We start from the raw sequence: 56,504 nt of genomic DNA, 5'->3' as shown, positions 1-56,504 counted from the left end.
ACGCAAATTGCCGCAGCGGAAGCCCTGCCCGATGCCATTTCCCGCGCGGCGCTGACGCTGGTGCAATCACTGCTGAACGGCAATAAAATTCTGTGCTGCGGCAACGGCGCCTCCGGTGCCAACGCCCAGCATTTCGCCGCGACGCTGATAAATCGCTTTGAAACCGAGCGTCCAAGCCTGCCGGCCATCGCACTAAATGCCGATAGTGTGGTCTTAACCGCCATAGGCAACGATCGCCTGCACGATGAGATCTATGCCAAACAGGTACGTGCCCTGGGCCATGCAGGAGACGTGCTGCTGGCTATCTCAACCCGGGGCAATAGCCGTGATATCGTCAAGGCGGTCGAAGCGGCGGTAACCCGTGATATGACGATCGTGGCGCTGACCGGCTATGACGGCGGCGAGTTGGCTGGTCTGCTGGGGCAGCAGGATGTGGAGATCCGTATCCCGTCGCACCACAGTACCCGAATCCAGGAGATGCATATGCTGACCGTCAACTGCCTGTGCGATTTAATTGATAATACCCTGTTTCCTCATCAGGCTGACTGAAGGAGTCGTCATGACGATGCGTTTTTCCTTAACCCGATGTTTTCCCGCGCTGGTCGTCCTCAGCGCCCTGCTACTGCAAGGCTGTGTCGCCGCCGTGATCGGCAGTGCGACCGTAGCAACCCAGGCGGCCAGCGATCCCCGCAGCGTGGGTACCCAGGTCGACGATGGCACGCTGGAGGCCCGTATCTCCAACGCACTGAGCAAAGATGCCCAGCTGAAGAAAGAAGCGCGAGTTGTGGTAACTGCCTATCAGGGGCAGGTTCTGCTGACCGGTCAGGCGCCAAGCCAAGCGCTGATTAGCCGCGCCAAGCAGATCGCAATGGGCGTTGAAGGCACCAAGGCCGTCTATAATGAGGTCCGCTTAGGTCAACCTGTCAGCCTGGGTACAGCCTCAGCTGATGCCTGGATCACCACCAAAGTACGCTCCCAGCTGCTGGCCAGCGATCAGGTGAAATCTACCAATGTGAAAGTAACCACCGAAAATAGCGAGGTCTTCCTGCTGGGGCTGGTGACCCCCAAAGAGGGCCAGGCTGCCGCGCAAACGGCCAGTAAAGTCAGCGGGGTGAAACATGTCACTACCGCTTTCACACTGTTGAAATAACAACGAGATAGCCTAAAATCCCCGCTGCAGCGGGGATTTTTATCGGCGGCTAATGCAGATCGTAGCGCTGTAAAAAGGCCTCGCCGCCCAGCTGGTGCATCTGGCGCAGGATCCAGCGCTGACGTTGCAAAACATAGCGCGACGGCGCGCGCACGCTGAAGCGATGCGGGTTAGGCAACACTGCTGCCAGCAGCGCCGCTTCTCCCGCCGTCAGCCGACGGGCCGACTTATGGAAATAGCGCTGGGCTGCCTCCTCCACCCCGAATACGCCGGGGCCAAACTCCGCAATATTCAGGTAAACCGTTAAAATACGCCGCTTGCTCCATACCAGCTCTTCCGCCAGTGTCAATGGCGCCTCAAGCCCTTTACGCAGCCAGCTGCGGCCGTCCCACAGCAGCAGGTTTTTCATGGTTTGTTGCGACAGCGTCGAGGCGCCACGCAGCGGGCTTCCCTCTTCATCCGCGCTGTCCAGCGCCTGTCCGATCGCAGTGAGATCAAATCCCCAGTGCTGGGGAAACGACTGATCCTCCGCAGCGATCGCAGCCAGCGCCATCTGTGGCGCTATCTGCGACATTGGCCGCCAGGTCTGGTAGGCAATATAGCTAAAGTCACCGTGCAACCAAGCTCCGATCTGCCGCTGTACCATCACCGAGGAATAGGGCACCGGCAGCACGGCAAAAATCAACAGCGCGGCAATCCATGCTCCCAGCAACGCGAACACCAGGCGGCGACCCCAACACCAGAGGTGCTGAAACACCCGGCGCGACGCTGCCGTTTGGCTCATCGGGTCATATCCAGAACCTGTGTGACCAGCTTATCGATCCCCTCCGCTGCCTCGGCGATCGTATTGGCCAGCATATAGGCCGGCGTCGTCACGACCCGCTGCACCTCGTCTACCACAATATCATTCACTACACAGGCCACGTGCTCCCCGCCCATTGCCTCAATCGCGGCGGCAGTGGCAGCATCATTACCGATGGTTACCCGCACCGGAACGCCCAGCAGCCTGGGCAGCAGCGCCGGCGCAATGCACATGAACCCCAACGGCTTTCCGTCGCGATGCAAACTCGTGACCAGGCGCTGCAGCGCCGGATCGATGCTGCACTCCGCGCCATCCGTCGCAAAGCTACTGAGATTTTTAGCCGCGCCGAATCCACCGGGTACGATCAGCGCATCCAGCTGGCTGGCATCCGCCTGCGCCAGCGATGTCACATCGCCACGGGCAATACGCGCCGCCTCCACCAAAACGTTACGCCGCTCCGCAACCGGCTCTCTGTGTAGATGATCGATCACCTGCATCTGCTCCCGATCCGGCGCCAAGCACACCGCTTGGGCCCCGATTCGAGACAGTGCCAGCAGCGTTAATACCGCCTCGTGGATCTCACTCCCATCGAATACCCCGCAGCCACTGAGTACTACGCCGACTCGTTTCATCGCTTCTCCTTATTATCGGTGAATGGGCTCCCTGGCCCCTCGTGTGGCAAGGGAAAATACCAAATGATTAAATATAATTAACTATTCGAATTTTACGCTGCATCCATGCAATTTCTGCGCCCTGTGCACTAGTAACTACTTTAGGGGAAGTCAATACTCCACGGCTTTGTATTGGCAAAAAAACGAACACATCACACATTCAAATGAATGAACTAACATTCATAAGCCACTTATTGGTATGTTGGTGACGCAGTGCGTCGAACCGATTAGCTCTATTTACGCAACTTTTTCTTGATAATTTCTTTCATCAACTATGCGTAAATATCCGATTTCCCTGGTGTTGGCGCAGTCGTTGCGCACCCCGACTCCGTCGGGGTCATTTTTTATTAGTCTGCACTACCCAGTCGCGTAAAATCTGCACGTCGTGGCGCCACTCCTGTTTCAGTTCGTCAATCCACTCCTGCACATTGTCCCACCAGGCTGGCAGTGTCGGCGTCTGGATCTGCTGAGCCAGCTGCTGTAAATGGCGCAATCCTACAGAGCCTGCGGCACCTTTAATCTTGTGCCCCTCTTCGGTGATCCCCTTCTGATCGCGGGCGGTCATATTGGATTCCAGCACCGATAGATAGCCTGGCATCATCCTCTCAAATACCGCCAAGCTCTGCTCGATCAGCTGTGGACCGACCAGATCCAGATATTGCTGCAGCATCTCGGTATCCAGCAGCTCACAGAGATCGTGCGCATGAGGCTCTCCATCCTCTAGCACCGTCAACGGGGTACTGTCCCAAAAGCGGTGGATCACCGCCGTCAACGCCGGTACGGCCAGCGGCTTGCTCAGCACATCATCCATCCCTGCATCCAGATACTCTTTCTTATCCTTCAATACATTAGCAGTCAATGCCACCAGCGGCGGCAGCGCCGTTTTTCCATAACGTCGGCACAGCGTGCGGGCGATATCCAGGCCGGTCATATCCGGCAACTGGATATCCAGCAGCACCAGGTCATACTCCTGTGGCGCAAACATGGCCAGCGCCTCAGTGCCGCTCATTGCCACATCAACGCTGTTACCCATCTTCTCCAGCACCGAGCGCGCGACGATCACATTCAGCTCAATATCTTCAACCAGCAGGACGTGCAGCGCTGGCAGCGGCATCTCCTCTTCAGCGAGAGGCTCGCTTAACGTCTCTTCGACAACCGGTGCACAGATGCTAAGGGTAAAGCAGGCCCCCTCTCCTGCTACGCTGCTCACCACAATATCGCCGCCCATGGTCTGAGCCAGACGCTTGGAGACGGCCAGCCCAATACCGGTGCCGGTGGCCGGTTTACCGCCGTGCATATCTTTCACCTGATAGTACATGGCAAAGATCTTATCCTGCTCCTCTGGAGGAATACCAATGCCGGTATCGCGCACCTCAAACAGCAGTTTATCCTGCTGCTCACGCCAGACACGAACGCTGACGCCGCCGCGTTGAGTGAACTTGACGGCATTACCGATCAGGTTCCACAGGATCTGGCGCAGGCGCGTCCCATCCACCATCACCTTGTGCGGCAGCGCGGGATCCGGCGCCAACGTAAAGCTCAACCCCTTCGGCTGTACCAATAGCCCGGACAAATTCTCCAGATCTGTCAGAAAGCCAGTAAAATCGATAGTCTGGTTATCCAGCTGCACCTTGCGCCGCTCAAGTTTATCCATCTCAATAATGTCATTGAAAATATTCCCCAGCGCTATCGCGCTGACGTGAATGGTCTTCAGGTATTTCAGCTGCTCCTCATTCAGCTCGGTATCCAGCAGGATACGGCTGAGGCCGACGATCCCGTTCAGCGGGGTACGCAGCTCATGGCTTATGGTCGAGATAAAGGTGGTTTTGTCACGACTTGCGTTCTCCAGGGCATCCTGATAACGCTTGCGCTCCGTGATATCACGGCCAAAACCCATCAGGCCATGACGCTTACCCACCCGATCATAGAAGGGTACCTTACGCAGCTCAAAGCAGGCCTTACGCCCGTCGGGATAGACCAACCACTGCTCGTAGGTGAGGGAAACATTATGGCGGAAGACCTTCTCATCGGTCTCGATGACCTTCTGGGCAATATCCTGATCGTACACATCGCGTGGCGTCAGTCCAATCAGCTGCTTTTCACTCTTACCGGTCAGCAGCTCCATCGCCCGATTACAGCCGGAAAACTCACCATTCTCATTACGGTAGTAGACCAGATCCGGAGAGGAGTCGAGGAATGAACGCAGCAGCGCCGACTGCTGCTCCAACTCAACCTGCGCCAGTTCGCGCTGATCGATCTCATGCTGCAGGGTATCCAGCACTTGCAGGCGGGCCTCTTCGGCCTTGACGCGATCGGCAATCTCTTGGTTAAGCTGTCTGATATTATCCTTGAGCTGCTGATTTAGCTTCAGATCGCGATGGCGCATCTCCTCCAGCTTATTCACCAGCTTACTCAGGCGCTGGCGCGACTCCTCCAGCTGCTCCACCACCACCGACAGAAAATAGACGGCCCAGGGCGTGATCAGCAGGCCAAAGAAGACCGAGCGCACCACGTCAATGCTGTCCACCTGACCACGCAGTAGCATGGTCACCGCCATCTGCACCACCATAGCCAGCAGCACCAACGCCGATGCCAATAGGATGGAGAAGCGCACCAGCCCAAGTTTTACCATTAAATCAACGTAATACTGGGCCAATACCCGAATTTGTTTCATCTTGCACTCCCCCGGCAATTGTCTCGGTGTAAACCTATCCAGACAGACGCTCTAACGTGAGCCGACGCGGCACGCCCCTTACGACGTCACCGAAGCCGATACGCTCATATTGGCCCCGCATGGCAACGCCGGTCGCCTAATAGGATAAGTCATTAATCATACCGTAAAATCTACGCAGGAGGGCAAGGCTAGGACAGCGCGGAAGCCTGGCCGCCGTACTCCAGCAGATAGTTATTAATAGCGACCATCCCGGTCCAACGGTTCTCGCACCACTGGGGTGCCAGCAGCGTGGGGCGGCGGGCGCTGGCAGAAATTCGGTGATAGATGACCTCTGGCGGCGTGTGGCGGATCATCTCTCCGGCGGTGTGGACATAGCGATCTAATGTCAGCCCCTGCAGGCGTCCGGCCTGCCAGGCCTTGGCCAGTACGCTGCCGGTCACAATATGCAACGGATGTAGCTTGATCCCCTCGACGCCGGTCTCCACCACCCGCTGCAGCGTACTGAGACAGTCCGCCTGCGTCTCACCGGGCAACCCAACGATCAGGTGACTGCATACCTTCAGCCCACGCGCCCGGGCGGCGCGGGTCGTGCGCTGATAGCAGGCGAAATCATGTCCGCGGTTAATCCGGCGCAACGTCTTCTCACTGGCGCTCTGCAGCCCGAGCTCCAGCCACACCTCATAACCCTGCTCACGGTATTCTGCCAGCAAATCCAGCACGCTCTCCGGTACGCAGTCAGGACGCGTACCGACGCACAGACCGACCATATCGGCCTGCTGAAGAGCCTCCCGATACATATCACGTAAGATGCAGACCTCGGCATAGGTGCTGGTATAGGCCTGGAAATAGGCCAGATAGCGCCGCGCCCGGTTGACCTTGCGCGCCTGCGCCTCCAGCTGTTCGGCGATGCTACGCCGTTGCATCTGTTCATCGGCAAAGGAGGCCACGTTGCAAAACGTACAGCCGCCGCGGCCCAGCGTTCCATCGCGGTTAGGGCAGCTAAATCCACCGTGCAGCGTGAGCTTATGAATTTTTTCCCCATAGCGGCGCTGTAGGTCGGCGCCGAACATATTGACCAATTGCTGCAACTGCATAATAGTAAAAAAGCCTTATATAACCCGCTGGCAAGTTCTGCCATTATACTCTAGGCCACTTTTTTACGCGTCAACGGAGATCCTTTCGCACCAAAATCGCATAAAATTGTAATTTAAATGACTTTAAATTCACCCGTGTTCGAGGAAAAACGCGGCTCTCTGTAGCGATCCGCGCCAAAATAATCTCATGAGAGAAAAACAAAATTAATCATCAAAATATTCTTTTTTTACGACATATCAATCTATATTAAACTATTTAAATAGCATATTGAATAACAATTAAGCTAATTTAACAGTATTACCAAGTATACACCCTCAGCTCTCCCCCAGCGTCACGCCAGGTCTCTTTTTTGCATGTTTCCGTTAAAAATCAATCAAATATCACATTTGACGCCCCCGTGAACTGTGATGCAGGCCACATTTGACCTACGAAATCTTTCCCGATAAGTTGAAATGCCGCCGGAAATAAAAACAACACCCTTCCGGATGGACACAACATCACATCATAGTTATCCAGTTAGTTACGATCCTCTCGCAACGTGTGACAGTGTGCTTGTGAATACTGATGCAGGCGGTTTCCCGATGGGCGCCCCCGGTCAAACGACCGAAAACCTGCCAGCCACAGGCCACTGTGCCCGGCGGTGGGGGCCGCGCAGAGCTTGGGGAGGTTCACTGAATATGTTGTACGATGCATCCCATGAACGGGACAACTGCGGCTTCGGGCTGATTGCCCATATAGAAGGCGAACCGAGTCACAAGGTCGTGCGTACCGCAATTCATGCGCTGGCACGCATGCAGCACCGCGGCGCAATCCTCGCCGACGGCAAAACCGGTGACGGCTGCGGCCTGCTGTTACAAAAGCCCGATCGCTTCCTGCGCATGGTGGCGGAAGAGCGCGGCTGGCGGCTGGCCAAGAACTATGCCGTCGGCATGCTGTTCCTCAGCCGCGACGAAGAGCGGGCAAGCACCGCCCGACGCATCGTTGAGGAGGAGCTACAGAACGAGACCCTCTCCATCGTGGGGTGGCGCGACGTCCCCGTCAATCAAGAGGTGCTGGGTGACATCGCGCGTTCCTCCATGCCACACATTGCGCAAATCTTCATCAACGCCCCGGCCGGATGGCGCCCGCGGGATCTGGAGCGCCGTCTGTTTATCGCCCGTCGACGCATAGAAAAACGCATCGAGGATCCCGATTTCTATGTCTGCAGCCTCTCGAATCTGGTCACCATCTACAAAGGGCTGTGCATGCCAGCCGATCTGCCGCGCTTTTACCACGATTTGGCCGACCTGCGTATGGAGTCGGCCATCTGCCTGTTCCACCAGCGCTTCTCGACCAACACCGTGCCGCGCTGGCCGCTGGCACAGCCGTTTCGTTATCTGGCACACAACGGCGAAATCAACACCATTACCGGTAATCGTCAGTGGGCACGGGCGCGTACCTACAAATTTAAGACGCCGCTGATCCCCGATCTGCATGACGCCGCCCCTTTTGTCAACGAAACTGGCTCTGACTCCAGCTCCCTCGACAATATGCTGGAGCTGCTGTTAAGCGGGGGAATGGACATTGTGCGCGCTATGCGTCTGCTGGTGCCGCCGGCCTGGCAGAACAACCCGGACATGGATCCCGACCTACGCGCCTTTTTCGACTTTAACTCGATGCATATGGAGCCATGGGATGGCCCGGCCGGCATCGTGATGTCAGACGGACGCTTCGCCGCCTGTAACCTGGATCGTAACGGCCTGCGTCCGGCGCGCTATGTGATAACCAAAGACAGGCTGATCACCTGCGCCTCGGAGGTGGGAATCTGGGATTATCAGCCGGATGAAGTGGTGGAGAAAGGGCGCGTCGGTCCCGGCGAACTGATGGTAATCGATACCCGCGCCGGGCAGATCCTGCACTCGCGGGAAACCGACGACGACCTGAAAAGCCGCCATCCCTATCGCGAATGGATGGAGAAAAACGTCCGGCGCCTGATCCCCTTTGAGGATCTGCCCGATGAGCAGGTCGGCAGCCGCACGCTGGACGATGCGGCGCTGCTCACCTACCAAAAACAGTTTGCCTACAGTCAGGAAGAGATCGACCAGATCCTACGGGTGCTGGGGGAGAATGGCCAGGAAGCAACCGGCTCAATGGGCGACGATACGCCCTTTGCCGTCCTCTCCAGCCGCCCGCGTCTAATCTATGATTACTTCCGCCAACAGTTCGCCCAGGTCACCAATCCGCCCATCGATCCGCTGCGCGAAGCCCACGTCATGTCGCTCTCCACCAGCATCGGGCGAGAAATGAACGTCTTCTGCGAAGCCGAGGGACAGGCGCACCGCCTTAATTTTAAGTCGCCGGTGCTGCTCTACTCTGACTTCGCCCAGCTGACCGGACAGGAGAAAGAGCACTATCGCGCCGAAACCCTGGATATCACCTTCGATCCCGAGCAGAGGGATCTGCAGCAGGCACTCGCCGCCCTGTGCGACGAGGCCGAAGCGCAGGTACGCCATGGCGCGGTGCTGCTGGTTCTATCCGATCGCGCCATCAGCGCCCGGCGTTTGCCGATCCCGGCGCCGATGGCCGTCGGGGCGGTACAGCAGCGATTGGTCGAACATAGCCTGCGCTGCGACGCCAACATCATCGTCGAAACCGCCGGCGCCCGCGATCCGCATCACTTTGCCGTACTGCTTGGCTTTGGCGCCACCGCAATCTACCCCTATCTGGCCTATGAAACCTTAGCCAAGCTGGTGGACTGCGGAGCCATCACACGCAGCTACCGTCAGGTCATGCTGAACTACCGCAACGGGATCAATAAAGGGCTGTACAAGATCATGTCCAAAATGGGTATCTCAACGGTGGCCTCTTACCGCTGCTCCAAGCTGTTTGAGGCCGTCGGCCTTCATCCCGATATCTGCGATCTGTGCTTCCCCGGTGTCGTCAGCCGCATCGGTGGAGCCGCTTTCAGCGACTTCCAGCAAGATCTACACAATCTGTCCCGCCGCGCCTGGCTGGCACGCCAGCCCTTGGAGCAGGGTGGGCTGCTGAAATATGTCCACGACGGTGAGTATCACGCTTACAACCCTGACGTAGTACGGGCCCTACAGCAGGCGGTCCAGAGCGGCGACTATCGCGACTACCAGCGTTACGCCAGCCTGGTCAACCAGCGTCCAATCACTACCCTGCGCGATCTGCTGGCGCTGCGTCCCGTTGCGCAGCCCCTTGCACTGGAGCAGGTTGAGGAGGAAAGCACCCTGTTCCAACGCTTCGATACGGCGGCCATGTCCATCGGCGCGCTGAGCCCCGAGGCCCATGAGGCGCTGGCCCAGGCGATGAACGGCCTGGGCGGCTTCTCCAACTCCGGTGAGGGCGGCGAGGATCCGGCGCGCTACAACACCGATAAAGCCTCGCGTATCAAACAGGTCGCCTCCGGGCGCTTCGGCGTCACGCCCGCCTATCTGGTCAACGCCGATGTGATCCAGATTAAAGTGGCGCAGGGCGCCAAGCCGGGCGAAGGGGGTCAACTGCCCGGCGATAAGGTGACCCCGTACATTGCCCGACTGCGCTATTCGGTGCCCGGCGTCACGCTGATCTCTCCCCCGCCGCACCACGATATCTACTCTATCGAAGATCTGGCGCAGCTGATCTTCGATCTCAAACAGGTCAATCCGCGGGCGCTGATCTCTGTCAAGCTGGTCTCTGAACCAGGCGTGGGCACCATCGCGACCGGGGTCGCCAAGGCCTATGCCGACCTGATCACCATCGCGGGCTATGACGGCGGCACCGGCGCCAGCCCGCTCTCCTCCGTGAAACATGCGGGGTGTCCCTGGGAGCTCGGCCTGGTGGAGACCCAGCAGGCGCTGGTGGCCAACGGGCTACGCCATAAAATCCGCCTGCAGGTGGACGGCGGTCTGAAGAGCGGCGCCGATATCATCAAAGCCGCGATCCTCGGCGCGGAAAGCTTCGGCTTCGGCACCGGCCCTATGGTGGCGCTGGGCTGCAAATATCTGCGGATCTGCCACCTCAATAACTGCGCTACCGGCGTCGCCACCCAGGATGAAAAGCTACGCCGCGACCACTTCCACGGCCTGCCGCTGCGCGTGACCCACTACTTCCACTTTATTGCGCGGGAAACCCGCGAGCTGATGGCGCAGCTGGGCGTCAGCCGTCTGGTGGATCTGATCGGCCGTACCGACTTGCTGACGGTGTTGGAGGGGGAGACCGCCAAGCAGAGCCGCCTGGATCTGGCGCCTCTGCTGCATACGGCCACGCCGCATCCAGGCAAGGGGCTGCACTGCAGCGAAGGCAATCCCCCCTTCGATCCGGGGCAGCTCAACCAAAGCCTGCTCTCTCAGCTACAGGACAATATCGTAACTCGTCAGGGACGTGCGCTATTTTGTGATATCCATAACACGGATCGCTCGGTGGGCGCCTCGCTTTCCGGCGCCATCGCCGAACGCTACGGTGAGCAGGGCATGGCCACCTCGCCGCTGAAAATCCAGTTTAGCGGTACCGCAGGTCAGAGCTTTGGCGTATGGAATGCCGCGGGACTCGAGCTGACCCTGACCGGCGATGCCAACGACTATGTCGGAAAGGGAATGGCAGGCGGCCGCATCGTCATCCGCCCGCCGGTCGGCTCCGCTTTCCGCAGCCATGAGGCCAGCATCATCGGCAACACCTGCCTGTACGGCGCCACCGGAGGCAGGCTATTCGCCGCCGGGCGCGCCGGCGAGCGCTTTGCCGTGCGTAACTCCGGCGCCCTCACCGTAGTGGAGGGGATCGGAGATAACGGCTGTGAATACATGACCGGCGGTATCGTCTGCGTGTTAGGCCGCACCGGTATCAACTTTGGCGCAGGCATGACCGGTGGATTTGCCTATGTGCTTGATGAAGACGGCGAGTTCCGCCAGCGCGTCAACGCAGAGCTGGTTGAGGTGCTGGAAATGGCAGAGCTGCCCATCCACGAGGAGCACCTGCGCGGCCTGATCACCGAGCACGTTCGGCTGACAGGCTCCGGACGTGCAGAAGCCATTCTGGCCGACTGGTCGCAGTGGGCTGCGCGCTTTATCTTAGTCAAGCCAAAATCCAGCGACGTGAAAGCACTGCTGGGGCACCGTAGCCGCTCCGCAGCCGAGCTGCGCGTACAGGCACAATAAGGGGGCGGAGAAATCATGAGTCAGAATGTCTATCAGTTTATCGACCTACAGCGTATCGATCCGCCAAAAAAGCCGCTAAAGCAGCGTCAGGGCGAATTTATCGAGATCTATGAACCCTTCTCCGACGGCCAGGCGCAAGCGCAGGCCGATCGCTGCCTCTCCTGCGGTAACCCTTACTGCGAATGGCGCTGTCCGCTGCACAATTATATTCCCAACTGGCTGAAGCTGGTCAACGAAGGACGGATTTGGGATGCGGCGACGCTCAGCCACCAAACCAACAGTCTGCCGGAGGTGTGCGGCCGGGTCTGCCCGCAGGATCGCCTGTGCGAAGGCGCCTGCACGCTGCATGATGAGTTCGGCGCCGTCACTATCGGCAATGTGGAGCGCTACATTACCGACAAAGCACTGACCGAAGGGTGGATGCCTGATCTCAGCGGTGTACAACCCACCGGTAAACGGGTCGCCATCGTCGGTGCCGGCCCGGCAGGCCTTGCCTGTGCCGACGTGCTGGCCCGCAGTGGCGTACAGGCCGAGATCTTCGATCGTCACCCTGAGATTGGCGGGCTGCTCACCTTTGGCATTCCCGCGTTTAAATTGGAAAAACAGGTTATGGTTCGTCGGCGCGAAATTTTCAGCGCCATGGGGATCCGTTTCCATATGAACACCGAGATCGGGCGCGATATCACGCTGGAGAGCCTGCTGAGCCAGTTTGACGCAGTCTTTCTCGGTGTCGGCACCTATCAGGCTCTTCCCGGCGGGCTGGAGCAGGAGGAGGCCAGCGGCGTACACTCCGCCCTGCCTTATCTTATCGCCACAGCCCGCCATTTGATGGGCTATCCCGAGGATCCTCAGACCCCTTACGTCTCTATGCATGGCAAACGGGTAGTGGTGCTCGGTGGGGGGGACACCGCGATGGACTGCGTACGCAGCGCCCTACGCCAGGGGGCTACCCAGGTCACCTGTGCCTATCGCCGCGATGAGGAGAATATGCCCGGGTCCCGGCGCGAAGTGAAAAATGCCCGCGAGGAGGGGGCGGCGTTCCGCTTCAACCTGCAACCACTGGCCATCGAAACCAACGCCGCCGGTCGGGTGTGCGGCGTTCGCATGGCACAAACAGCGCTGGCGGATCCCGACGCTGCCGGCCGACATGCCGTGCGCCTCATTCCCGACACCGAGGTCACGCTGGCAGCCGATGCGGTGCTACTGGCGTTCGGTTTCCGCCCACACGCCATGGCATGGCTGGCAGAGCACGACGTGGATCTTGATGCCCAAGGACGCATCGTCGCCACAGATCACGGCGACTATCCCCACCAGACCAGTAACCCGCAGATTTTCGCCGGCGGCGACGCGGTACGCGGCTCCGATCTGGTGGTGACCGCCATCGCAGAAGGACGCCGGGCGGCGCAGGGTATCCTGAGCTATCTCTGCGTGTAGCGCTCGGCACCGACGTGGCATCCCGCTGCGTCGGCGTTATCCTGCACATTCTCCAGCGCCGCCTCCTCCGAGGCAAAACGCAAAAACAGTGCCCGCAGCCACTGGATCACCGGATCATGATGAACCCGATGATGCCAGATCAACCGTGTATAGAAGGTGGTCTCGCCATCTGGGTAAGGCAGGATCGCCAGATTGGCCATCTGGGAAAAATGGCGGGCGGTCTGAATAGGCAAGGTCAGAACAAAGTCAGTCTGCGCCAGGATCATCGGCGCGGCCAAAAAATAGGGCACTGACATGGCGATATCATAGTCTTTTCCCTGACGATGGACAGCGTTACCCACCACGGCACCAGGCTGTCCGTCGTGCAGACTCACCTGCAGCCGACGATAGGCATTGATCTGCGCTAAGGTCGGCGCCTCACCGCACTGCATCTGGCGCGCCAGCGGATGTCCCTGGCGAACCAGGCAAGAAAAGGTGGTCTTAAACAGGTTGGCTTCATGAAAATCAGCCGGAATATCGATCAGCGGGTAGATAGCCAGATCCATACGACCGAACTTCAGGCTGGAAAACAGATCGTCACCGATGGGCAAGATCTCAATTCGCGCGTTTGGAGCCTGCTGAAACAATGATTTAACGACCCGAGAAAAGATCATCCAGACACCGTTGTCCACCGCCCCCAAGTACAGGGTACGCCGTAGCGTCTGCGGATCGAACTCATAGGGCATCGTTAAATGATCCAGAGCCTGCAGCGCAGCGGTGACCCGTGGCATCAGCTCTCGGGCGCGCGGCGTTGCCTGCATGCCATAACCGCCCTTCACAAACAGCAGATCCTGAAAGACGGTGCGCAGCTTACTTAACGCCCGGCTAGCCGCCGCCTGACTCAGCCCAACCCGGCCTGCGGCCTGCGTCAAAGACCCCGTCTCCGCCAGCGCGCGGAACAGGGCCAATAGCTCACTGTCTACGGCAACATTATCCACTTTACGCATGATCGTTATCCAAAAATAAGCATTTAACTCCGAATAGAGATAACCTAATATCGGTATGGAAGAAACAAAGCCTGCAGTTAATTACGTGACATACATCAAATTATAATAACATTACATCGCCAGCCATATATGCATCACAAAGTATATTAAGAAAAATAATTTATATAGAATTGAATTTAATAAAATACATTCACCTGCGTAATAACCTTATTTATCACGACAATGATAACCGCCTATCATTGCTCATCATCGCCCTATTTATACTGCATCTCCGTGGCGTAGATGATATCGAATTCCCCTTTTGGGATAGCGCGGACGGCATGCAATCCAATGCGGGCTGTCCACTGATGATAAAAATGGATTTATTGCAAAGTCAGGAGAATACCATGCTCAGCACAACCAGAAAAACGCTGGTCGCCGGTGCCATTGCATTCGCCATCGGCGCCATCTCTCCCGCCCTTCAGGCTGCAGGTATGCCGGCAGCGCCCGCCGTGGGAAACTTCGGTTCCGTCGTCGTTGACCCCTATGGAAACTCACCGCTCACGGCATTAATCAATCTGAATGGACACGCCATCTCCGATGTCAAAGTTACCGTGCTAGGGAAAGGGGAAAATGGTGTTGCCGTCAGCTATCCCGTCGGTAAACAGTCCCTGTTAACCTATGATGGCATTCCTATCTTTGGCCTGTATCAAAAACATGATAACCAAGTCACAATTGAATATATAGAAGCCGGAAAACGCAAAAAAGATAGCTATACCATTCGAACATCTGCCATCGTCAATAAATATATGGATAACCGATCACTCACCGATTTACAGCAGGTGAAACCGGTTAAAGTCGCCAAAGGGTTTGAGGACCGCCTCTATTTAGTCAATACCCATACCTTTACCCCTCAGGGATCTGATCTGCACTGGAGCGGTGAAAAAGATAAAAATGCCGGGCTGCTGGATGCCAACCCGGCGACCGGCTCTATGCCATTTGATATTGCGCCCTTTACCTTTATTGTCGACACCCAAGGCGAATATCGCTGGTGGCTGAATCAGGATGCGCTATATAACGCCCATGATGTGGACGTGAACAAACGTGGCTATCTGATGGGGATCAGGGAAACCCCACGCGGTACCTTTACCGCGGTACAGGGACAGCGCTGGTATGAGTTCGACATGATGGGTCAGGTACTTAACAACCACCGTCTGCCGCGTGGCTACCTTGATGCCACCCACGAATCAGTGGAGACGCCCAATGACACCGTGTTATTACGCGTCGGCAAACGCAACTATGTCCGTGAAGACGGCCAGCGCGTACATACGATCCGTGACCATATTCTGGAAGTAGATAAATCTGGGAGGGTGGTCGATGTCTGGGATCTTAACCTGATCCTCGATCCGCTGCGTGACAGCCTGCTCGGTGCGCTCGATGCCGGTGCCGTCTGCGTTAACGTCGATTTGGATCAGGCCGGTAAGCAGGCCAAGCTGGAACCGGATACACCGTTTGGCGATGCGCTGGGCGTAGGCCCTGGCCGTAACTGGGCCCACGTTAACTCCATCGCCTACGATCCCAAGGACGACAGCATTATTCTCTCCTCACGCCATCAGGGTGTCGTCAAGATCGGCCGCGACAAGCAGGTGAAGTGGATCCTGGCGCCGTCCGAAGGCTGGAACGAAAAACTGTCCGCCAAGTTGCTCAAGCCGGTTGATGCACAAAATAAACCGCTGAACTGCAGTGCCAAGGGCGTCTGCGAAAACAGCGATTTCGATTTCGCCTATACCCAGCACACTGCCTGGTTGTCACCCAAGGGTACCCTGACGGTCTTCGACAACGGCGATGGCCGCCACCTGGAGCAGCCGGCGCTGCCCACCATGAAATATTCGCGCATCGTGGAGTACAAGATCGATGAAAAGAATATGACCGTGCAACAAGTCTGGGAGTATGGCAAGGATCGTGGCTATGAGTGGTACAACCCAATCACCTCGATCGTCGAATACCAGCCGGATCGCGACACCATGTTCAGCTTTGGCGGATCCACCAATCTGTTTGAGCCGGGCCAGCCGACCACCGGTCGCCTAAATGAGATCGACTACAAGACCAAAGACGTCAAGGTCGAGCTGGACGTGCTGTCCGATAAGGCTAACCAAACCCATTACCGTGCGGCGCTGATCCGGCCGCAGGGGCTGTTCCTGTAACGTCCATGGGCGTACCCCAGGGTACGCCCATTCCGTATCGCTTTAGGAAAGGAGTCTCCACTATGCATTTAACGCTGGGTAAAACACACCTTAAAGCCCTGCTGAGCGCCACGCTGCTGACCTGCGCCTTCGGCGCCGCCGCCTTTAGCGAAGGCACAGACTACGTGGTGCTGGAAAAACCGATCCCCAACGCCCAGAAGACCCTAATCAAAGTCTTCAGCTATGACTGTCCCTTCTGCTACAAGTATGACAAGGCAGTCACCGGCCCCGTCAGCGAAAAGGTTAAGGATGTCGTACGCTTCGAGCCGTACCACCTGGATACCAAAGGTGTCTATGGACCACAGGGCAGCGAAATTCTCGCCGTGCTGCTCAATAAGGATCGCACCGCCGGCGTCTCCATCTTCGACGATGCCTCTCAGTTCAAAAAGGCCAAGTTTGCCTACTACGCGGCCTACCACGATAAAAAAGAGCGCTGGAAGGATGGCAAGGATCCGGCCGCCTTTACCCAAACCGGGCTGGACGCCGCCGGCCTGAGCCATGCCGATCTGGAGGAGGGGCTGAAGGATCCCGCGGTGCAAAATACCCTGGGTGAATGGAAGGCCTCCGCCTACGACGTAGCCAAGATCCAGGGCGTACCGGCCTATGTGGTCAACGGTAAATATCTGCTCATGACCAAGAGTATCAAATCCGTCGACTCCATGGCCGATTTAGTCAAAGAACTGGCTGCCAAGTAGCCTAAGGATGATCGCTATGTCTGCAAAGATGTGGAGTGACCTGCGCCAAAATCCGGTCGAAACGCTGGTTCGCTGGCAGGAGCGGCGCTTTCTCTGGCTGCTGATGGCCCTGGCCATGGGTGGGCTGATCGTCCTGGCGCATGCCTTTTTTCAGATCTACCTGTACATGGCCCCCTGCGAACAGTGCGTCTATATCCGCTTTGCTATGTTTGTCATGGTTATCGGCGGACTGGTCGCGGCGATCAACCCCCGCAATCTGGCGCTGAAGCTGTTCGGCTGTATCGCCGCCTTCTATGGCGCCATCATCGGCATGGGGTACTCCATCAAATTGAACGGGATCCATCATGCGGTGCACAGCCCGGACGCGCTGTTTGGCGTACAGGGATGCTCCACCGATCCCCACTTTCCCTTTGGGCTGCCCCTGGCCGAGTGGTCACCCTCTTGGTTTAAGCCGACCGGCGACTGCGGTTATGATGCGCCGATGGTGCCACAGGGGGTGGCGCTGGACAGCGTACAGCAGTGGTTTATCGACATGTACGTGCAGGCGGAGGGCTGGTATCTGATCCCCTCCATGCAGTTTATGAATATGGCGCAGGCCTGTTTCCTGGCCTTTGCGCTGTGCTTTGCGATCCTGGTGATCATGAGCGTCGCCTGGGCTATCCATCTGCTGCGCCGCCGCGCGGTGCCCGCAGACCATACCGCCTCTACTCCCCGCTGAACCACTGGCGGAGTTTAACTCCGCCACCGCTTTCCCCCGAGGTACACTCACCAACGATAGTTTGACCCTACTCACGCTTTACTGCATTTTACCTTGATGGAGTATTGCTCCATAATATAAATTCATATGGAGTTCAATTTTAAAGCGTAATCAAGGTGAGGTGCCATGTCTGTATTCACCACTCTGCAACAGCATATTCAACGCAACGGTGCCCTGATTGTCTCCTGTCAACCGGTGCCGGGGAGTCCGATGGATAGCCCGGAGATCGTCGCGGCCATGGCCACGGCCGCGGCCCAGGCGGGAGCCGCCGCGCTGCGTATCGAGGGCGTGGCCAACCTGCAGGCGGTGCGCCCGCATGTCAGCCTGCCGATTATCGGGATCATCAAACGCGATCTGGATGAGTCGCCGGTACGCATTACTCCCTTCCTGCGCGATATTGACGATCTGGTTCAGGCCGGCGCCGATATCATCGCCTTTGACGGCACCCAGCGTCCCCGCCCGGAGCGGCGGGAGGCCTTGCTGGCACGAATACAGCACCATGGGCGTCTGGCGATGGCCGACTGCTCCTCGCTGGAGGATGGGCTGTACTGTCAGCGCCTCGGCTGCGATTTTATCGGTACCACGCTCTCCGGCTATACCCACGGAGAAACGCCCTGCGAGCCCGATTTTGCGCTGGTGCACGCGCTGAGCAACGCCGGGTGCCGGGTGATCGCCGAAGGGCGCTACAACACGCCGGCACAGGCGGCGCAGGCGTTGTCCCAAGGGGCCTGGGCTGTCACCGTCGGCTCGGCCATCACCCGTATTGAGCACATCTGTCAGTGGTATTGCCAGGCTCTCCAGGCGGAGGCGCATCATGAATACGCTGGCCATTGATCTGGGCGGAACCAAGCTGGCGGCAGCGTTGGTCGATGCCAACGGCCAGCTGAGCCAACGCAGCGAGGTCGCCACGCCGGTCAGCGGTGACCCGGAGGCCCTAACGAAGGCGCTCTCCCAGCTAGTCACCCGCTATCGAGGAATGGCAGGCAGGGTTGCCGTCGCCTCTACCGGCATTATTCACCAGGGGATCCTCAGCGCCCTGAATCCCGATAACCTGGGCGGGCTGGACCGTTTTCCTCTGCAGGAGTGCATTGAGAGGCTCAGCGCGCTGCCCTGCTATCTTCTCAACGATGCCCAGGCCGCGGCCTGGTCAGAGTACCTTACCCTGACCCCCAGCGGTCAGGATATGGCGTTCATTACGGTATCGACCGGCGTCGGCGGCGGACTGGTGCTCAACGGTCGCCTTCAGATCGGACGCGGTGCCTTCGCTGGCCACATTGGCCATACCCTGGCCGATCCGGCGGGGCCACGCTGCGGCTGCGGGCGCAGCGGCTGCGTAGAGTCCATCGCCTCAGGGCGGGCTATCGCCGCGGCGGCTCAGGGCGATCTGACCGGCCTCGATGCCCGCGCTATTTTTCAGCGGGCCGCCGCTGACGATGCCCAGGCACAGCGACTCATCGCCCGCTCTGCGCAGGCGATCGCCCAGCTGATCGCCGATCTGCGGGCCACGCTGGATATCCAGTGCGCGGTGATCGGTGGCAGCGTCGGCCTGGCGCCAGACTATCTGGCTCAGGTTCAGTATTTTCTGCGGCAGCTGCCGCACGCTTACCACACCACGCTGTATCCAGCCCGCCATCAACGCGATGCCGGCCTGATCGGTGCGGCGCTCTGGAGTCGGAGAGAAACGATATGATACTTGGACATCTTGATGATTTAACCCAGCGCGGCGACCTACCGAATCCCATTCGCCGGGCGCTGCAGCGCGCGCTGGAGGCCGGAGCAGCACATCTGGAAAACGGCACCCACCCCATCGATGGAGAGCAGCTGTACATGAATGTCATGACGCTGACGCCACTGGGGGCGGAGGAGAAACTGGGCGAGATACACCGCGACTATCTGGATATTCAGCTGGTGCTGCAGGGCGAAGAGCGCATCGACTTTGCCATGGCGGGCCAGGCGCGCGAATGCCAACCGTACCAGCAGGAAGGAGACTATCAGCTGTGTGCCGCCATGATGCAGCCGCAGCGCCTGATCATGACGCCGGGGATGTTTGCGGTCTTTCTCCCCGGAGAGCCCCATAAGCCCGGCTGTATCAGCCGGACGTCAGACCCCATTAGGAAAGTCGTCGTCAAGCTGCACCGCGACTGTCTTAAGGAAGAGAAATAACAGCGGTTCTGGCCATGGCTCCCGGCATACCCCTGCTGGCGATGTCCGCCATCCTCTTTGACGTGTGATCGTCCTGCCCCCTATGCAGGGCATCACACTTTTTTCTTTTTTCCCACGGGCTACACGAGAACAAAACAAAACCCCCTGCTTAGCAGGGGGTTTTCAACAAAAAAACCGGGATCGAATCCCGGTTTTTATTGACGTCCGCGTTATTTAACCACGCGTAGGGCCGGACGGCCACGCGGCGGAGGCTCATCGCCGCCGTCATCGTCAGCGGGCGCCTTGTTATCCGGCGAGCGATCGCCATCGATCAACATCATTGGCGGCTCATCGTTCTCCGCCTCGATGCGGGTCTCATCGGTATCCTGTTCATAGGCAGCTTCAGGCTCAAACATCGTACCGGCACCGTTTTCACGCGCATAGATAGCCATCACCGCTGCCATGGGCACATATACCTGACGCGGCACGCCGCCGAAGCGGGCGTTAAAGCGCACCGCATCATCGGCCAGCTCCAGCGCACCGACGGCGCGTGGAGCGATATTCAGGACAATCTGCCCATCGCGCGCGTATTCCATCGGCACCATCACACCGGCACAGTGCACATCCACCACCAAGTGCGGCGTCAGCTGATTATCCAACAGCCAGTCATAAAAAGCGCGCAGCAGGAAGGGACGGCGCGGTGACATTTGCGACAGTTCCATCATCAGCCCCGGGTATGCAGACGCATTTCACGCTCAACCTCGGTTAGCGAGGCCAAGAAAGCATCGCGCTCAAAGACGCGTGTCATATAGCCTTTCAGCTCTTTGGCACCGGCGCCACTCAGCTCGATGCCCAGCACCGGCAGACGCCACAGCAGCGGTGCCAGATAGCAGTCCACCAGACTGAACTCATCGCTCATAAAAAACGGTTTCTGGGAGAAGACCGGAGCGATAGCCAGCAGCTCTTCACGCAGCTGTTTACGGGCGGCGTCCGCCTCCTGAGCGCTGCCTTTCTCGATCTTATACAACAGGGAGTACCAGTCACGCTCGATCTGGTGCATAAACAGGCGGCTCTCACCACGGGCAACCGGGTAGACCGGCATCAGCGGCGGATGTGGGAAGCGCTCATCAAGGTACTCCATGATGATGCGAGATTCATACAGCGTCAGCTCGCGGTCAACCAGCGTCGGCACCGTGCGATAGGGGTTGAGGTCGATCAGATCCTGTGGCAGATTGCCCATATCCACCTGCTCGATCTCGACGCTGACACCCTTCTCAGCCAGGACAATACGTACTTGATGGCTAAAGATGTCGGTCGGCCCGGAAAACAGCGTCATTACCGAACGTTTGTTGGCAGCGACAGCCATGAAAACCTCCAAGTTTATCTAGAAAACGGTATGAACAGGTGCCCGTCAGGCTCTACATAGAGAGACGCGCAGCGCCTGTTGCACAGTTACGGGCGCAAGAAGATAAGACAACGAAAACATTGAATTATCCCGACCTGTGGCGCTCAAATTTTATACGTTGCAACAGGAGAAAAAAGTGGATGTCAGTCTACCAGAAATTGGCGTGCTTGTGGGTGGCAGATAATGATTTTATGGATAAAATCCTTTACAGCGAATAAGCCAATGCCATATGGGAATAAAAAAACCCGGCTTAGCCGGGTTTTTAGCATTAAGGATCTGCCGAAGCAGAAACCCATTAACGCTTGGAGAACTGCGGACGACGACGTGCTTTGCGCAGACCAACTTTCTTACGTTCAACCTGACGAGCGTCACGAGTGACGAAGCCAGCTTTACGCAGTTCGGAGCGCAGAGTCTCATCGTACTCCATCAGAGCGCGGGTGATACCGTGACGGATCGCACCTGCCTGACCAGAGATACCACCACCTTTAACAGTGATGTACAGATCCAGTTTTTCAACCATGTCGACCAGTTCCAGCGGCTGACGAACTACCATGCGGGCAGTTTCGCGACCGAAGTACTGTTCCAGAGAACGCTGGTTGATAACGATTTTACCGCTACCCGGTTTGATAAATACGCGAGCGGCGGAGCTTTTGCGGCGACCAGTGCCGTAGTATTGATTTTCAGCCATTGCCTATATCCCGATTAAATGTCCAGAACCTGCGGTTGCTGCGCCGCGTGATTGTGCTCGTTGCCCGCGTAAACTTTCAGTTTACGGAACATTGCACGACCCAGCGGGCCTTTCGGCAGCATGCCTTTAACCGCGATTTCAATTACACGCTCAGGATGGCGAGCAATCATCTCTTCAAAGGTCGCTTCTTTGATACCGCCGATGTGGCCAGTATGGTGGAAATACTTCTTGTCCAGACGCTTGTTACCGGTTACGGCAACTTTTTCTGCGTTCAGAACGATGATGTAATCACCGGTATCCACATGCGGGGTATACTCCGCCTTGTGCTTGCCGCGCAGGCGACGAGCCAGTTCAGTTGCCAAACGGCCTAAAGTTTTGCCGCTAGCATCAACAACATACCAGTCGCGTTTTACGGTTTCTGGTTTAGCTGTAAAAGTTTTCATTAAAAGCTTACCCAATTTTTAGTTACACGTTGGTGAACACAACGCTTCGATTTTCAGTGTTGAGGTTCACACGACCATCGTCCAGCAAACCTACCCCTTCGAATAGAGCCATGCCGGCACATAAAGTTTTTGGGAAAAAAACTTTGTTGTAACGTGGGGTCGCGAGATTATAGAGAAGTCAGCTTCAAAGATCGATCGCTTTTTCGCGCGGCAGCGGAATTTATTACCCGCGCGCAGCGATGTCCCGGCGCGCTCATGGCCGATGCGGCAGGCTCAGGTAGGCTTCGCTCTGCATCTCCTGCAGGCGGGACAGGCAGCGCTGATATTCAAACGTCAAGCGCTCGCCGCAATAAAGCCCAAACATATCGCAGCTCGCGCTGATAATCAGCGTCACCCGACGCTCATAGAACTCATCCACCAGCGCCAGAAAGCGCCGGGCGCACTCTTCACGGTCGGAGTTCATCGCACTGACCCCGTGCAGCAGCACCGTATGATAGCGCTGAGCCAGCGCAATGTAATCCCTGGAGCTGCAGGGCGCCTCACACAGCGCAGAGAAATGCAGCGCAACCACCGCCTCTGCACGCCGCAGCACCGGCAGCTGACGGTGGTTAATCTCCAGCGTACCACCGGCCTGCCCCGCCTGACCGGCCAAGCGCAGGAACAGCGCGTCCATGGCCTGCTCAGTGCGCGCCCCCAGCGGCGTCAGGTACAGGTGTGCCCGGGTCAGGGTTCGCAGGCGGTAATCGATGCCCCCATCGACGTTCAGCACCTGGCAATATGTCTGGATGTTGGCGATAGCGGGCAGAAAGCGGCCGCGCTGCAGGCCGTTGGGGTACAGCTGCGCCGGTGGAATATTGGACGTGGTGACCAGCGTCACCCCACGTGCAAGCAGCACCGGCAGCAGAGTACCCAGCAGCATGGCGTCACCGATATCTGTCACAAAAAACTCGTCGAAGCACAGCACATCTGCCTGCGCCTTCAGCGTATCTGCCAACAATGCCAGCGGATCGGCCAGCCCCTGCTTAGCTGCCAGCGACTCATGGACCCACAGCATGAACCGGTGAAAGTGCAGGCGCTGCTTACGCTGCCCAGGCAGGGTGTCAAAAAACAGATCCATCAGCCAGGTTTTCCCCCGGCCAACGCCTCCCCACAGATATAGTCCGGTGATAGGCTCAGCAATACGCCTCCCGCCGAGCCAGTGAGGCAACCGCGTCCGCCACCCGGCCGGTGCAGCGGCCTGCCAGCGCATCGTCCACTGACGATGGATTTCATCCAGTGCCTCCACCGCCCTCTGCTGAGCGGCGTCCGGCTGATAGTCGCCAACGGCCAGAGCCGCGCGGTAACGGGCCAGCGGCGTATCGTGCGTCAGGGCATATGGCGAGAACATCGGCACGGGTATCCTTCTTCTGCATTACGGGCGACGGTACAAGTGCCAACGTCATCCCCTTCAGTAAGTCATAACCATATGCAAAATAGCGACAGGATTCCACTCTGACTAGGTTAGCGGTTATAGTGTGGGTATTAGGGAATGTCCCGTAACTGCGTAATCACACGAGCAGGATTGTTCAGATAATAGGAGTCACCATGACTTGGGAGTATGCGCTTATTGGTTTGGTTGTCGGTATCATCATCGGGGCGCTGGCGATGCGCTTTGGTAACCGGAAACTGCGCCAGCAGAAAACGCTGCAGGATGAGCTGGAGAAAAGCAAAACCGATCTGGATCAGTACCGCCAGGAGCTGGTCAACCATTTTGCCCGCAGTGCAGAGTTGCTCGACAACATGGCGAAAGATTACCGCCAGCTGTATCAGCACATGGCTACCAGCTCGAATAATCTGCTGCCTGATATGCCTGCACATGATAATCCGTTCCGCTACCGTCTGACGGAAGCGGATAACGATCAGGCGCCGGTCGAGATCCCACCGCGCGACTATTCAGAGGGCGCCTCCGGCCTGCTGCGCGCCGATCGCCACGATTAACCTATTACGCGCCGCCCGACGGCGCTGATACACCCTGCGCGTACCCTGGATAGCTTTTCGTCTGGCGGTGCGCGTCATCGGGCACTGTGTCTCCGTTTCATCTTTCCCTACTCCGTCGCAGCCCTTACGCCACAGATTGCAAGATGGTGCCATGATCCGCAGATCGCTTCCCCTTCTCCTTGCGCTGAGCCTGACGCTCGCCGCACTGCCCGCGTGCCGAGTGCCCTGAACGATCAGGCCCAGCCCAGCCTGGCACCCATGCTGGCCATGGGTGCTGTCGGCAGTGGTCAGGACCTATGCCGAGGGCGGACAGACACCGTGCCACCACTGCTGACATCGCGCTGCTCCAGTTGTTCGATGCCCACCGCATCTGACGACCATTCCCCCTGGCCAACTCCGATCGGCTGTGAGCCGGCGACTTTGCCGTAGCTGTCTACACCCTTTAGACTGGTGCAGACGGCTACCGCCGGTATCATCTCTGCGCTGGGGCGCAGCGAGCTCAATCAGGAGAGCTGGAAAACTTTATTCAGACCGACGCCGCCATCAACAGCGGTAACTCCGGCAGGGCGCTGGTCAACCTCAAGGTCGAACAAATCAGGATCAATACCGCGATCCTGGCCCCTGTCGGCGGCAGCATCGGTATCGTCTTTGCGATCCCCAGCAATATGGCGCACAGCCGGAACACTCAGCTGATCAAATACGGTAAGGCCAAGCGCAGCATGCTGGGTATCCGGGCCGTGTATGACCGCTGACTTGGCCAACGCCTTCAAGCTGGACAGTCCAAGCGGTACCTTCGTCAATGAGATCTTGCCCAAGTCCGTTGCGGCGCGTGCCGGGATCCGGGCCGGAAATGAGCTGATCCCCCTCAATGACACCCCAATCGGCAGCTTCGCTGAGTTGCGGGCCAAGGAGGGATCCGTCGCGCCCGACACGGCGCTGCAGATTGGGCTACTGCGCAACGGCAAGCCGATGAACGTTACCGTCATATTGGAAAACCATGCGCTGGCCAGCGTGCAGGGAAAGACTCTGACGCCTACGCTTGCAAGGACAAGTCTCAGCCCCGGAGCGATTCAGAAAACGTCGGGGATCTGCAGCGATACGCTAGAGAATCGGTCTCCGGCGGCGCAGATCGGTCTGCATAAGGCGGATCTGGTCATCGGCGTCAACCATCTGCACACCCGCAATATCGCCGCCCTGCGCAGCGCGCTGGTCGGCGATCCGCCGGTTATCGCACTGCATCTGATCCGCGGTGGCGAAGGCATGTACCTCCTGCGGCGTTGATTGTCCGCACAAAATCGGGGGGAGAGCGCTGCCGCACCCCGTGTTTCTCTGTTATTCTTGCGATTACCCTTTCCGCTCTACGTTGATAATCATGCTGGTAAAACTGCTGCGCTCCACCCTGCTCGGTCTGGCCGTGGCAATCGTATTGATGATTGCTCTGCCCTCTCTGCGTCCCCAAGGTCTGATGCCGCTGTTCAGCGAAGCGACCTTCGAGGAGCAGCCGGTGAGCTATAATGCGGCGGTCAGACGCGCCGCGCCGACAGTGGTCAATGTGTATAATGGCAGTATGAGCGGCAGCAGCAGCGGACTGGCGATCAAAACCCTGGGATCCGGGGTGATCATGGATGAAAAAGGCTATATCCTGACCAACAAGCATGTGGTCAGCGCCGCCGATCAGATCGTGGTCGCTCTGCAAGATGGCCGCTGGTTCGAGGCGATGCTGGTCGGCTCCGATACCCTGACGGATCTGGCGGTGCTCAAGATCCAGGCCAGTAACCTGCCAGTGATCACCATTAATCCCAAGCGGGTACCGCATATCGGTGACGTGGTTCTGGCCATCGGCAACCCCTATAACATTGGGCAAACCACGACCCAGGGGATCATCAGCGCCACCGGACGGGTCGGCCTGAGCACCTACGGTCACCAGAACTTCCTACAAACCGATGCCTCCATTAATCACGGTAACTCCGGAGGGGCGCTGGTCAACTCTCTCGGCGAACTGGTCGGCATCAATACCCTCTCTCTGGATAAAAGCAACGATGGCGAGACGCCGGAGGGCATCGGCTTCGCCATACCTACCGCCCTCGCCACCAAGATCATGAACAAGCTAATCCGCGATGGCCGGGTGATCCGCGGCTTCATCGGTATCAGCGGACGGGAGATCGTTCCGGTACGTAATCAACCGGCCAGCGCAGAGCGTATTCAGGGGATTATCGTCAATAGCGTTGCCGCGAACGGGCCAGCGGCCCTGGCGGGGATCCGCCCCGGCGATATCGTCCTCAATGTCAATGGAAAACCGGCAATCAGTGCCACGGAGACGATGGATCAGGTGGCAGAAATCCGCCCGGGCAGCGAGGTGCCGGTCATTATCATGCGTAATGGCGAGCGCCTGAAGCTGAACGTGGCCATCGCCGAGTTTCCCAACGTAGACTAGGACTGGGACGCCGCGCGCCGTTCAGCGCATAAAAAAGCCCCCGGCCTAGCGGTGGGGGCCTTTTTCACCCGACAACGGCGGCGACTATTCGGCCACGCGCTCAATCTGGGCACCCATGGCGCTCAGCTTGTCTTCAATGCGCTCATAGCCGCGATCGATATGATAAATCCGATCTACCAACGTGGTGCCCTGCGCGATACACCCGGCGATCACCAGGCTGGCAGAGGCGCGCAGATCCGTCGCCATCACCTGCGCGCCGGAGAGCGTTTCAACACCGTGGCAAATAGCGGTGTTACCTTCGATCTCCGCGCGCGCGCCCATACGGATCAGCTCAGGGATGTGCATAAAGCGGTTTTCAAAGATGGTTTCGGTAATTACCCCGGTGCCTTCCGACACCAGATTCAACAAGCTGAACTGCGCCTGCATATCGGTCGGGAAACCCGGATGAGGCGCGGTGCGCACCGTGACCGCCTTCGGGCGCTGGCCATGCATATCCAGCGATATCCAGTCTTCGCCCACCTCAATATCCGCCCCGGCCTCACGCAGCTTGGCCAGTACTGCATCCAGTGTGTCTGGACGGGTATGACGGCAGACGACGCGCCCGCGCGAGACCGCGGCAGCCACCAGGAAAGTCCCGGTTTCAATGCGATCCGGCAGCACCCTATAAACCCCGCCGCCCAGACGCTCGACCCCTTCAATGGTGATACGATCGGTTCCGGCGCCGCTGATCTTAGCGCCCAGCGTATTCAGGAAACCGGCAGTATCGACGATCTCTGGCTCGCGAGCGGCATTTTCAATCACCGTGGTACCCTGCGCCAACGTCGCGGCGCTCATGATGGTCACGGTAGCGCCAACGCTGACCTTATCCATCACGATATGCGCCCCCTGTAGACGCCCCTGCACGGAGGCTTTCACGTAGCCCTCCTCCAGGCGGATCTCCGCCCCCAGCTGCTCAAGACCGGAGATGTGCAGATCCACCGGACGGGCCCCGATAGCGCAACCACCGGGCAATGAGACCTGGCCCCGGCCAAAGCGCGCCACCAGCGGCCCCAACGCCCAGATGGAGGCGCGCATGGTCTTCACCAGTTCATAAGGGGCGCACAGTTCGTTGACACCGCTGGCGTCCACGTGTACCGAACCGTTACGCTCAACTTTGGCCCCCAGCTGACAGAGCAGCTTCATGGTGGTATCAATGTCGCGCAGCTTGGGTACATTTTGGATCTCTACCGGCTCTTCAGCCAGCAGCGCGGCAAACAGGATCGGCAGGGCGGCGTTCTTGGCGCCGGAAATCGTCACCTCACCGTCGAGGCGGGTCGGCCCCTGCAAACGAAATTTATCCATTTAATTGCGTTCTCGCTTAATCAGTTATCTACCGCCGCCCGCCCATTGGCCGACGACGCAAAATCACAAACCGCTCAGCTTGCGATCGCGCTGCCACTCGCCAGGCGTATAGGCTTTGATGGTCAGCGCATGAATACGGTTATCCGCGATAAACTCCATCAACGGGGCATAAACTGCCTGCTGCTGCTTAACCCGGCTCATACCGGCAAACAGCTCACCCACTACGATGACCTGAAAATGGCTACCGTCTCCAGTGACATGGACCTCTTGCAGGGCCAATGCCTTCATCAGCACGTCTTTGATTTGATCATTGTTCATGGCGTTCGATTCTTTTCGGGTTACCAAGCCTATGCAATAGGCGAATAGGCTGTACATATTAGAGGAAAGTAAGGTTGGCTTAAACAGAGAAAAGCCCCCATCGGCGCCGCTGAAGGGGGCTTGGTGATTATTGTGAGGGATTACGCAAGGTTAGCCGAAGGCGCAGCGCACGGTACAATCTCCTGCAGATTATACAGGGTGATCAGGGTACGCAGGCGATCACTGATGCCCCGCAGCGGTATCGGCATCTCCGGGCGCAGGTTTTGCACATGCAGCAGCAGAGCTAACCCCGCTGAATCCACCCGCGACAGTTCGCTGATATCCAAACACGCGATCCCCGTCAACAGCGCCTGGCGTTGCTGCCAGATCTCGCCCAGCGAGTCGCACTCCAGCACCCCCTGCAGATACAGGATCGCGCCGTCGCGCCGCCAGCGCAGTTCACCTCGCGCGGTCACTGCTTATTGTCCAGCGTAATGGGCTGTTTTGCCACAGCGATCAATTGCTGCGTCAGGCCATCGACCCCTTTCTCGCGCAGAATGGCGGCCCACTCGTTCTGTTTGGTGGTGATCATGCTGACCCCCTCGGCAATCATGTCAAATGCCTGCCAATGACCGGTCTGGGTGTTTTTTCGCCACTGGAAGTCCAGACGCACCGGCGGACGCCCCTGATTATCGAAGATCGTAACCCGGATAGTCACGATGGTAGCATCGCCCAGCGGACGCTCTGCGGCCACCTCATAACGCTGACCATGATACAGCGCCAACGCCTGACCATACACCTGCTCCAGATAGCTCTGGAACGCCTTAAAGTAGGCGGCGCGCTGCGTCGGCGTCACACCGCGGTAATACTGACCCAGCACCAGCGCACCGGCATACTTCACCTGCACATAGGGCATCAGCTCTTCACGCACGATCGTACGCAGGTAGTCGGGGTCCTGCCTGATACGCGGCTGCTCGCTCTTCAGGCGGCTAAAGGTCGCGGCGGCGGCCTGATTCATCAGGGTATAAGGGTTACTTTGGTCCAGCATCGGTGCAGCGCTGGCCTGCGCGGAAAACCAGGGCGCCACGCACAACAGCGCAACCATCACTATACGTTTCAACATGTTCAAAATCCTCGCTGTGATTAATGTGCGACAGGCGCTGGCGTATTGCCAGCAGGGGCTGTACTGGCAGGGGCATTAGTGCTCTCACCGCCGCTCTTATACAGGAATTGTCCGATCAGATCCTCCAGCACGATGGCTGACTTGGTATCCTGAATGGTGCCACCGTCTTTTAGAATGGCTGTACCCATCTCCGGATCTTCAAACCCGACGTTGAGGGCCAGATACTGCTCTCCCAGCAAGCCTGAGGTCCGGATCGCCAGGGAGCTGGTATCGGGAATATGGTTGTAACGCCGGTCAATGTCCATCGCCACCCGCGGCAGATAGGTCTGTGGATCCAATGAAATCTCCGCCACCCGACCAATCACAACGCCGCCGATTTTCACCGGGGAGCGCGCCTTCAGGCCACCGACGTTATCAAACGTAGCGTACAGGCGATACGTAGGCGCGCTCCCCAGCGATTTCACGTTGGCCACCTGTAGACAGAGGAAAATGGCGGCACACAGGGCGATCAGCATAAACAGACCGACCCATACTTCAGCTTTTTTCGTTTGCATTGCATCAATTCCCAAACATCAGTGCCGTCAGCACAAAATCCAAACCTAAAACCGCCAGCGACGCATGCACGACGGTGCGTGTCGTCGCACGACTGATCCCTGCCGAGGTAGGGACCGCATCATAGCCGTTAAACAGCGCGATCCACATGACCGTAATGGCAAATATCAGGCTCTTGATCAGACAGTTCAGCAGATCGGTGCGATAGTCCACTGCACCCTGCATCGCCGACCAGAAGAAACCTGCATCGATACCTTTCCAGTCCACACCGACCACTGAGCCGCCCCAGATCCCCACGGCGACAAAGATCACCGTCAGCAGCGGCATGCTGATCACCCCAGCCCAAAAGCGCGGCGCTACCACACGCCGCAGCGGATCGACCGCCATCATCTCCAGGCTAGAGAGCTGCTCCGTCGCCTTCATCAGGCCAATTTCCGCGGTCAGCGCCGAACCGGCACGTCCGGCGAACAGCAGGGCGGTCACCACCGGCCCCAGTTCACGCAGCAACGACAGCGCCACCATCATGCCCAGGCTGGCTTCGGCGCTGTAGGTCGTCAGCACCAGATACCCCTGCAGCCCCAGCACCATGCCGATAAACAGTCCTGAAACGATGATGATCAGCAGGGACTGAACCCCGACACTGTACAGCTGGCGGCGCAGCAGTGGCCACTGCTTACCCGGCTCTGGTCGGCCAACCAGCGCGCTGAAGAGCATCAGCCCGGCTCGGCCAAAGGTAGCACAGCTCCGAATCCCACGGCGTCCAAAGGCCGCCAATCCATTAAGCAACATGTGATGAGCCCTCTCCCGATGCCAGCAGCGCATGGCGATAGTCACCCGCCGGGTAGCGGAAAGGCACCGGCCCATCGGCGATGCCGTCAAGGAACTGGCGTACCCGCGGATCCTGGTTAGCGCGTAGACCCTGTCGATCGCCGTGGGCGATGACGTGCTGCTCCGCCACGATATAAGCATGGTCGGCAATACTCAGCACCTCAGGGACATCGTGCGATACCACCACGCAGGTGATACCCAGCGCGTGATTCAGCTCGTCGATCAGCTTCACCAGCACACCCATGGTGATCGGATCCTGGCCGACGAAGGGTTCATCGAACAGGATCATCTGCGGATCGAGCGCGATAGCCCGGGCCAGCGCCGCCCGGCGCGCCATGCCGCCGGACAGCTCGGACGGCATGAGGTCGGCGGCACCGCGCAACCCCACGGCCTCCAGCTTCATCAGCACGGTGGTACGCAGCAGGATCTCCGGCAACTGCGTATGCTCCCGCAGCGGAAAAGCCACATTGTCAAACACACTGAGATCGGTAAACAGCGCACCGGATTGAAACAGCATGCTCATCTTCTTACGCGCTTCAAACAGGCGGCCGCGGGAGAGCGCCGGAATATTCTCCCCGTCGAACCAAATCTCCCCCCGATCCGGACGCAGCTGGCCGCCGATCAGACGCAGCAGGGTGGTTTTACCGATCCCCGATGGCCCCATGATCGCCGTCACCTTCCCTCGCGGAACGGTCAGATTAATGTCGGTAAAAATCTGGCGATTCCCGCGGCTAAAGCTCATTCCACAGATATCCACCAGATTATTTTCCTGATGATTCATCCACAATTATTCCTGGTTATTGATCAGCGAATTCAAGCAAAACACAGCCACACGCTTTTTCTGGGTTACTAATGCTATTTTTTCGCCATTATGACATTCAGACAGTGAATTTCCCGCCTTGATAGCAGCATAAGTTTTACTTTTATCCCGCCTACCGTCAAAATTAAGTGAATTACTTACTGCCAGCGGTATCGGTGGCCGACTGACCGCGTTCAGTTAAACGCTAGAACTGTGTAGCCGGACACCGAGGTCCGGACTTCATTCACCCAAGGATCCTGCATGCTGCTCGCCACCCTGCTAATGCTCATCGGTTTACTACTTTTAGTGTATGGTGCAGACCGTGTGGTGTACGGCGCGGCAGCCGTTGCGCATGCGCTGGGCGTTGCTCCGCTGGTCATCGGCATGACCATCGTCAGTATGGGAACATCCCTGCCCGAATTGACCGTTTCCCTGACTGCTACGCTGCATAACCAAATAGACACAGCCGTTGGTAACGTTCTGGGGTCGAACATCACCAATATTTTGCTAATCCTGGGCTGCGCGGCATTGATCCGCCCACTGTCTGTGCGTTCCGATATTGTGCGTCGCGAGCTGCCCCTGACCCTGGGAGCCACTATCTTGTGCGGTTTTTTGCTGTATGACAATCAGCTTAATCGTATTGATGGTGCTATTTTAATGACCTTTTTCGGCGCATTCTTATGGCTAATGCTTAAAATGGCCCACAGGGTAATGCCGGGCGGTCAGGATAGCTATACCCGAGAACAGATCGCGGAGCTACCGCGGGATACCGGTCTACCTGTCGCCCTGCTATGGATTGCACTGGGTTTTATTATCCTGCCATTGGCCTCACGCATGGTGATCGACAATGCCACGGTGCTGGCCCGCTATCTGGGTGTCAGCGAACTGATCATCGGCCTGACGGTGATCGCCGTCGGCACCAGCCTACCGGAGCTGGCAACGGCCTGCGCAGGAGCCATAAAAGGCGAGCATGATATTGTACTGGGGAATATCATTGGCTCCAATACCTTCAATATTCTGGTGGTACTGGGGATACCGGCGTTAATCGGCCCGCGCAATCCCCTCATCGATGACGCCGCGTTCGCCCGCGACTATTGGGTCATGTTGGCCTTTACGCTGGTGCTGACCCTACTGTGTCTGCGACGCAGACACAGTATCGGTCGCCTCACTGGCGCGCTGTTACTGTGTGCGTTTATCGCCTATATCGGGCTGCTGTATATGCAGCCTTCGCTGATGTTGTATTGGGATTGACTCCCCGGGCAGGGCCCGCTGAGTCAGTAGTTTTGCGAGACGTGAGAAAACAGAATGTCACATATGGAACTTCAACCGGATTTTGATTTTCAGCAGGCAGGGAAAGATGTCCTACGTATCGAGCGGGAAGGGCTTGCGCATCTGGACCTTTTCATCAACCAGGACTTCAGCCGCGCCTGTGATGCCATGCTGCGCTGCCGCGGTAAAGTGGTGGTTATGGGGATGGGAAAATCAGGCCATATCGGACGTAAGATCGCCGCCACCCTCGCCAGTACCGGCACCTCTGCCTTTTTTGTCCACCCGGGCGAAGCCAGCCATGGCGACCTGGGCATGGTAGAGCAGCGCGACGTCGTGCTGGCCATCTCCAACTCCGGCGAGTCCCAAGAGATCCAGGCACTCATCCCAGTCCTTAAGCGCCAGAACGTCACACTGATCTGCATGACCAACAATCCGGACAGCGCCATGGGCCGTGCGGCCGATATCCACCTGTGCATCCGGGTACCGCAGGAGGCCTGCCCGATGGGCCTGGCCCCGACCACCAGTACCACCGCCACCCTGGTCATGGGCGACGCCCTGGCCGTGGCGCTGCTGCAGGCACGTGGATTCACCGCGGAAGATTTTGCCCTGTCTCACCCTGGCGGCGCGCTGGGGCGCAAGTTGCTGCTGCGCGTCAGCGATATTATGCACAGCGGAGATGAGGTGCCGATGGTCTCACCAACAGCCTCCCTGCGCGACGCCTTGCTGGAGATCACCCGTAAAAACCTGGGGCTGACGGTCATCTGCGGCCCCGATGCGCATATTGATGGGATCTTTACCGACGGTGATCTGCGCCGTATATTCGATATGGGCATTAATTTAAATAATGCCAAAATCGCTGACGTCATGACCCGCGGTGGGATCCGTATTCGTCCCACCGCGCTGGCAGTCGATGCCCTGAACCTCATGCAGGAGCGCCACATCACCTCGCTGCTGGTCGCTGAAAACGATCGGCTGATCGGCGTGGTGCATATGCATGATATGCTGCGCGCCGGCGTAGTCTGAAGAAACGGAGCTTGCATGCAACAAAACACCTCCCCGATTGCCACCTGCTATGGACCGGTTCCCGCCGATGTTATGGCGCGCGCCACGCAGATCCGCCTGCTGATCTGCGATGTGGACGGCGTCTTATCTGACGGGCTGATCTACATGGGCAACCAGGGTGAAGAGCTGAAGGCGTTTAACGTCCGGGATGGCTATGGCATCCGCTGCCTGGTCACCCAGGGGATTGAAGTGGCAATCATTACCGGTCGCAGCTCGCAACTGGTGGCCGATAGGGCTGCCACGCTGGGCATCCGGCACCTGTATCAGGGGCAGTCCGATAAGCTTATCGCCTTTGAGCACATCTTGGCCGATCTGCAGCTGGCCCCCCATCAGGCAGCCTATATCGGCGATGACCTGATCGACTGGCCGGTAATGGCACGCGTCGGCCTGTCCGTCGCCGTCGCTGACGCTCACCCACTGCTGTTACCCAACGCGCACTACACCACCCGCATCGCCGGCGGCCGCGGCGCAGTGCGCGAGCTGTGCGATATTATCCTACAGGCCCAAGGCTGTCTGAGTCAGGCCAAAGGGCTGTCGATATGAGTACAGGCAAACGCTGGGTGATCATCCTGCTGAGCCTGATCGCGCTGGCGCTGATTGGTTGGAATCTGGCGGATAACTCGCCCGACGGTGCACCGACGACACAGGATCCCAATACGCCGAACTACCAGAGTCAGCACACCCTGACCGTCGTCTACGATCCCAGCGGCAAACTGAGCTATAAGCTGGTGGCTCAGGATGTACAGCACTACAGCGAACAGGGTGTGACCTGGTTTACCCGGCCGGTGCTGACGACCTTCGATCCCCAAGCTGCGGCAACCTGGTCCGTTCGCGCCGATAAAGCCAAGCTGGCGAAAGATAACCGGTTATATCTCTATGGCAATGTAGAGGTCAATAGCTTGACGCCAACCTCGCAACTGGAAAGGATTACCACCGATAATGCGCAGGTGAATCTGGTGACTCAGGATATAAGCTCGGATGATGAGGTAACGCTGTACGGCAGCAATTTCACCTCTCATGGACTGAAGATGCGCGGAAATATGCGGGATAAAACCGCACGGTTGATCGACAAGGTAAACACCTATTATGAAATTCAAAGCAAGCACCCTTAAACTGCGTGATCTGATCCTTGCCGGCGCCCTGCTGAGCGCCAGTGCCTCTGCGCTGGCCGTTACCGGTGATACCGATCAGCCGATCCACATTAACTCGATGCAGCAGTCGCTGGATATGCAGGGCAACGTCGCCACCTTCACCGGCGATGTGATCGTGACCCAGGGGACCATTAAGATCACCGCCGATAAAGTGGTCATCACCCGCCCTAACGGGCAGCAGGGCAGCGAAATCGTTGAGGCCTACGGTAACCCGGTCACCTTCTATCAAATGCAGGATAACGGTAAGCCGGTGGAGGGCCACAGCCAACAACTGCGCTATGAACTGGCCAAAGACTATGTCATTCTGACCGGGAAGGCTTTTCTGAAACAGCTCGATAGCAACATTGAGGGCGATCGGATTACCTATCTGGTGAAGCAGCAGCAGATGGAGGCCTTCAGCGACAAAGGCAAGCGCGTAACGACCGTGCTGCTGCCGTCCCAGCTGCAGGATAAAGGCAGCGCCAAACCGGCGCCTCAGAAGAAGAGTAACTGATTCGTTATGGCAAGATTAATTGCGGAAAACCTGGCCAAGTCCTATAAGGGCCGCAGGGTCGTAGAGAACGTCAGTCTGACGGTAAACTCCGGCGAGATCGTTGGCCTGCTCGGCCCGAACGGCGCCGGGAAAACCACCACCTTCTACATGGTGGTCGGTATCGTGCCGCGCGATGCCGGGCGCATCATCATCGATGACGATGATATCAGCCTACTGCCACTGCACGCCCGCGCCCGTCGCGGCATTGGCTACCTACCGCAGGAGGCCTCCATTTTCCGCCGCCTGAGCGTTTATGATAACCTGATGGCCGTGCTGGAGATCCGCGACGATCTCAACGCAGAGCAGCGCGCCGATCGGGCCGATGAGCTGTTGGACGAGTTCCATATCGCCCATCTGCGCGATAACCTGGGGCAATCCCTCTCCGGCGGCGAACGGCGCCGGGTGGAGATAGCCCGCGCGCTGGCTGCCAATCCCAAGTTTATTCTGCTGGACGAGCCCTTTGCCGGAGTTGATCCCATCTCCGTTATCGATATCAAAAAAATTATCGAACACCTACGCGATCGTGGCCTCGGGGTTCTGATAACCGACCACAACGTGCGTGAAACACTGGACGTGTGCGAGCGGGCCTACATCGTCAGCCAGGGTAATCTGATAGCCTACGGCTCTCCCGACGAGATACTGGCCGACGAGCAGGTCAAACGCGTCTATCTGGGGGAGGAGTTCCGGCTGTAAATAGGCCAGGCGTCATGTCCGCCAAGGGCGCCTTGCCATGCCGACTCTTGTTTTTTCGCCGGCAACCCCCCGTTGTGCGGCGCCGGCCACCACTGTCAGCAATCAAGGAACAGAACGCGCGATTATGAAGCAAGGCTTGCAACTCAGACTCAGCCAGCAGCTGACCATGACGCCACAGCTGCAGCAGGCTATCCGCCTGCTGCAGCTCTCTACGCTGGAGCTACAGCAAGAGATCCAGCAGGCGCTGGAAAGTAACCCGCTGTTGGAACAATTGGAGCCGAATGACGAAGCCGACGGTGATAGCGCCGACGACGGACGACAACAGGATGAAGCCGACGTACGCGATCGCGATGACGATGAGCCGCTTGATACCCGCGATGCGCTGGAACAGCGCGAAATGCCGGATGAGCTGCCGCTGGACGCCAGCTGGGATGAAATTTACACCGCTGGCACCCCCTCAGGAACAGGAACAGACTACCACGACGACGAGCTGCCAGTTTTTCAGGGCGAAACGACCCAAACCCTACAGGATTACCTGATGTGGCAGGTCGAGCTTACGCCCTTCAGCGAGATGGATTTGGCCATTGCGACCGCCATCGTGGATGCCGTCGATGACACCGGCTACCTCACGGCCTCGCTGGAAGAGATTCTGGAGAGTCTTGGCGATGAGCACGCACTACCGGAGGAGGTTGAGGCCGTCTTAAAGCGCATTCAGCGTTTCGATCCCATCGGCGTTGCCGCACGCGACCTGCGGGACTGTCTGCTGGTGCAGCTCTCACAGTTTGCGCCAGACACTCCCTATTTAAACGAGGCACACAGCATTGTCGATCGCCATCTCGATCTGCTGGGCAATCACGATTTTCGAAATCTGATGCGTTCGACTAAGCTAAAGGAAGAGGTGCTCAAGGAGGCGATGCAGCTCATTCAGAGTCTCGACCCACGACCAGGGCTCTCGATTAATACCGGCGACTCAGACTATGTTATCCCTGACGTGCTGGTCCATAAGCGCCAGGGTCGCTGGGTGGTCGAGCTCAATCAGGACAGCGTCCCACGCCTGCACATTAATCAACGCTACGCTGCACTGGGCAACCAGGCACGCAGCGACAGCGATAGCCAGTTTATCCGCAGCAATCTGCAGGAGGCCAAATGGCTGATTAAAAGCCTGGAAAGCCGCAACGATACCCTGCTGAAGGTATCCCGCTGCATCGTCGAGCAGCAGCAGGCGTTTTTCGAGCACGGCGCAGAATCCATGAAGCCTATGGTGCTGGCCGACATCGCGCAGCAGGTAGAGATGCATGAGTCGACGATTTCCCGCGTGACGACGCAGAAGTTTCTGCACAGTCCGCGGGGGATCTTTGAACTGAAGTATTTCTTCTCCAGCCACGTCAATACCGAGAATGGCGGCGAAGCCTCCTCCACGGCGATCCGGGCGCTGGTGAAGAAACTGATAGCGGCGGAAAATCCGGCGAAACCTCTGAGCGACAGTAAACTTACCACCCTGCTGGCGGATCAGGGTATCATGGTCGCCCGGCGTACCGTTGCAAAATACCGAGAGTCTTTGTTCATTCCACCGTCCAACCAGCGTAAACAGCTGGTGTGACACACCGAGAAGGAAGACATGATGCAGCTCAACATTACTGGACACCATCTTGAAATTACTGACGCCATCCGTCAGTTTGTCAGCGAGAAATTTGCCAAGCTTGGGCAGTATTTTGACCGAATCAATCAGGTCAACGTCACTCTCAGTATTGAAAAGGTCGATCATATCGCCGAAGCAACCGTGTTTATCAACGGAGGAGAGCTGCACGCCTCCGCCCAACAGGAAGACATGTACGCCGCTATCGATGTCCTGATAGACAAACTGGCCCGCCAGTTAAACAAGCATAAAGACAAACTGAAACAACATTAACATTGCCCTATGGCTGGCACGCCAGCCTACCGACCGGCGGCCTACCCTGCAAAGGTGGGCCGTTTAAGCCTTAGGGGCTTCGCGTCGTCGGCACACAGCAGCCTTTTTGAAAAAACACCATGAGTAATGACTTAACTATGCCCTTAAGCGTCGTGCTGACTCCGGAATGCACGCGCAACGCCGTCCATTGCGCCAGTAAGAAGCGCGTACTGGAAATCATCAGCGAACTGGCCGCCGCCCAGCTCAACCTGCCGACTCAGGTCGTCTTCGACGCCATTCTGACCCGGGAACGCATGGGCAGTACCGGGATCGGCAACGGGATCGCCATCCCCCATGGCAAGCTGGAAGAAGACACCCTGCGCGCCATCGCCGTCTTTATTCACCTCGATCAGCCTATTAACTTCGATGCCATTGACAATCAGCCAGTCGACCTGCTGTTTGCCCTGTTGGTACCGGCAGATCAGTGTAAAACACACCTGCAAACCCTATCGCTGATGGCCCAGAAGCTCTCAGATAAGGGCGTTTGCCGCCGCCTGCGCGCGGCGCAAAGCGATGAAGGACTGTACCAGATCATCACCGAATGATCCGATCTGAAGCTATCGCTGATGATCCGGGCTTGATAGTATGATGGGGGGTAGGTAATACCGACCCGCGTAACAATAACAACAGGGGAGTGGTGATATGGTGCTGATGATTGTCAGCGGCCGTTCCGGTTCAGGGAAATCTGTAGCCCTACGCGCCTTGGAGGATATGGGATTTTACTGCGTCGATAATCTACCGGTCGAGCTGCTGCCAGAGCTAGCGCGCACGTTGGCCACCCGGGATACCTCCGCGGCGGTCAGCATTGACGTACGTAACATGCCCGAGTCGCCGGAGGTGCTGGAGACGGCAATGGACCATCTGCCGGAGAGCTTTACGCCGCAGCTGTTGTTCCTTGATGCCGATCGCAATACGCTGATCCGCCGCTACAGCGATACCCGTCGCCTGCATCCTCTGTCGAGCAAAAACCTGTCGCTGGAGAACGCCATCGATCAGGAGAACGAGCTGCTGGAGCCGCTGCGCTCCCGCGCCGATCTCATCATCGACACGTCGGAGATGTCGGTGCATGAGCTGGCGGAGATGCTGCGCGCCCGCCTGCTGGGTAAGCGCGAGCGCGAACTGACCATGGTATTCGAATCCTTCGGCTTTAAACACGGTATTCCCATCGACGCTGACTATGTTTTCGATGTCCGTTTCCTGCCCAATCCCCACTGGGATCCCAAACTGCGTCCGATGACCGGACTGGATAAGCCGGTGGCGGCGTTCCTCGATCGCCACACTGAAGTACACAACTTTATCTACCAGACCCGCAGCTACCTTGAGCAGTGGCTACCGGCGCTGGAGAACAATAACCGTAGCTACCTGACGGTCGCGATCGGTTGCACCGGCGGTAAACACCGCTCGGTCTATGTCGCCGAGCAGCTGGCGGACTACTTCCGCTCGCGCGGCAAGAACGTGCAGTCCCGTCACCGCACCCTGGAAAAACGCAAGTAGGCTACCCATGAGCGTGACGCAAACCGTAGAGATCAAAAACCGTCTGGGTATGCATGCCCGCCCGGCCATGAAGCTGTTCGAACTGGTGCAAACCTTCGATGCCGACGTCATTCTGCGCAATGAAAACGGCATCGAGGCCGAAGCCAACAGCGTGATAGCCCTGCTGATGCTCGACTCCGCGCAGGGGGGACAGATTGAGATTCAGGCCACCGGCCCAGACGAGCGCCAGGCGCTGGATGCCGTCGTCTCACTGTTCAACGCCGGCTTCGACGAAGAGTAACCCCGAGCGCCCATGCCGCCCGAGGGCTCCCCAATTTGTGAGCCCGCTCTCTTTTAAAAATCCTATCGGCTTACGATGTTCGCACTATAAATAACCCTCACGGCCCATATCGGAGCGGTGAGGGTTCTCTTTTGTGACGAGACAGGACGCAGCCATGCGTCATACCATGGAGAGAACAATATCCCGACCAGCTATTATCATCCATGAATTAGACGCCTCGACAACCTGCTGGCTCGGCCGACCTTTGCCACTCAACCCGCCGTGAATGAAGCGCTTAATCACGCCCAGCTGCTGGCACCGGTGGCAATTCCCGACGACATCGTGACCATGCTCGCGTACACTTTCGCGATCTGAATACCAATAAGGAACATATCCATACCCTGGTGTGCCACTATCTGCAGGATAATGCCGGAGACGGCCTGTCCGTGATGGCACCGCTCGGTTGGAACTGCGCGTCAGTAACGCGATCCGCTACGGCAATCAGATAAAGTGCTGGCACTACTGTACCAGTCGGTGGCAGCTGGCGAGCTACTGCGCTAAGGCTTACGCCCGCCGCAGCGGGCGTTTACGGCTGCCCTACTCCCCGCCGTGGCGCCCCGGCAGCATCGCGTTAATCAGATTCCGCCGCAGCCAAAACGACAGCGTAAATACTGCCACTATATGCACGCAGACCACCAGCGTCAGCGCATCGACCAACCAGACATGCCAGACGTCCACCGGCCAGCGAAAAACCAGGTCGGTCCCCTGCCCCCAGCCCGTCAGTGCAATCAGCAACAGCAGCAGCCAAGTCGCCCAGATACCGAGGGCCCCCAGCGGATTGTGGTGCAGCACCGGCGGCACCGTACGGGTGCGCAGCTCATGCAGATGGTGGATCAGCGCACTTGGCGTCGGAATAAACGCCGAAAGACGCGCCGCCCCACGCGCCCACGTCACGCCCCACAGCAGGCGCAGCAGCACCAGCCCGGCAACCGTCAGGCCAATGAGCTGGTGCGGCGTACCACCGGGCACCGTCAGATACAGGCGGTTACACAGAAAGCCCAGCGCCACGCTCCAGTGTGTCAGGCGCACGACAGCATCCCAACGTACGTCCATTTAGCGGTATTTTTTATGGTAGGTATTACGCGTCTGCAGCATCTGTTGCGCTTCGGCCTTAGCCTGATCCAGATGACCCGCATCAGCCAGATTCTCCGCCTTGTCTATCTGGCCGATCAATAGATCCAGACCGTGACGATAACCCTGCATGTCAGCGCTGTCAGAGGCCTGTCCCTGCAGCTTGCTGGGGGTCTCTGACTTTGCCGCCGCCGCCGCCGCGCGCATCGCCGTCAGCGCCTGTTTAAAATCCTGCGCCGTCGTTGCCTGCTGCGCCTGCCGATAGCTTTGATTGATGATACCCATATCTTCGCTTACGCTGGCCGCCTGTGCCAGGGCGCTGCCCGCCATCATCGCCAAACCAGCTAATGCCAATACGCTCTTACGCATGCTTACACCCTCACGATTCGTTAACATTTAACCACGCTAATAAACATAAAGAGTCTAGGGGAAATAGGCAAGTCTCTGGCGGAAACAACGATGACGGTATTACCTATCGCTGCACCAAATAATAAAGGGGACCCCAAGGATCCCCCTTACGCCCGCGGCGAACGTGCTATGTATTATGCCTGCTCCTAGTCACCCAGCAGTACAGACTCCAGCGCGATTTCGATCATGTCGTTGAACGTCGTCTGACGCTCCGCGGCCGTGGTCTGCTCGTGGGTACGGATATGGTCAGACACAGTGCAGATGGTCAACGCCTTCACGCCAAACTCCGCGGCGACGCCGTAGATCCCGGCGGCTTCCATCTCTACACCCAGAATGCCATATTTCTCCATCACGTCGAACATGGTCGGATCCGGAGAGTAGAACAGATCGGCGGAGAACAGATTGCCCACGCGGGCATCGATCCCCTTAGCCTTGGCGGCATCGGCCGCATTACGCACCATATCGAAGTCGGCGATGGCGGCAAAATCGTTGTCTTTAAAGCGCAGACGGTTCACTTTAGAGTCGGTGCAGGCGCCCATGCCGATCACCACGTCACGCAGCTTCACATCCATACTGACAGCACCGCAGGAACCGACGCGGATGATTTTCTTCACGCCGAAGTCGGTGATCAGCTCTTTGGCATAGATGGAGCAGGAGGGGATCCCCATGCCATGGCCCATAACAGAGATCTTACGGCCCTTATAGGTCCCGGTGAACCCCAGCATGCCGCGCACGTTGTTGACCTGGCGGACATCCTGCAAAAAGGTTTCTGCAATGTGTTTCGCACGCAGCGGATCGCCCGGCATCAGGACAACATCGGCAAAATCACCCATTTCGGCATTAATATGCGGCGTAGCCATAACTTTAATCCTTCTCTCTTAACGCAATAGACAAGAAAGCGCCATCCTCATGGATGGCGCTGACAATCAGAACATCGGCTTACCGTAAGCCATCGGTGACAGCCCAAAATAACGGGCGACGGTCTGGCCAATATCGGCGAAAGTATCGCGCTCACCCAGGGAGCCCGGCTTCACTTTCGGCCCATAGACCAGCACCGGAATATGTTCGCGGGTATGATCGCTGCCATGCCAGGTCGGATCGCAGCCGTGATCCGCGGTGAGGATCAGGATATCATCCTCTTTAACCAGCGCCAGCATCTCCGGCAAACGGCGGTCGAACAGCTCCAGCGCGGCGGCATAGCCGGCCACATCGCGGCGGTGGCCATACGAGGAGTCAAAATCGACGAAGTTAGTAAAGACAATGGTGTCATTCCCCGCCTGACGCATCTCCTGCAGCGTGGCGTCAAACAGCGCATCGATACCGGTCGCCTTCACTTTTTTGGTGATGCCAACGTTGGCATAAATATCGGCAATTTTCCCGATGGACACCACGTCACCCTGCTTTTCATCCACCAGCTTCTTCAGCATGGTCGGTGCCGGCGGCTCTACCGCGAGATCATGGCGGTTACCGGTACGCTGGAAGTGACCGGCTTTGTCGCCGACGAACGGCCGGGCGATAACGCGTCCGATGTTATAGCCGCCCTTGTTCAGTTCATCGCGCGCAATCTCGCACAATTCATACAGTCTTTCCAGCCCGAATGTCTCTTCGTGGCAGGCGATCTGGAATACCGAGTCTGCGGAGGTATAAAAAATCGGCTTGCCGCTCTTCATATGCTCTTCGCCCAGCTGATCGAGGATCACTGTGCCGGACGAGTGGCAGTTGCCCAGGTAGCCCGGCAGGTTGGCGCGCTCGACCAGCGTATCCAACAGTGCCTGCGGGAAGCTGTTCTGATGCTCGTGGAAATACCCCCAGTCAAACAGCACCGGGACGCCGGCGATTTCCCAGTGGCCTGACGGCGTATCTTTACCAGAGGAGAGTTCGTTGGCATAACCATAGGCGCCGATAACCTCAGCGTTTTCATCCAAGCCTTCCGGGAAACGGCCGGTCGACTCCAATGCAGCTTTACCCAGCCCCAGACGGCTCAGGTTCGGCAGATGCAGCGGCCCTTGGCGCCCGATGTCAGCTTCCCCGCGTGCACAGGCACGGGCAATATGACCCAGGGTATCGGCGCCTTCGTCGCCAAAGCTTTTTGCATCCTTGGCCTCACCGATGCCAAAGGAATCCAGTACCATGATAAATGCACGTTTCATCTTACTCTCCCGCGCTTGCGCGCCAAGCGCCCGAACGGCGTCATGGGGACGGCGCGAACGGGCCAAAATCATCAGACTCGGTTTGGTATTGGCGTAACCCTTACTGAGTGATACGGCGATACACCACCGGCGTCGGCTCAGGTACACACCCACCCAGCGTCACCGCGGCACGCACCGCCTCGGCGGCCTGCTGCCAGCTCGCTTCATCACGGGCATGAACCACAGCCAGCGGGCGTTGTCCATCGACCGAATCACCCAGACGAACCATATCGGTTAGCCCTACGCTGTAATCAATGCTATCGCTGGCCTGACGGCGACCACCGCCCAACCCGACAACGGACATCCCCAGCGCCCGGGTGTCCATTGCTGTGATAATACCAGCTTGTTCGGCAAATACCGGTTTACACAGCACTGCCTGTGGCAAATAGTGGTCATAGCGCTCAACGAAGTCTCGCGGACCGCCCTGCGCCGCCACCATCCGGCCAAAGATCTCTGCAGCTCTACCGTTGTCGAGCACCGCCTGCAGTTTACTGCGGGCCTCCGTCTGATCTGCGGCCAGTTTACCGGAAATCAGCATCTCGACGCACAGCGCCATGGTCACCTCGAACAGACGTGGATTGCGCGCCTTGCCCGTCAGGAACTGTACTGCCTCGCGCACTTCCAGTGCATTACCGGCGCTGGAGGCCAGTACCTGATTCATGTCGGTCAGCAGCGCCGTGGTTCGACAGCCTGCGCCGTTGGCTACACCAACGATCGCCTGCGCCAGCGCCTCAGACAGCTCGAACGTCGGCATAAAGGCGCCAGAGCCAACCTTCACATCCATCACCAGCGCATCCAGCCCTTCGGCCAGCTTCTTGGCCAGAATGGAGGCGGTGATCAGAGGAATAGAGTCTACCGTCGCAGTGATATCGCGCGTCGCGTAAAAACGCTTATCCGCCGGCGCCAGCGAGCTGGTCTGTCCGATAATGGCGACGCCGATATCGGCAATAATGCTGCGAAAACGGCTGTCATCCGGGAAAATATCGAATCCAGGGATCGATTCTAACTTATCCAGCGTGCCACCGGTATGCCCGAGGCCGCGACCGGAAATCATCGGCACATAGCCACCGCAGGCGGCGACCATCGGCCCCAGCATCAGAGAGGTAACGTCTCCCACGCCGCCGGTCGAATGTTTATCAACAATCGGCCCGTTCAGATTCAGGGAGTTCCAGTCCAGCACAGTACCGGAGTCCCGCATCGCCATGGTCAGCGCCACGCGCTCCGGCATGGACATGTCGTGGAAAAAGATCGTCATCGCCAGCGCGGCGATCTGCCCCTCGGAGATCGTGTTATCCCGGATCCCATTGATGAAAAAGCGAATCTCTTCTTCGCTCAGCGCACGGCCGTCGCGCTTTTTGCGGATAATTTCTTGAGCCAGAAACAAGGTAACCCCCTGTTAAACTGATTGTTAGGCCAAGATCGTCGGCGCGATCCGTTAGAGGTAAATGCCTTTGGCGTCAGCCAGACCGCCTGCAGGCGGCCTGTGCCTATATCAGTAGCTGCTGCCGGTGCCCTTGGCGTCATAGCCTAAAGTCTGCAGCAGGCTAGCCAACAGGCTGGAGGCGCCAAAGCGGAAGTGACGGCTGTCGGCCCATCCTTCCCCCAGCAGACGATCGGCCAGCGCCAGATACTGCGCTGCATCCTCCGCCGTACGCACACCACCGGCCGGCTTGAAGCCCACGCGCTTCGCCACCCCCATATCGCGGATCACGCTCATCATGAGTTCAGCGCTCTCCAGCGTGGCGTTAACCGGCACCTTACCGGTCGAGGTCTTAATAAAGTCTGCCCCGGCCTTAATTGAAATTTCAGACGCCTTACGGATCAGCGCAGCGTCTTTCAACTCACCGGTTTCAATAATCACTTTCAGCAATACATTGGCGGCGGCGCAGGCCTCTTTACAGGCTTTCACCAGATCGAAGCCCACCTGCTCGTTACCCGCCATCAGGGCACGGTACGGGAAGACCACATCCACCTCATCCGCTCCGTAGGCGATCGCCGCCCGGGTTTCCACCAGCGCGATCTCGATATCATCGTTGCCGTGCGGGAAGTTGGTCACCGTCGCAATGCGTACATCCGGCGTACCCTGTTCACGCAGGGTTTTACGGGCGATGGGGATAAAACGGGGATAGATGCACACCGCAGCGGTATCACCCGCCGGGCTTTTGGCCTGATGACACAGAGCGATCACTTTCTCATCGGTATCGTTGTCATTCAGGGTAGTCAGATCCATCAGGCGCAGTGCGCGCTGAGCGGCGATTTGTAACTCGGTCATAATACTCTCCAACTGGCTGAACACGGCCCATGCCGGTTCAATCAAAAAAACGGGACGGAGGTTTTAACGGCCTGCGCCGTAAAGCGATCCCACACGTTGGCGAGCGGACTTGGTTCCCTGAAGAGACAGCCGGCCACACCGGTATGTCACTGAGGTCCATCTCACCGCACAAAGCCCTTTTGGTGTGATGATTTGAACACAAAACCTCCGTCATATTTGTGTTCAACGTCACATTGAATAAAAATCAGAATGTAACACTTGGTGTTTATTGGTGATTTATATCACATATAAATCATGGCTAAATCATGACTATTAACGAAACCGACGCTAACGCGCAAATGCACGCAAGCCACGGCATTACACTGACCTATCCCCCGCTGGCTGCCGGTAACCCCGCAGGCACGACACCGGGATCTCATGCCGTTACAGGACACAGCCCTACGCTCATCCTGATCATCACTCTCATCGCCATGGACACCGATCATGCCTGAAATCTCTGCTAATGCTCTACCCCAACGATGTATGGCTATCGCCTGCGATCCCCATCTCTCCGCCCTGCAAAAACGCCACTTTCTCGCGCTGGAAGCAGAGAACGATCTGCCCTATCCAACTCTACCGGAAGCCGCTCGCCGGGCGCTGGACGAGGGCGTCATCTGCGATATGTTTGAAGGTCATGCGCCCTATAAGCCCCGCTATGTACTACCGGACTACACCCGCTTCTTGGCCAACGGCTCTGAGTGGCTGGAACTTGGGCCGGCACAGGATTTTGACGATGCACTCTCCATGTTGACCATTCTGTATCACCATGTCCCATCCGTCACATCTATGCCGGTGTTTTTGGGGTATTTAGACCAACTATTGCTTCCGTATGTTGGAATTTTAACAGAAGAAGAATTATATATCCGCATAAAACGCTTTTGGCGTTATCTGGATCGCACTTTTCCCGATGCCTTTATGCACGCAAACCTGGGGCCGTCAGATAACATCCTAACACGTCTGTTTTTACGCGCGGACGTTGAGCTGGCTCAGGTCGTCCCCAACCTGACCTTCCTCTATCACCCTGATATCACGCCTACAGAGCGCCTGCAGCAGGCCATTGAAAACATCTGCACCTGCAGTAAACCGCACATCGCCAACGCGCCGCTGCATGATAATATTTTCACAGCGGGCGGATATGGCATCGTAAGCTGCTACAACGTACTGCCGCTGGGTGGCGGCGGCAGCACCCTGGTCCGTCTGAACCTGAAAGAGGTGGCCCTGCGCAGCCAGGGGGAGGAGGACTTTTTTACCCGCACCCTGCCTGACTACTGCCGACGCCAGACCGAGATTCTCCGCGCCCGCAGCGACTTTCTGTTTACCCGTTCCCATTTCTTCAGCCAGAGCTTCCTGGTGCATGGAGGGCTGATCGACGCCCAACGTTTTGTGCCGATGTTCGGCATCTTTGCCCTAGCAGAGGCGGTCGATATTCTGTGTCAGCAGAGCGGCAGCGCCGCCCGCTACGGTCAGGATGAGACGGCCAACGCCTTAGGCTATCGGATCAGCGTCTGGCTGGATGCGTTTGTCCGCGCGACCCCGCTCCCCCATGCCTGACAGCAGCGATCGGGGCACGACGCCCGGTGCCCACCTTCCCTATGGCTGCGAGCCGGATCCGGTCGGCCATCTGATGGCCGTCGCGCCGCACCACGCCTATTATCCCGCTGGGATCAGTGACATTCTGACCCTCGATCCCACGGTGAAAAGCAACCCACAGGCCCTGATGCAACTGTGCCTCGGCGCGTTCTCCGCCGGGATGCGTGAATTCACGGCCAACGTCAGCGGCAACGATCTGGTGCGGGTAACCGGCTATATGGTGCGCCTGTCCGATCTGGCGCGCTATGGACAGGAGGGCTCGCGGCTGAACACCACCAGGCTGGCGGAAGAGGCGGCACGCAATACGGGTATGCTGGAGCGCCGGGCGCGCATGATAAGCCATGAACAACAGACGCGCTTTAGTCAGTAAGCTACTGCCCTTCTCCTGCGTGGATGGACCGGGCATCCGTCTGGTGCTGTTCCTGCAGGGCTGCAACCTGCGCTGCCGCGGCTGCCATAACCCCTATACCATTGGCCGCTGCGACGACTGTGCACAATGTGTAGCGGCCTGTCCGCATCAGGCGCTGTCGCTGCAGGCGGGAAAGATTCTCTGGGATGCACTCTCCTGCCGACAGTGCGATACCTGTCTGCAGGGCTGCCCACGTCAGGCGAACCCCATGGCACTCTCTCTCAGCGTCGACGATGTGCTGATGCAGCTACGCCGTCAGGCTGCGTTTATCAAGGGGATCACCGTCAGCGGGGGAGAGGCGACGCTGCAGCTCCCTTTCCTGCTGGCGCTGTTTCAGGCGATACGCCGCGATCCGGGGTTACAGGCGCTCGACTGTCTGGTCGACAGCAATGGTGAATTGTCAGAACCAGGCTGGACACGGCTAATACCGTGGTGCGACGGCGTGATGGTCGATCTCAAGGCCTGGGGCGACGAGCGCCACCGCTGGCTGACCGGGCGCGGCAATCGGCGCATTCTGCACAGTATTCTCTGGCTGGCACAGCGGCGACGCCTGGCGGAGCTCCGCCTGCTGGTGATCCCGCAGCACAGCGACTACCTGGCCCACATCGATGCGCTGGCCGAATTTATCCTGTTGTTGGACGATGTGCCCGTCCGCCTGAATGCCTTCCATCATCACGGCGTTTATGGCCCGGCATCAGCATGGCTAACCGCCACAAAGGCCGATATCGAACAGGTGGCTCAGGCGCTGGAGGCCCGCGGCGTCGGCGCAGTGATCCGCCCGGCGCTCTACCTATAAAAACGCGCCCAGGCCAAGGACGGCAAGGGCGCGTGACCACCTTGTACAGTGCAGGATTACAGCGCCAGGAAGAACCCGGCGATGGTGGCGCTCATCAGGTTGGAGAGGGTTCCTGCCGCGACGGCACGCAGGCCGAAGCGGGCAATCTCATGACGACGCTTCGGTGCCATACTGCCCAGCCCGCCCAGCAGGATCGCCACCGACGAAAGGTTGGCAAAGCCGCACAGCGCAAAAGAGATGATCGCCTTGGTATGGCCGGAAAGCACCTGCATACCTGCCGCGGTGACCTCAGCATCCGCCCTCAGATATTCACCGAAGTTCATATAGGCGACGAACTCGTTAACGATCAGCTTCTGCCCGATGAAAGAACCGGCGATCTGCGCCTCACTCCAGGGCACACCGATCAGGAAGGCGATCGGGGAGAATACCCAGCCCAGGATCAGCTCCATCGAGAGCTGCGGGTAGTTAAACCAACCACCAATCCCGCCCAGCATGCCATTCAGCAGCGCGATCAGGGCAATAAATGCCAGCAGCATCGCACCGACGTTCAACGCCAGCTGCAGACCAGAGGCCGCACCGGAAGCGGCGGCGTCAATCACGTTGGCCGGACGATCCTCTGCCGCCACCAGCGCGGTAGCATCTTCACGATCGTGGGTCTGTTCAGTTTCCGGCACGATCAGCTTGGCAAACAGCAGACCGCCCGGTGCTGCCATAAAGGAGGCGGCAATCAGATACTCCAGCGGTACGCCCATCTGGGCATAGCCGGCCAGCACCGAACCGGCAACGGAGGCCAGACCACCGCACATGACCGCAAACAGTTCAGACTGGGTCATAGTGGCGATATAGGGACGTACCACCAGCGGCGCTTCGGTCTGGCCAACAAAAATATTGGCCGTCGCCGACAACGACTCGGTACGGGAGGTGCCCAGCAGCTTGTGCAGAGCGCCGCCCAGCACGCGGATCACCAGCTGCATGATCCCCAGATAGTAAAGCACGGCAATCAGTGACGAAAAGAAGACGATCACCGGCAGCACGCGCAGAGCGAAGATAAACCCGCCGCCACCGAACAGCTCAAACATCTTGTCGGATACCAGCCCGCCAAACATGAACGAAATGCCCTGATTACCATAGGCGATAACGTTTGCTACACCGGCAGACATTGCGCCCAGCATATCGCGGCCAGCGGGCACATAAAGAACAAAGGCGCCAAGGCATACCTGAACGACGAAGGCGCCGGCCACAGTACGTATCCTAATGGCACGACGGTTGTTGGAAAGCAGTACGCCGAGCAGGATCAGCGTGACCATTCCCACAACACCCATTAAAAGTTGCATGGTTATTATCCCTGTTGTGTGAGTCTTAATAAGGCTTACACGCCCAATAGCGCAAGCCGTCTCCTGGTGCCAGGCAAAAAGCAGGAGGGGTCCATCGCCGGCGGGCGGATTATAACGGGGCACCCGCGATGTTTGCGCGCATTGCTCACAAATTTATACAACTTGAAGTAATTTAAATTGTTAAATAGTGATGCACATCACATCATTTAATCGTTTACGCGAGAGAAAAACCGTCGATTTGGAGCGCGTCAGGCGCGCGGGGGGAAGTGAAATAGGCGGTGCGTGTTGTCATACAGCGCCTGGGCTATCTGCGCAGGCGTTTCACTGCGCAGTGCGCACAGGGCCGCAAATACCCGCGGCAGCTGCTCCGGGCGGTTGGGCGCCCCCTGGTAACCGGACAACGGCATATCCGGCGCGTCGGTCTCCAGCAGCAGCGCCTCCAGCGGCAGCGCCGCCACCGCGGCGCGGGTCTTACCCGCCCGGGCGTAAGTAATCGTACCGCCGACGCCAATCGCATACCCCAGACGCACGAAGGCCTGCGCCTGGGCCAGACTGCCGGCAAACCCGTGCACCACGCCGGTACGCGTTAACCGCCGCTGACGCAGCGTCTTCGCCAGCAGATCGTGGCTACGGCGTGAATGCAGGATCACCGGCAGATCGTAGCGCTGGGCCAGGGTCAGTTGATCCTGCAGCAGGCTCAGCTGACGCGCCGGCTGGCAGACGTCACCGTAGTGATCCAACCCGATCTCACCCAGTGCGACCACAGCAGGATCGGCCTGAGCCAGCAGCGTATCCAGCACCGCAATATCCGTATCCCGGTGATGCTCGATGTACAGCGGATGCAATCCCAGCGCCGCATGCAGCACCGGATAGCGATGGGCCAGCGCCAGCACCTGCGCAAAACGGGTAGCATCGATGCTGGGCACAATGATATCGCCGATTCCCGCCGCCCGGGCGCGGCGCAGGCTTGCCACCTCATCGCCGCAGAAGGGGGCAAAGTCAAAATGGCAGTGGGTGTCGATCAGCCCCGCAACAATCACCGCTTCTCTCCCGCTGTTCCGTGCACCAGCGGCAGTGCAGACGGCCTCGTTGGACCATGGGCATGCGCCGGCAGGTCTCGCGGCAGCAGCCAGTGCCCAACGGCCGCCAGAAAATAGCGGGCGCAGCGCCGTCCCAGATGGTAATCCGTGTTCAGCGATGCTACCGTACTGCCCAAGGCATGACTCGCCAACGGCTTGGGAGGATAAATCTCAAAGATACGCAGACGTCCCGGCGGCTGCTCAATAAAACGCTGGGTGCGACGATAGCTCTTCTCATGGCGCTGCATCATCCGCACCATCTGCTGCAGACTGCTCTCGCTGAACAGCGACTCCATACGCTTCACCCAGCGGGGCGTATAGAACATCTGAGACGGCACGGTACGTATCACCACAATGGTATCGGCACCCAGCCGGTATGCCTCGCGCACCGGTACGGCGTCTGCGATGCCGCCGTCCTGATAGACCACGCCGTTCAGCTCCACCCCGCTGCGGTAAAAGCCAGGGATTGCGCTGCTGGCCTTGATCACCTGCAGCCAGCTATCGCGCTGCGCCGGAAAATAGGCCGCGCCAAAATCATCGCTACGGCTGGCGACCATATAAAACTGGCGCTGCTGCCCCAGCATACGCTCGGCGCGATCGAAGGCCAGCGGCATATCGTGGTGAGTACAGTCCACCAACCAATCCAGATCAATAAGGTGTCCACCACGAACAAAGCGCAGTGGGTTAAAAAACTCGCTGCGGGTGGTATAGCGGGTGATCACGCGTCGGGCATAGCCAGCCTGACCACAGACAAAAGCCGATAGATTCTGGGCACCGGCGGAGGTTCCCAAATAGAGATCGAAGGGGTTGAAGCGCGCACGCAGAAACTCATCCAGCACCCCGGCGGTAAAAATACCCCGCTGCCCGCCGCCCTCGCATACCAGCGCAATGCGACCCGGATGGTAGGGTTTATAGGCCAGGGGCTCAATATTGCCCAGCGTAATCGGTATTCTGTATCCCACGCTACAACCTCATGACAACGCGCTCAGCCGGTATATCGCCCCGCCAAACCGGGTGATCCACTTAGATTAAGCATACCTTGGATAAGGTCTCGGGATAAGTCCAGCGCAAAGGGGAAATATTATCATTCTGTCCGCTTTAACGGACAGAGCCGCACAAATAAGACGGCGGGCCTTTCGGCCCGCCGCGATCACCCCACCAATGCCCCAAAAAAGGGCAAGACCGATCAGTGTTCGCGCGTCTTACGGAAGCGTACCTCAGGATAACGCTCCTGGGTCAGGTTCAGGTTCACCATGGTCGGGGCGATATAGGCCAGGTTATCACCACCGTCCAGCGCCAGGTGCAGCTCGTTCTTACGCTGAAACTCATCGAACTTCTTGACATCGTCACATTCAACCCAGCGCGCGGTAGACACGTTAACCGACTCGTAGATCGCCTCAACGTTATATTCGCTCTTCAGGCGGGCCACTACCACGTCAAACTGCAGCACGCCGACCGCGCCGACGATCAGATCGTTATTGGCCACCGGACGGAAGACCTGTACAGCCCCCTCTTCCGACAGCTGCACCAGCCCTTTCAACAGCTGCTTCTGCTTAAGCGGATCGCGCAGACGGATGCGGCGGAACAGTTCCGGGGCAAAGTTGGGGATCCCGGTGAACTTCATCTCCTCGCCCTGGGTGAAGGTATCGCCGATCTGAATGGTACCGTGGTTATGCAGACCGATGATATCGCCCGGGTAGGCCTCCTCGACATGGGCACGATCGCCAGCCATAAAGGTCAACGCGTCGGCGATCACCACATCTTTACCGGTGCGAACCTGGCGCAGCTTCATCCCCTTGTCATAGCGGCCGGAGACTACGCGCATGAAGGCAACGCGGTCGCGGTGCTTCGGATCCATGTTGGCCTGAATCTTAAACACAAAGCCGCTGAATTTTTCTTCGTCGGCGCTGACCTTGCGCACATCGGTCATCCGCGGCATCGGTGCCGGCGCCCAGGCCACCAGACCGTCCAGCATATGATCCACGCCGAAGTTACCCAGCGCGGTCCCGAAGAAGACCGGCGTCAGCTGGCCGTTGAGGAAGGCCTCCTCTTCAAACTCGGTAGACGCCCCCTGTACCAGCTCCAGCTCCTCGCGCAGCTGAGCCGCCAGGTCCTCGCCCACCGCGGTATCCAACAGTGGGTTATCCAGCCCCTTAATCACCCGAACCTCTTGGATGGTATGGCCCTTACCGCTTTGATACAGGTAGGTTTCATCCTTATACAGATGGTAGACCCCCTTGAACAGCTTACCGCAGCCGATAGGCCAGGTGATCGGCGCACAGGCGATCCTCAGCTCGCTCTCTACCTCATCCAGCAGCTCCATCGGATCGCGGATATCACGGTCGAGTTTGTTCATAAAGGTCAGGATCGGCGTATCGCGCAGGCGGGTGACCTCCATCAGCTTGCGGGTACGATCCTCGACCCCCTTAGCCGCATCGATCACCATCAGGCAACAGTCCACCGCCGTCAGGGTCCGGTAGGTATCCTCGGAGAAATCCTCGTGCCCCGGGGTATCCAGCAGGTTGACCAGGCAGTCATGATACGGAAACTGCATCACTGAGGTGGTAATGGAGATACCGCGCTGTTTCTCCATCTCCATCCAGTCTGACTTGGCATGCTGGCTGGAGCCGCGGCCTTTTACCGTTCCGGCGACCTGGATCGCCTGTCCGAACAGCAGCACCTTTTCGGTGATGGTGGTTTTACCGGCATCCGGGTGAGAAATAATGGCAAAGGTGCGCCGTTTGGCGACTTCGCGGGCGTATTCACTTGGCGACATGATTTTCTATTCTGTATTGAGCTGCCCTGCCCGCGGACGCGCGCAAACGGCGTCCATCGGCGGGCAACACAGGCGTAAATGGGTAATCAGCGCGCCATTTTCCCTGATTTATTCAGGTTAGACAACGCGCAATTTCAGGCGCCCTGCCGCAGGCAGGAGAGATTCCATCGCGCCGCGGGCGCACAAAAAAGACGGCTACCCCAACGGCAGCGCCATGATGCGGGCATCTTCACGCCCGTCCGCGGTCGGGTAGTAGTTGCGCCGCAGCGATACCTCACTGAACCCCAGCGCATGATACAGCGCGATGGCGGCCCGGTTGGAGTCCCGCACCTCCAGCCACAGCGTCATCACGCCACGCTCGGTCAGATCGTCGATCAGGCGCTGCAACAGCGTACGCCCCAGCCCCTGACGCTGATAGGCGGGAGCGACGGCAACGTTGAACAGCGTCGCCTCATCCAGCACCACCTGCGTAATGGCAAAGGCGGCCAGCTGCCCCTGAGATTCCAGCTTCAGGTTATAGTAACGCTCGCCCTGATTGCTGAGAAAGGTGCTGTGAGTCCAAGGAAATGCGTGACTGGCGCACTCCACGGCATAGGCGGCATCAGTGTCCGCCGGGATCAGGGAAGAAATGGTGTTGCTCATGACAAATTTGCTGCCACAGGGCGCGCTTGGCACCGGGGTTATGGTAAAGCGCACTGAGCGCCGGAGAGCGGAGGCAAGCCTCAGAGGAGGCGGGCTCCCCCAGCCACCAACACAGGTAACGCTGGCGATCGCCGAGCATCTCGTACTGCTCCGGCGTCAGGATCACCGCCTGCTCCGCCGCCAGCGACAGCGCGCGTAGAATGTCGCACAGTAACAGATCATCCGGCGACAGGGGAACCTCAGACACAATAAGCAGCCGTGTCTGCGCCGACAGCGTAATGGCGATCTCGCCACGCAGTAGCGCCGGGCGACGCAGGACCCATTGGGTTATCCCCAGCTGCTGTAAAAGTTGATCGCGTCGCGAAGTCATACTGCCTCTGTCTGTTATGCGCCGCCACGGCGCCGAAATCCAGTGATATCTGTCTGCACTACTATGCTAACAAACCCATCGCAACGGCACCATCGCACCGTGCAGCGGATCGCCTGCACTACGGTGAATGGCGCGTTTCAGAACGTCGGTGAAAGCTCTATAATCACCGGTCAGCCTATTGAGGAGTTTTGTGCCATGTCCGCTTTTACCCCGGCCAGCGAAGTTGTACTTCGCCATCGCGAAGAGTTTGAGCCACGCCGCGTCCTGTTCGCCGGCGATCTGCAGGATACGCTGCCCGCGCAATTTAACGCCGTGGAAGTCCGCGCTCACACCACCCAGTACCACCACTGGCAGGCGCTGCATACCGCCATGGGCGATCGCTGCCTGTTCTCTCTGACCATCTCGGCAGAATTCGCCGCCGGCATTGATACCCTGATCTACTTCTGGCCCAAGAGTAAGCCGGAGGCGCTGTTCCAGCTGACTCAACTACTCGCGCAGTTGCCGGCCGGCTGCGACGTGTTTATCGTCGGTGAGAACCGCGCCGGCGTCCGCAGCGCCGAAGAGATGGCGTCCGGCATGCTGACGCTGAATAAGATAGACAGCGCCCGCCGCTGCGGCCTGTACCACGGTCTTCTGGCCCAGCCGCCCCACTTCGATCTGAACGACTGGTGGATGTCCTATGACACCGGCAGTCTGCGCATCGCCACGCTGCCGGGCGTATTCAGCCGCGACGGGCTGGACATTGGCAGCCACCTGCTGCTCTCCTCTCTGCCCCATGGACTGAAAGGACGGGTATTGGACGTCGGCTGCGGCGCCGGGGTGTTATCCGCCGCCATTACCCGCATGTCGCCGGAGACCACGCTCACCCTGAGCGATGTCAACGCCGCCGCCCTGACCGCCAGCCGACAAACGCTGGCGCAGAATGAGATCGACGGCGAGATACTCGCCAGCAATGTCTTCTCAGATATCAGCGGCCGCTTCGATCTGATCATCTCTAACCCGCCATTTCATGACGGCGTACAGACCAGCCTGCTGGCAGCACAGACGCTGATCCGCGGCGCAGTCAGTCATCTGCAGCTGGGCGGTGAGCTGCGCATCGTCGCCAACGCCTTCCTGCCCTATCCACAGGTGCTGGATGCCGTATTCGGTCGTCATGAGGTCGTAGCCCAGACCGGGAAATTCAAGGTGTACTCCGCCATTCTCGACCGGGCAGCACTGGAACAGAGCCGTCGATAACCGCCGGGGCCGGCGTTCGCCGGCCTCCCTTTCAGCGCAAACCGGTCAAATTACACCTTGCACGCCCAAATTTGCACCGATCGCAGAAAATTCGGGAAATAAGTGTTGACGCCGCGACGAAAATCTCTAGAATTCGCCTCCGTGGTTACGTTACTCCAGCAGTAACGCAACGGTA

General features: G+C 58.3%; 57 protein-coding genes and 1 pseudogene (1 of these 58 running past the window's edge). 28 read left to right on the top strand and 30 right to left on the bottom strand.

Annotated elements, in window-relative coordinates; genetic code table 11:
• Positions 1 to 549 carry the 3' portion of a DnaA initiator-associating protein DiaA gene (gene diaA / locus EIEH_RS10255; protein WP_015870037.1) on the top strand. It extends 42 nt beyond the left edge of the window, so the window shows 549 of its 591 coding nt (coding positions 43-591); its start codon lies beyond the left edge, outside the window; the stop codon is at positions 547 to 549.
• A gap of 10 nt (positions 550 to 559) precedes the next feature.
• On the top strand, positions 560 to 1,150 hold the full coding sequence (gene dolP, locus EIEH_RS10250) for a division/outer membrane stress-associated lipid-binding lipoprotein (protein WP_049640301.1): 591 nt from the start codon (positions 560 to 562) through the stop codon (positions 1,148 to 1,150).
• Positions 1,151 to 1,199: 49 nt separating this feature from the next.
• Here the strand turns inward: dolP and mtgA are convergent, their stop codons facing one another.
• From mtgA to mnmL, 4 genes are all read right to left on the bottom strand, one after another.
• Positions 1,200 to 1,934 (bottom strand): monofunctional biosynthetic peptidoglycan transglycosylase, encoded by a 735-nt coding sequence (mtgA, locus tag EIEH_RS10245; RefSeq protein ID WP_015870035.1) that lies wholly within the window; start codon positions 1,932 to 1,934, stop codon positions 1,200 to 1,202.
• A complete protein-coding gene (gene elbB / locus EIEH_RS10240; RefSeq protein ID WP_015870034.1) occupies positions 1,931 to 2,584 on the bottom strand; it encodes an isoprenoid biosynthesis glyoxalase ElbB in 654 nt (217 codons plus the stop codon). Before elbB ends, mtgA begins: the two co-directional genes overlap by 4 nt.
• Positions 2,585 to 2,960: 376 nt before the next feature.
• Complete coding sequence (arcB, locus tag EIEH_RS10235; protein WP_015870033.1) at positions 2,961 to 5,297, bottom strand: aerobic respiration two-component sensor histidine kinase ArcB; 2,337 nt, start codon at positions 5,295 to 5,297, stop codon at positions 2,961 to 2,963.
• 188 nt (positions 5,298 to 5,485) lie between these two features.
• On the bottom strand, positions 5,486 to 6,391 hold the full coding sequence (gene mnmL / locus EIEH_RS10230) for a tRNA modification radical SAM protein MnmL/YtqA (protein WP_015870032.1): 906 nt from the start codon (positions 6,389 to 6,391) through the stop codon (positions 5,486 to 5,488).
• 678 nt (positions 6,392 to 7,069) lie between these two features.
• Between mnmL and gltB the strand changes: the two genes are divergently transcribed.
• Together gltB and EIEH_RS10220 are read left to right on the top strand one after the other, a co-directional pair.
• Positions 7,070 to 11,527, top strand: coding sequence for a glutamate synthase large subunit (gltB, locus tag EIEH_RS10225; RefSeq protein ID WP_015870031.1), 4,458 nt, complete (start codon positions 7,070 to 7,072; stop codon positions 11,525 to 11,527).
• 15 nt (positions 11,528 to 11,542) lie between these two features.
• The gene (locus EIEH_RS10220) at positions 11,543 to 12,961 is read left to right on the top strand and encodes an FAD-dependent oxidoreductase (protein ID WP_015870030.1); all 1,419 of its coding nucleotides are present in this window, start codon (positions 11,543 to 11,545) and stop codon (positions 12,959 to 12,961) included.
• Here EIEH_RS10220 and EIEH_RS10215 read toward each other — a convergent pair.
• Positions 12,946 to 13,947, bottom strand: a complete 1,002-nt coding sequence (locus EIEH_RS10215; RefSeq protein ID WP_015870029.1) for a LysR family transcriptional regulator — start codon at positions 13,945 to 13,947, stop codon at positions 12,946 to 12,948. The genes EIEH_RS10220 and EIEH_RS10215 overlap by 16 nt on opposite strands.
• A 386-nt stretch (positions 13,948 to 14,333) precedes the next feature.
• Between EIEH_RS10215 and EIEH_RS10210 the strand changes: the two genes are divergently transcribed.
• The 6 genes from EIEH_RS10210 (at position 14,334) to nanQ (ending at position 19,784) form a co-directional block, all read left to right on the top strand.
• The gene (locus EIEH_RS10210; RefSeq protein ID WP_035609438.1) at positions 14,334 to 16,130 is read left to right on the top strand and encodes an aryl-sulfate sulfotransferase; all 1,797 of its coding nucleotides are present in this window, start codon (positions 14,334 to 14,336) and stop codon (positions 16,128 to 16,130) included.
• A 62-nt stretch (positions 16,131 to 16,192) separates the two neighbouring features.
• Positions 16,193 to 16,864 carry a thiol:disulfide interchange protein DsbA/DsbL gene (locus EIEH_RS10205; RefSeq protein WP_015870027.1) on the top strand — a complete coding sequence of 224 codons (672 nt, stop codon included), beginning with the start codon at positions 16,193 to 16,195 and terminating at the stop codon, positions 16,862 to 16,864.
• Positions 16,865 to 16,880: 16 nt separating this feature from the next.
• Positions 16,881 to 17,582, top strand: coding sequence for a protein-disulfide oxidoreductase DsbI (gene dsbI / locus EIEH_RS10200; protein WP_015870026.1), 702 nt, complete (start codon positions 16,881 to 16,883; stop codon positions 17,580 to 17,582).
• A gap of 165 nt (positions 17,583 to 17,747) precedes the next feature.
• Positions 17,748 to 18,455 carry an N-acetylmannosamine-6-phosphate 2-epimerase gene (locus EIEH_RS10195; RefSeq protein ID WP_015870025.1) on the top strand — a complete coding sequence of 236 codons (708 nt, stop codon included), beginning with the start codon at positions 17,748 to 17,750 and terminating at the stop codon, positions 18,453 to 18,455.
• Complete coding sequence (gene nanK, locus EIEH_RS10190; protein ID WP_015870024.1) at positions 18,436 to 19,311, top strand: N-acetylmannosamine kinase; 876 nt, start codon at positions 18,436 to 18,438, stop codon at positions 19,309 to 19,311. The genes EIEH_RS10195 and nanK overlap by 20 nt, the downstream gene beginning before the upstream one ends.
• Positions 19,308 to 19,784 carry an N-acetylneuraminate anomerase gene (gene nanQ, locus EIEH_RS10185; protein ID WP_015870023.1) on the top strand — a complete coding sequence of 159 codons (477 nt, stop codon included), beginning with the start codon at positions 19,308 to 19,310 and terminating at the stop codon, positions 19,782 to 19,784. The genes nanK and nanQ overlap by 4 nt, the downstream gene beginning before the upstream one ends.
• A 209-nt stretch (positions 19,785 to 19,993) precedes the next feature.
• Here the strand turns inward: nanQ and sspB are convergent, their stop codons facing one another.
• The 5 genes from sspB to zapE all read right to left on the bottom strand — a co-directional run bounded on the left by sspB (position 19,994) and on the right by zapE (position 23,668).
• A complete protein-coding gene (gene sspB / locus EIEH_RS10180; protein WP_035609435.1) occupies positions 19,994 to 20,485 on the bottom strand; it encodes a ClpXP protease specificity-enhancing factor in 492 nt (163 codons plus the stop codon).
• A gap of 2 nt (positions 20,486 to 20,487) precedes the next feature.
• Positions 20,488 to 21,129 carry a stringent starvation protein SspA gene (gene sspA / locus EIEH_RS10175; protein WP_015870021.1) on the bottom strand — a complete coding sequence of 214 codons (642 nt, stop codon included), beginning with the start codon at positions 21,127 to 21,129 and terminating at the stop codon, positions 20,488 to 20,490.
• A gap of 334 nt (positions 21,130 to 21,463) precedes the next feature.
• Positions 21,464 to 21,856, bottom strand: coding sequence for a 30S ribosomal protein S9 (gene rpsI, locus EIEH_RS10170; RefSeq protein ID WP_005281735.1), 393 nt, complete (start codon positions 21,854 to 21,856; stop codon positions 21,464 to 21,466).
• 14 nt (positions 21,857 to 21,870) lie between these two features.
• The gene (rplM, locus tag EIEH_RS10165) at positions 21,871 to 22,299 is read right to left on the bottom strand and encodes a 50S ribosomal protein L13 (protein WP_015870019.1); all 429 of its coding nucleotides are present in this window, start codon (positions 22,297 to 22,299) and stop codon (positions 21,871 to 21,873) included.
• A 253-nt stretch (positions 22,300 to 22,552) separates the two neighbouring features.
• Entirely contained in the window at positions 22,553 to 23,668 is a 1,116-nt protein-coding gene (zapE, locus tag EIEH_RS10160; protein ID WP_172468376.1) for a cell division protein ZapE, read from the bottom strand.
• Positions 23,669 to 23,883: 215 nt separating this feature from the next.
• Between zapE and zapG the strand changes: the two genes are divergently transcribed.
• Positions 23,884 to 24,276 carry a Z-ring associated protein ZapG gene (zapG, locus tag EIEH_RS10155; protein ID WP_012847385.1) on the top strand — a complete coding sequence of 131 codons (393 nt, stop codon included), beginning with the start codon at positions 23,884 to 23,886 and terminating at the stop codon, positions 24,274 to 24,276.
• Between the two features lie 503 nt (positions 24,277 to 24,779).
• Here zapG and EIEH_RS19705 read toward each other — a convergent pair.
• A complete protein-coding gene (locus EIEH_RS19705; RefSeq protein ID WP_015870017.1) occupies positions 24,780 to 24,950 on the bottom strand; it encodes a hypothetical protein in 171 nt (56 codons plus the stop codon).
• A gap of 67 nt (positions 24,951 to 25,017) precedes the next feature.
• Between EIEH_RS19705 and EIEH_RS19700 the strand changes: the two genes are divergently transcribed.
• Together EIEH_RS19700 and degS are read left to right on the top strand one after the other, a co-directional pair.
• Complete coding sequence (locus EIEH_RS19700) at positions 25,018 to 25,557, top strand: PDZ domain-containing protein (RefSeq protein ID WP_015870016.1); 540 nt, start codon at positions 25,018 to 25,020, stop codon at positions 25,555 to 25,557.
• A gap of 91 nt (positions 25,558 to 25,648) precedes the next feature.
• Positions 25,649 to 26,710: an outer membrane-stress sensor serine endopeptidase DegS gene (gene degS, locus EIEH_RS10145; RefSeq protein ID WP_015870015.1), complete on the top strand. Its 1,062-nt coding sequence runs from the start codon at positions 25,649 to 25,651 to the stop codon at positions 26,708 to 26,710.
• Positions 26,711 to 26,794: 84 nt separating this feature from the next.
• Here the strand turns inward: degS and murA are convergent, their stop codons facing one another.
• From murA to mlaF, 7 genes are all read right to left on the bottom strand, one after another.
• On the bottom strand, positions 26,795 to 28,051 hold the full coding sequence (gene murA, locus EIEH_RS10140; RefSeq protein ID WP_015870014.1) for a UDP-N-acetylglucosamine 1-carboxyvinyltransferase: 1,257 nt from the start codon (positions 28,049 to 28,051) through the stop codon (positions 26,795 to 26,797).
• A 63-nt stretch (positions 28,052 to 28,114) separates the two neighbouring features.
• The gene (gene ibaG / locus EIEH_RS10135; protein WP_015870013.1) at positions 28,115 to 28,369 is read right to left on the bottom strand and encodes a BolA family iron metabolism protein IbaG; all 255 of its coding nucleotides are present in this window, start codon (positions 28,367 to 28,369) and stop codon (positions 28,115 to 28,117) included.
• 140 nt (positions 28,370 to 28,509) lie between these two features.
• Positions 28,510 to 28,824, bottom strand: coding sequence for a lipid asymmetry maintenance protein MlaB (mlaB, locus tag EIEH_RS10130; protein WP_015870012.1), 315 nt, complete (start codon positions 28,822 to 28,824; stop codon positions 28,510 to 28,512).
• Positions 28,821 to 29,471, bottom strand: a complete 651-nt coding sequence (gene mlaC, locus EIEH_RS10125; RefSeq protein WP_015870011.1) for a phospholipid-binding protein MlaC — start codon at positions 29,469 to 29,471, stop codon at positions 28,821 to 28,823. The genes mlaB and mlaC overlap by 4 nt, the downstream gene beginning before the upstream one ends.
• A 20-nt stretch (positions 29,472 to 29,491) precedes the next feature.
• Positions 29,492 to 30,025: an outer membrane lipid asymmetry maintenance protein MlaD gene (gene mlaD / locus EIEH_RS10120; protein WP_015870010.1), complete on the bottom strand. Its 534-nt coding sequence runs from the start codon at positions 30,023 to 30,025 to the stop codon at positions 29,492 to 29,494.
• Positions 30,026 to 30,029: 4 nt separating this feature from the next.
• Positions 30,030 to 30,812, bottom strand: a complete 783-nt coding sequence (gene mlaE / locus EIEH_RS10115) for a lipid asymmetry maintenance ABC transporter permease subunit MlaE (RefSeq protein WP_035609422.1) — start codon at positions 30,810 to 30,812, stop codon at positions 30,030 to 30,032.
• A complete protein-coding gene (gene mlaF / locus EIEH_RS10110; RefSeq protein WP_015870008.1) occupies positions 30,802 to 31,632 on the bottom strand; it encodes a phospholipid ABC transporter ATP-binding protein MlaF in 831 nt (276 codons plus the stop codon). The genes mlaE and mlaF overlap by 11 nt, the downstream gene beginning before the upstream one ends.
• Before the next feature lie 279 nt (positions 31,633 to 31,911).
• On the opposite strand from mlaF, the gene EIEH_RS10105 reads away from it, so the two are divergent.
• The 11 genes from EIEH_RS10105 to npr all read left to right on the top strand — a co-directional run bounded on the left by EIEH_RS10105 (position 31,912) and on the right by npr (position 40,079).
• A complete protein-coding gene (locus tag EIEH_RS10105; RefSeq protein ID WP_015870007.1) occupies positions 31,912 to 32,901 on the top strand; it encodes a calcium/sodium antiporter in 990 nt (329 codons plus the stop codon).
• Between the two features lie 54 nt (positions 32,902 to 32,955).
• Positions 32,956 to 33,942 carry an arabinose-5-phosphate isomerase KdsD gene (gene kdsD, locus EIEH_RS10100; protein ID WP_015870006.1) on the top strand — a complete coding sequence of 329 codons (987 nt, stop codon included), beginning with the start codon at positions 32,956 to 32,958 and terminating at the stop codon, positions 33,940 to 33,942.
• 15 nt (positions 33,943 to 33,957) lie between these two features.
• A complete protein-coding gene (gene kdsC / locus EIEH_RS10095; protein ID WP_015870005.1) occupies positions 33,958 to 34,524 on the top strand; it encodes a 3-deoxy-manno-octulosonate-8-phosphatase KdsC in 567 nt (188 codons plus the stop codon).
• Positions 34,521 to 35,093: an LPS export ABC transporter periplasmic protein LptC gene (gene lptC, locus EIEH_RS10090; RefSeq protein WP_035609419.1), complete on the top strand. Its 573-nt coding sequence runs from the start codon at positions 34,521 to 34,523 to the stop codon at positions 35,091 to 35,093. Before kdsC ends, lptC begins: the two co-directional genes overlap by 4 nt.
• Positions 35,068 to 35,625, top strand: a complete 558-nt coding sequence (gene lptA, locus EIEH_RS10085; RefSeq protein WP_015870003.1) for a lipopolysaccharide ABC transporter substrate-binding protein LptA — start codon at positions 35,068 to 35,070, stop codon at positions 35,623 to 35,625. Before lptC ends, lptA begins: the two co-directional genes overlap by 26 nt.
• Before the next feature lie 6 nt (positions 35,626 to 35,631).
• Positions 35,632 to 36,357 (top strand): LPS export ABC transporter ATP-binding protein, encoded by a 726-nt coding sequence (gene lptB / locus EIEH_RS10080; protein ID WP_015870002.1) that lies wholly within the window; start codon positions 35,632 to 35,634, stop codon positions 36,355 to 36,357.
• A 124-nt stretch (positions 36,358 to 36,481) separates the two neighbouring features.
• Complete coding sequence (gene rpoN / locus EIEH_RS10075; RefSeq protein WP_015870001.1) at positions 36,482 to 37,957, top strand: RNA polymerase factor sigma-54; 1,476 nt, start codon at positions 36,482 to 36,484, stop codon at positions 37,955 to 37,957.
• A gap of 21 nt (positions 37,958 to 37,978) precedes the next feature.
• Positions 37,979 to 38,266 (top strand): ribosome hibernation promoting factor, encoded by a 288-nt coding sequence (hpf, locus tag EIEH_RS19380; RefSeq protein WP_015870000.1) that lies wholly within the window; start codon positions 37,979 to 37,981, stop codon positions 38,264 to 38,266.
• 119 nt (positions 38,267 to 38,385) lie between these two features.
• Complete coding sequence (gene ptsN / locus EIEH_RS10065) at positions 38,386 to 38,850, top strand: PTS IIA-like nitrogen regulatory protein PtsN (protein ID WP_015869999.1); 465 nt, start codon at positions 38,386 to 38,388, stop codon at positions 38,848 to 38,850.
• Positions 38,851 to 38,947: 97 nt separating this feature from the next.
• Positions 38,948 to 39,799, top strand: a complete 852-nt coding sequence (gene rapZ, locus EIEH_RS10060; RefSeq protein ID WP_015869998.1) for an RNase adapter RapZ — start codon at positions 38,948 to 38,950, stop codon at positions 39,797 to 39,799.
• 7 nt (positions 39,800 to 39,806) lie between these two features.
• A complete protein-coding gene (gene npr / locus EIEH_RS10055) occupies positions 39,807 to 40,079 on the top strand; it encodes a PTS phosphocarrier protein NPr (protein WP_012847365.1) in 273 nt (90 codons plus the stop codon).
• 576 nt (positions 40,080 to 40,655) lie between these two features.
• Here the strand turns inward: npr and EIEH_RS10050 are convergent.
• From EIEH_RS10050 to deoC, 6 genes are all read right to left on the bottom strand, one after another.
• Complete coding sequence (locus tag EIEH_RS10050) at positions 40,656 to 41,171, bottom strand: cytochrome b/b6 domain-containing protein (RefSeq protein WP_035609413.1); 516 nt, start codon at positions 41,169 to 41,171, stop codon at positions 40,656 to 40,658.
• Entirely contained in the window at positions 41,172 to 41,558 is a 387-nt protein-coding gene (cybC, locus tag EIEH_RS10045; RefSeq protein ID WP_015869995.1) for a cytochrome b562, read from the bottom strand. It lies immediately after the preceding gene.
• Positions 41,559 to 41,743: 185 nt separating this feature from the next.
• Positions 41,744 to 42,457, bottom strand: a complete 714-nt coding sequence (deoD, locus tag EIEH_RS10040; protein WP_015869994.1) for a purine-nucleoside phosphorylase — start codon at positions 42,455 to 42,457, stop codon at positions 41,744 to 41,746.
• A 66-nt stretch (positions 42,458 to 42,523) separates the two neighbouring features.
• On the bottom strand, positions 42,524 to 43,747 hold the full coding sequence (gene deoB, locus EIEH_RS10035; protein WP_015869993.1) for a phosphopentomutase: 1,224 nt from the start codon (positions 43,745 to 43,747) through the stop codon (positions 42,524 to 42,526).
• 100 nt (positions 43,748 to 43,847) lie between these two features.
• Positions 43,848 to 45,170, bottom strand: a complete 1,323-nt coding sequence (deoA, locus tag EIEH_RS10030) for a thymidine phosphorylase (protein ID WP_015869992.1) — start codon at positions 45,168 to 45,170, stop codon at positions 43,848 to 43,850.
• A 108-nt stretch (positions 45,171 to 45,278) separates the two neighbouring features.
• The gene (gene deoC / locus EIEH_RS10025; RefSeq protein ID WP_015869991.1) at positions 45,279 to 46,058 is read right to left on the bottom strand and encodes a deoxyribose-phosphate aldolase; all 780 of its coding nucleotides are present in this window, start codon (positions 46,056 to 46,058) and stop codon (positions 45,279 to 45,281) included.
• Positions 46,059 to 46,363: 305 nt separating this feature from the next.
• On the opposite strand from deoC, the gene EIEH_RS10020 reads away from it, so the two are divergent.
• From EIEH_RS10020 to EIEH_RS10010, 3 genes and pseudogenes are all read left to right on the top strand, one after another.
• Positions 46,364 to 46,549, top strand: a complete 186-nt coding sequence (locus EIEH_RS10020; RefSeq protein WP_015869990.1) for a hypothetical protein — start codon at positions 46,364 to 46,366, stop codon at positions 46,547 to 46,549.
• Positions 46,542 to 48,057 (top strand): annotated as a pseudogene (locus EIEH_RS10015) (YjjI family glycine radical enzyme). Before EIEH_RS10020 ends, EIEH_RS10015 begins: the two are co-directional and overlap by 8 nt.
• Complete coding sequence (locus EIEH_RS10010; protein ID WP_015869987.1) at positions 48,029 to 48,892, top strand: YjjW family glycine radical enzyme activase; 864 nt, start codon at positions 48,029 to 48,031, stop codon at positions 48,890 to 48,892. The pseudogene EIEH_RS10015 and the gene EIEH_RS10010 overlap by 29 nt, the downstream one beginning before the upstream one ends.
• Positions 48,893 to 48,948: 56 nt before the next feature.
• Here EIEH_RS10010 and EIEH_RS10005 read toward each other — a convergent pair whose 3' ends face one another.
• The 6 genes from EIEH_RS10005 to EIEH_RS09980 form a co-directional block, all read right to left on the bottom strand.
• Positions 48,949 to 50,214 (bottom strand): NupC/NupG family nucleoside CNT transporter, encoded by a 1,266-nt coding sequence (locus EIEH_RS10005; RefSeq protein ID WP_172468375.1) that lies wholly within the window; start codon positions 50,212 to 50,214, stop codon positions 48,949 to 48,951.
• A gap of 260 nt (positions 50,215 to 50,474) precedes the next feature.
• On the bottom strand, positions 50,475 to 51,263 hold the full coding sequence (locus tag EIEH_RS10000; protein ID WP_370447963.1) for a TatD family hydrolase: 789 nt from the start codon (positions 51,261 to 51,263) through the stop codon (positions 50,475 to 50,477).
• Positions 51,263 to 52,267 (bottom strand): patatin-like phospholipase family protein, encoded by a 1,005-nt coding sequence (locus EIEH_RS09995; protein ID WP_015869984.1) that lies wholly within the window; start codon positions 52,265 to 52,267, stop codon positions 51,263 to 51,265. The genes EIEH_RS10000 and EIEH_RS09995 overlap by 1 nt, the downstream gene beginning before the upstream one ends.
• A gap of 224 nt (positions 52,268 to 52,491) precedes the next feature.
• A complete protein-coding gene (prfC, locus tag EIEH_RS09990; protein WP_015869983.1) occupies positions 52,492 to 54,081 on the bottom strand; it encodes a peptide chain release factor 3 in 1,590 nt (529 codons plus the stop codon).
• A gap of 195 nt (positions 54,082 to 54,276) precedes the next feature.
• Positions 54,277 to 54,723, bottom strand: coding sequence for a ribosomal protein S18-alanine N-acetyltransferase (rimI, locus tag EIEH_RS09985; protein WP_015869982.1), 447 nt, complete (start codon positions 54,721 to 54,723; stop codon positions 54,277 to 54,279).
• Entirely contained in the window at positions 54,683 to 55,093 is a 411-nt protein-coding gene (locus tag EIEH_RS09980; protein ID WP_015869981.1) for a DNA polymerase III subunit psi, read from the bottom strand. The genes rimI and EIEH_RS09980 overlap by 41 nt, the downstream gene beginning before the upstream one ends.
• Before the next feature lie 195 nt (positions 55,094 to 55,288).
• On the opposite strand from EIEH_RS09980, the gene rsmC reads away from it, so the two are divergent.
• Entirely contained in the window at positions 55,289 to 56,329 is a 1,041-nt protein-coding gene (rsmC, locus tag EIEH_RS09975; RefSeq protein ID WP_015869980.1) for a 16S rRNA (guanine(1207)-N(2))-methyltransferase RsmC, read from the top strand.
• Positions 56,330 to 56,504: the final 175 nt, after the last annotated feature.

Origin of the sequence: Edwardsiella ictaluri ATCC 33202 (assembly GCF_000264785.1) — a bacterium.
Taxonomy (GTDB): domain Bacteria; phylum Pseudomonadota; class Gammaproteobacteria; order Enterobacterales; family Enterobacteriaceae; genus Edwardsiella; species Edwardsiella ictaluri.
This window is presented reverse-complemented; position numbering and strand designations above follow the sequence as displayed.

Coding starts and splice junctions, on each gene's coding strand:
- dolP (WP_049640301.1), top strand. CDS start 560: ATGACGATGCGTTTTTCCTTAACCCGATGTTTTCCCGCGCTGGTCGTC.
- mtgA (WP_015870035.1), bottom strand. CDS start 1,934: ATGAGCCAAACGGCAGCGTCGCGCCGGGTGTTTCAGCACCTCTGGTGT.
- elbB (WP_015870034.1), bottom strand. CDS start 2,584: ATGAAACGAGTCGGCGTAGTACTCAGTGGCTGCGGGGTATTCGATGGG.
- arcB (WP_015870033.1), bottom strand. CDS start 5,297: ATGAAACAAATTCGGGTATTGGCCCAGTATTACGTTGATTTAATGGTA.
- mnmL (WP_015870032.1), bottom strand. CDS start 6,391: ATGCAGTTGCAGCAATTGGTCAATATGTTCGGCGCCGACCTACAGCGC.
- gltB (WP_015870031.1), top strand. CDS start 7,070: ATGTTGTACGATGCATCCCATGAACGGGACAACTGCGGCTTCGGGCTG.
- EIEH_RS10220 (WP_015870030.1), top strand. CDS start 11,543: ATGAGTCAGAATGTCTATCAGTTTATCGACCTACAGCGTATCGATCCG.
- EIEH_RS10215 (WP_015870029.1), bottom strand. CDS start 13,947: ATGCGTAAAGTGGATAATGTTGCCGTAGACAGTGAGCTATTGGCCCTG.
- EIEH_RS10210 (WP_035609438.1), top strand. CDS start 14,334: ATGCTCAGCACAACCAGAAAAACGCTGGTCGCCGGTGCCATTGCATTC.
- EIEH_RS10205 (WP_015870027.1), top strand. CDS start 16,193: ATGCATTTAACGCTGGGTAAAACACACCTTAAAGCCCTGCTGAGCGCC.
- dsbI (WP_015870026.1), top strand. CDS start 16,881: ATGTCTGCAAAGATGTGGAGTGACCTGCGCCAAAATCCGGTCGAAACG.
- EIEH_RS10195 (WP_015870025.1), top strand. CDS start 17,748: ATGTCTGTATTCACCACTCTGCAACAGCATATTCAACGCAACGGTGCC.
- nanK (WP_015870024.1), top strand. CDS start 18,436: ATGAATACGCTGGCCATTGATCTGGGCGGAACCAAGCTGGCGGCAGCG.
- nanQ (WP_015870023.1), top strand. CDS start 19,308: ATGATACTTGGACATCTTGATGATTTAACCCAGCGCGGCGACCTACCG.
- sspB (WP_035609435.1), bottom strand. CDS start 20,485: ATGGAACTGTCGCAAATGTCACCGCGCCGTCCCTTCCTGCTGCGCGCT.
- sspA (WP_015870021.1), bottom strand. CDS start 21,129: ATGGCTGTCGCTGCCAACAAACGTTCGGTAATGACGCTGTTTTCCGGG.
- rpsI (WP_005281735.1), bottom strand. CDS start 21,856: ATGGCTGAAAATCAATACTACGGCACTGGTCGCCGCAAAAGCTCCGCC.
- rplM (WP_015870019.1), bottom strand. CDS start 22,299: ATGAAAACTTTTACAGCTAAACCAGAAACCGTAAAACGCGACTGGTAT.
- zapG (WP_012847385.1), top strand. CDS start 23,884: ATGACTTGGGAGTATGCGCTTATTGGTTTGGTTGTCGGTATCATCATC.
- EIEH_RS19700 (WP_015870016.1), top strand. CDS start 25,018: ATGACCGCTGACTTGGCCAACGCCTTCAAGCTGGACAGTCCAAGCGGT.
- degS (WP_015870015.1), top strand. CDS start 25,649: ATGCTGGTAAAACTGCTGCGCTCCACCCTGCTCGGTCTGGCCGTGGCA.
- murA (WP_015870014.1), bottom strand. CDS start 28,051: ATGGATAAATTTCGTTTGCAGGGGCCGACCCGCCTCGACGGTGAGGTG.
- ibaG (WP_015870013.1), bottom strand. CDS start 28,369: ATGAACAATGATCAAATCAAAGACGTGCTGATGAAGGCATTGGCCCTG.
- mlaC (WP_015870011.1), bottom strand. CDS start 29,471: ATGTTGAAACGTATAGTGATGGTTGCGCTGTTGTGCGTGGCGCCCTGG.
- mlaD (WP_015870010.1), bottom strand. CDS start 30,025: ATGCAAACGAAAAAAGCTGAAGTATGGGTCGGTCTGTTTATGCTGATC.
- mlaE (WP_035609422.1), bottom strand. CDS start 30,812: ATGTTGCTTAATGGATTGGCGGCCTTTGGACGCCGTGGGATTCGGAGC.
- mlaF (WP_015870008.1), bottom strand. CDS start 31,632: ATGAATCATCAGGAAAATAATCTGGTGGATATCTGTGGAATGAGCTTT.
- EIEH_RS10105 (WP_015870007.1), top strand. CDS start 31,912: ATGCTGCTCGCCACCCTGCTAATGCTCATCGGTTTACTACTTTTAGTG.
- kdsD (WP_015870006.1), top strand. CDS start 32,956: ATGTCACATATGGAACTTCAACCGGATTTTGATTTTCAGCAGGCAGGG.
- kdsC (WP_015870005.1), top strand. CDS start 33,958: ATGCAACAAAACACCTCCCCGATTGCCACCTGCTATGGACCGGTTCCC.
- lptC (WP_035609419.1), top strand. CDS start 34,521: ATGAGTACAGGCAAACGCTGGGTGATCATCCTGCTGAGCCTGATCGCG.
- lptA (WP_015870003.1), top strand. CDS start 35,068: ATGAAATTCAAAGCAAGCACCCTTAAACTGCGTGATCTGATCCTTGCC.
- lptB (WP_015870002.1), top strand. CDS start 35,632: ATGGCAAGATTAATTGCGGAAAACCTGGCCAAGTCCTATAAGGGCCGC.
- rpoN (WP_015870001.1), top strand. CDS start 36,482: ATGAAGCAAGGCTTGCAACTCAGACTCAGCCAGCAGCTGACCATGACG.
- hpf (WP_015870000.1), top strand. CDS start 37,979: ATGCAGCTCAACATTACTGGACACCATCTTGAAATTACTGACGCCATC.
- ptsN (WP_015869999.1), top strand. CDS start 38,386: ATGAGTAATGACTTAACTATGCCCTTAAGCGTCGTGCTGACTCCGGAA.
- rapZ (WP_015869998.1), top strand. CDS start 38,948: ATGGTGCTGATGATTGTCAGCGGCCGTTCCGGTTCAGGGAAATCTGTA.
- npr (WP_012847365.1), top strand. CDS start 39,807: ATGAGCGTGACGCAAACCGTAGAGATCAAAAACCGTCTGGGTATGCAT.
- EIEH_RS10050 (WP_035609413.1), bottom strand. CDS start 41,171: ATGGACGTACGTTGGGATGCTGTCGTGCGCCTGACACACTGGAGCGTG.
- cybC (WP_015869995.1), bottom strand. CDS start 41,558: ATGCGTAAGAGCGTATTGGCATTAGCTGGTTTGGCGATGATGGCGGGC.
- deoD (WP_015869994.1), bottom strand. CDS start 42,457: ATGGCTACGCCGCATATTAATGCCGAAATGGGTGATTTTGCCGATGTT.
- deoB (WP_015869993.1), bottom strand. CDS start 43,747: ATGAAACGTGCATTTATCATGGTACTGGATTCCTTTGGCATCGGTGAG.
- deoC (WP_015869991.1), bottom strand. CDS start 46,058: ATGACCGAGTTACAAATCGCCGCTCAGCGCGCACTGCGCCTGATGGAT.
- EIEH_RS10020 (WP_015869990.1), top strand. CDS start 46,364: ATGACTATTAACGAAACCGACGCTAACGCGCAAATGCACGCAAGCCAC.
- EIEH_RS10010 (WP_015869987.1), top strand. CDS start 48,029: ATGAACAACAGACGCGCTTTAGTCAGTAAGCTACTGCCCTTCTCCTGC.
- EIEH_RS10005 (WP_172468375.1), bottom strand. CDS start 50,214: ATGGGTGTTGTGGGAATGGTCACGCTGATCCTGCTCGGCGTACTGCTT.
- prfC (WP_015869983.1), bottom strand. CDS start 54,081: ATGTCGCCAAGTGAATACGCCCGCGAAGTCGCCAAACGGCGCACCTTT.
- rimI (WP_015869982.1), bottom strand. CDS start 54,723: ATGAGCAACACCATTTCTTCCCTGATCCCGGCGGACACTGATGCCGCC.
- EIEH_RS09980 (WP_015869981.1), bottom strand. CDS start 55,093: ATGACTTCGCGACGCGATCAACTTTTACAGCAGCTGGGGATAACCCAA.
- rsmC (WP_015869980.1), top strand. CDS start 55,289: ATGTCCGCTTTTACCCCGGCCAGCGAAGTTGTACTTCGCCATCGCGAA.